The following is a 53,259-nucleotide window of genomic DNA, read 5'->3' as shown; positions in this document are numbered from 1 at the left end:
CCTCTCCTCATACCCTCATCCCCACCCCGCCGCTATGCGAAGTTCCCCGGGCCCGGGGGGCGCCGGGGGGGCTGCCCCAGTCCCCCGAGGCGGGGGGCCCCCCCCCCGGGGGGCCCCACCCCTTGTGCGTGCGCCTGGCTACTGCGGAGCCATCTTCTCCGCGATGCCCGGGTTCTGCTTCATCCAGGCCTGCACGGCTTCCTCCTCGTGCCCCGTGCCGCGCTTCTGGATCGCGTTCTCCAGGCCGGCGAGCTGCTTCTCGCTCAGCTTGAAGTCCCTCAGCCACTGGGTCAGCCGCGGGTAGTTCGCCGGGAAGTCCTTGCTGGCCACGGTGTGGATCCGGTCTCCCTCGCCGAAGGCCTTCTTCGGGTCCTTCAGTTTGGTGAGGCCGTATTCGTTGTAGGCCCAGTGCGGGGTCCACAGCATGACGGCGATGGGCTCCTTCTTGGCGTACGAGCGCTTCAGCTCGGCGAGCATGCCCGGCGTGGAGCTGTCGACGACCTTGTACTCCTTGTCGATGCCGTAGCCGGGCAGGACCTTGTTCTTGAGGATGTTCATGGTCTCGGCACCGGGCTCGATGCCGACGATGCGGCCCTTGAACTCTCCACCGCGGCCCTTGAGGTCCTCGAGCGAGTCCACGCCCTCGACGTAGGAGGGGACGGCGATCTCCAGCGAGGTGGGCCCGTACCAGGAGCCGACGTCGGTGAGCTTGTCACCGTATGTGTCCCAGTACCTCTTCTGGGTGCTGGGCAGCCAGCCGTCGAACTGCACATCCAGCTGGCCCCGGGACATCGCCGTGTACATCGGGCCGACCTCGAACTGCTTGAGGTTGAGCTTGTAGCCGCGCTCCTCCAGGACCGCCTTCCACAGATACGTGGCGGCGATGTCCTCCTCCCAGGGGAACCAGGCGACCTCCAGCGGGCGGTCGCGCTCGTCCTTGCCGTTCGCCGCCTTGCCGGCCTTGGCGACAGGGGTCCACTTGTCGGCGAGACCCGGGTTCTCCTTGAGCCAGGCGCGGACGGCGTCCTGCTCCTTGCCCTTGCCCGTCGTCTGGATCCTGCTCTCAAGGTCCGTGAGCTGCTTCTCGGTCATCTGGAAGTTCTTGAGCCACTTGCCGACCTGCGGGTTCTCGGCGGAGAAGCCCTTGCGGGCCAGGGTGTGCACGCCGTCGCCCTTGCCCCAGGAGCCCTTGGGGTCCTTGAGCTTCTTCAGGTCGTAGCTGCTGTACGCCCAGTGGGGCGACCACAGCGTGGTGACGATGGGCTCCTTCTTGTCGTACGCACGCTTCAGCTCGGCCAGCATGCCGGGCGTCGAGCCGTCGACGACCTTGTACTCAGCCTGAAGGCCGTAGTCCTTCAGAACCTTGTCCTTGAGGATGCCCATCATTCCGGCGCTCGGTTCGATGCCGATGATCCGGCCCTTGAACTGGCCCGACTTGCCCTTGAGGTCCTCCAGGGAGTCGATGCCCTTCATGTACGAGGGGACGGAGAGCTCCAGCGAGGTGGGGCCGTACCAGGAGCCCAGGTCTTCCAGCTTGCTCTGGTACTTCTTCCAGTACTGCGCGTGGGTGACGGGCAGCCAGGAGTCGGTCTCGAAGTCGACCTGGCCGCCGGCCAGACCGGTGTAGAGCGCTCCGGCCTCCAGCTGCTTGGTCTGGACCTCGAAGCCGCGCCGCTCCAGCATCTCCTTCCAGAGGAAGGTGGAGGCGATGCCCTCGTCCCAGGGGATGTAACCGATGGAGACCTTCTTGCCCTGGCCGACACCCGAGGCGTCCGTGGCGTCGGCGGACTTGGCTCCGCCGAACATACCCATGCCGCCTGCGACGAGCGCGAGAACGACGACGCCCACGACGGCGACGGCAGGCTGCGGGCGGTAGTTCCAGATCTTCAGCCCGCCGGTCAGGGACTTCGCCTTGGCGAGGGCGCGGCGGCCGTGCGGCGAGACCTGGCGGCCCAGCGCACCGGTCATCCGGTCCAGGTACATGGCGAGGATGACGATGGAGATTCCGGCCTCGAAGCCGAGACCGACGTCGACATTGCCTATGGCCCGGTAGACGGCGGCGCCGAGGCCGCCGCCGCCGACCATGCCGGCGATGACCACCATGGACAGTCCAAGCATGATCACCTGGTTGATGCCGGCCATGATCGTGGGCAGGGCGAGCGGGAGCTGGACGCGCAGCAAGGTGTTGCGCGACGTCGTGCCGAAGGCCTCCGCGGCCTCGACGAGCTCCTTGTCGACCTGGCGGATGCCGAGCTCGGTCATCCGTACACCTGGCGGCAGGGAGAAGACGATCGTCGCGATGATGCCGGGGACCACGCCGACGCCGAAGAAGATGACGCCGGGGATCAGATAGACCATCGCCGGCATGGTCTGCATGAAGTCGAGCACCGGCCGGGTGATCCCGCTGACCGTCTTGGAGCGGGAGGCCCAGACGCCGAGCGGGATCGCGATCACCAGGGTGACGATGGTGGCGACGAGCACCAGCGAGAGGGTCGCCATCGCGTCGTCCCACAGCTCGATGGAGTCGATGAGCGCGAACCCGGCGAAGGCGAGGACGCCCGCGGACAGGCCGCGCAGCCACCAGGCGACGACGGCGAGTATGCCCGCGAAGAGCAGCGGCTCGGGTCCGGACAGCACGGCGTCGATGCCGTCGTACATGCCGGTGACGAGTGAGCTGATGGCGTCGAACAGCCAGGAGAGATGGGACTGGAGCCACTCGACGCCGCTGTCGACCCAGTCTCCGAGATGGAGCCTAGGCACTGGCCACCGCCTTGGTGACACCCTGCGCGGGGCCCGCGGTCTGCGGCGGAATCGCTGCCGGGGTCATCGGCTCGCCGAGGACCGCAAGCAGCCGGGCGCGCGGTACGACGCCGATCAGCTCCCCCTCGCCGTCGACGACGGCGACGGCCACGCCGCTGGTGGAGCAGGGCGTGAACAGCTCGATGATCGGGGTGTCCGCGGAGACTGTGATGGGCGCGGCGGCCAGCACGTCCCTGGCGTTACGCAGCTCCTTGCCGCTGTCCGTCCGGGTGCCGTACGCGGTCTCCGGGTCAGCCATGATCGCGCCGGCGGTGAGCACCCGGGAGCGGTCGACGTCCTGGGTGAAGGAGGCGACATAGTCGTTGGCCGGGGTGACGAGGATGTCCTCGGCGGTGCCGAGCTGGACGATCCTGCCGTCCCGCATCACCGCGATCCGGTCGCCGAGGCGCATGGCCTCGTTGAGGTCGTGGGTGATGAAGACGATGGTCTTCTTCAGCCGCTGCTGCAGTTCGAGGAGCTGATCCTGCATATCCCGGCGGATCAGCGGGTCGAGCGCGCTGAAGGACTCGTCCATCAGCAGCAGATCGGCGTCGGTGGCGAGCGCGCGGGCGAGGCCGACGCGTTGCTGCATACCGCCGGAGAGCTCGTCGGGCCAGGACTTCTCCCAGCCGGCCAGGCCGACCAGTTCCAGGGCCTCGGCGGCGCGCCGGTCGCGCTCGGGGCGCGGAACGCCCTGCACTTCGAGGCCGTATCCAGCGTTCTCCAGCACACTGCGGTGCGGGAAGAGCGCGAAGTGCTGGAAGACCATGCTGATCTTGGTGGAGCGTACGGTGCGCAGCTCGCGGGGGCTCAGGCCGGTCAGGTCCTGGCCGTCGAAGAGGACGCGTCCGGCGGTGGGTTCGAGCAGTCCGTTCAGCATGCGCAGCAGCGTGGACTTGCCCGACCCGGACAGACCCATGACGACGAATATCTGGCCCGGCTCGACGGCGAACGAGGCGTCGATCACCGCTGCTGTCGTACCGTCGGCGCGCAGCTCGTCGCGGTCACTGCCGCCTTCGAGCTCGCGTACCGCTTCGTCGGGTCGTCTGCCGAACACTTTGTACAAGTGTTCGGCCTGCAGTCTGGACACATACACCTCACGCGTTGAACCGAAACGGCCCGCCGACCCCCGCATGGAGGTCTCCCCGCCGAGGGCAGGGCAAGGGCCGTGGAGCAGGCGGGTTCCGCCCGCTTTCCCGGCGAATTTGCTGAATCGCTACGGGGTCCGCTCCGGGTCTGCGCCTGCCCTGGCCTTTCCAGGGCAAACGCAACAGTGATCCACCTCACGAGGCCGGCGCGCGGGGTGGCTGAGGTGCCTGCCCGGGCTGCGGCATCATCAGGTCTGTGACGCGACGCCTGATGCTCCTCGACACCGCTTCCCTGTACTTTCGCGCCTATTTCGGGGTCCCGGATTCGGTCCGGGCCCCCGACGGCACCCCGGTCAACGCCGTACGCGGGCTCCTCGACTTCATCGCGCGGCTGGTCCAGGACCATCGCCCCGACGACCTGGTGGCCTGCTGGGACAACGACTGGCGGCCGCACTGGCGGGTGGAGCTGATCCCCTCGTACAAGGCGCATCGCGTGGCCGTGGAGACGCAGACGGGTCCTGACGAGGAGGAGATCCCGGACACCCTGGCTCCCCAGGTCCCGGTGATCATGGACGTGCTCGACGCGCTCGGCATCGCGCGCGTCGGGGCCGACGGGTATGAGGCGGACGACGTCATCGGCACCCTCACCGGGCGCGCGACCGGCCCGGTCGACATCGTCACCGGCGACCGCGACCTGTTCCAGCTGGTCGACGACGCGCGCGGGCGGCGGGTGCTGTATCCGCTGAAGGGCGTCGGGACGCTCCAGGTGACGGACGAGGCGTGGCTGCGCGAGAAGTACGGCGTCGACGGCCCGGGGTACGTAGACCTGGCGCTGCTGCGCGGCGACCCGAGCGACGGGCTGCCGGGCGTGCCCGGGATCGGCGAGAAGACCGCGGCCAAGCTCCTGGACGCCTTCGGCGATCTGGCGGGGATCATGGCCGCCGTCGACGACCGGACCGCGAAGCTGACGCCCTCGCAGCGCAAGCGGCTGGACGAGGCCAGGGACTATGTCGCGGTGGCGCCCACGGTCGTCAGGGTGGCATCCGACGTGCCGCTGCCCGACTTCGACCCCGCGCTGCCCTCCGAGCCCCGCGATCCGGCGACGCTCGACGAGCTGGCCGCCCAGTGGGGGCTCGGCGGCGCCCTGACGCGACTGCTGTCCACGCTTCAGCGCTGAGGTGTTAACTTAGGCAAGCCTAAGCAGCACACGAGCTCAGGGGAGACCGCCGTGGCAGAACGACCGGCACGCAAGGCACCGAAGCCCTACGAGGCGCGGGTGGTGCGCACCGAGCGGATCACCCCGCACATGGTGCGTGTCGTCCTTGGCGGTGAGGGGCTGGCCGGATTCGGTCTCGACGGGTTCACCGATCACTACATCAAGCTGCTGTTCGCGCCCGTGGGCGTGACGTATCCGGAGCCGTTCGACATCGAGCGCATCCGCGAGGAGTTCCCGCGCGAGCAGTGGCCCATCAACCGCACCTACACGGTACGGAGTTGGGACCCGGCACACCGTGAGCTCACGGTCGACTTCGTGGTCCACGGCGACGAGGGCCTGGCGGGCCCGTGGGCGGCGCGGGCGCGCGTGGGCGACACAATCAGGATCCAGGGCCCCGGCGGCGGCTACGCCCCGGACCCGACGGCCGACTGGCATCTGCTGGTGGGCGACGAGAGCGCGCTGCCCGCCATCGCCGCGTCGCTGGAGCGGATGCCGGCAGGCGCACACGTCCATACCTTCGTCGAGGTCGCGGGCCCCGAGGAGGAGCAGAAGATCGTCACACCTGACGGAGTGGAGATCAACTGGCTGCACCGCGGGGACCGGCCGGTGGGCGAGGCTCTGGTGGCGGCGGTGACCGCGCTGGACTTCCCCGAGGGCGACGCCTGCGCGTTCGTCCACGGCGAGGCGGCGTTCGTGAAGGAGCTGCGCCGCCATCTGCGGCTGGACCGGCAGATTCCGCGCGAGCAACTGTCGATCTCGGGGTACTGGCGGCTCGGCCAGACGGACGAGGCGTGGCGCGCGGTCAAGCGCGAGTGGAACGAACAGGTGGAGCGGGAACAGGAGAAGGCCGCCTGACGATCGCTCCCTCGTGGTCCCCGGCTGCGCGATGGGCGGGTTCAAGGGGGCTTTCGCTGTGGCGACCCAAAAGGTCCGGCCCGCGACCGCAGTCGAGGACCGGGCCGTACAACCACTCACCAACCAGCCGTACTTCTCGTACGAGCACCTGCGCGGGTCGACAGCCGGACCGCCGCCACCATCTGCGGCGGGTGCCAAGGCCGCTCCGCGCACCTCACATGCAACATCTGAGGAACCGACGGAATCAGCTGACCTGCCGAAACGCGGCTCGTACCGGGTGGAGGTCCCGCGTTGAGGCGTGGAGATTCCCTGTGGACTTCCACGGCTATTCACCGGCTCGGCTGCTTCAGCGGCCCCACTCTTTCGGTGAGGCCGCCGTGGCACGCGCCTGCTGCCTCCACCCCTCCGGCCACCGCTCACGGGACAGTGGAGACATGAACGCAGACGACAGGAACCTTCTGGCCCGGGCACGCGTGGCGACCAGGCTTCCAGCCCAGAACCTGGACCGGGCGCGGCGTTTCTACTCCGAACAGCTCGGTCTGGAGCCCGTCGATGAACGGCCCGGTGGGCTGCTCTATCGGTGCGCCGGCGCGGACTTCGCACTGTTCCAATCGACGGGAGCCTCGCCCGGCACCTTCACTCAGATGGGGTGGGAGGTCGACGACATCGAGACAGTCGTGTTGGAACTCAAACGGCGCGGCGTGGTGTTCGAAGAGGTCGACGTACCTGGGTTTCGAACGAGGGACGGGATCGCCGAGATCGAAGGGAACTACCCGAGCAAGGGCGCACGGGGTGAACGCGCTGCCTGGTTCCGCGACAGCGAGGGAAACATACTGGGCATCGGCGAACCGGTCGTCTGAGCGGAGCACCCGACCGGCGCCCGGAAGGTCGGCGGCGCCCAGCCCGCCGACCCGCCACGCGTTCCGTCCCCAGCATCCCGGCGGCCACCATTGGCCAAGCCCGCCACAGGGTCAAGACGGCGCACAAGCAACTGACTCCCTCCCGGCAGCACCCCGATCACTGTCGTACCAACAGGCCAGAATGAGTGGTGACCGGAGGGGGAGGAGCCGGCGCCGCGACACCGCTCGCCCAGGTCCCCGGGCAGCAGTTCCCGCCCGACGTCCTGGCCCGCCTCGAGCAGATCGACCGCGCCGCGACGCAGCACGTCGAGGGCAACCGGCCGGAGAAGCCGAGGAAGTCGTACACCGCCGACTGGCTGTCGGGATCTCACCGTCGATGAGCCTGCACGATTTCGTCGGGCATCGAAACTTCTTCGTTGTGCGGGTTGATGACCACGCGCTCGACGGTCTCGCAACGGTCGATGTCCCAGGCCGCCGGGTCGAGGGCGAGTGCGTCGAGGACGTCGGCGGCGGTGGGCATCTGCATGGGCGCATTACCGCAGCGCGGCGCGAGTCCGCCGTGTCCGACGACCAGCAGCGAGCACCGAGTCGAGGCGGGACAAGCTCACCGCCGGGCAGCGGGCCGAACTCGCCGCGCTTGGCGTCGAATGGGCATGACACCACCACCGGCCGGTCGTTGAACCGGCCGGACACACCGATGCACAAAGACCCCGGGCCGTCATGGCAGATGCCCGGGGTCTCATGCTGGTCCCAGACCGCTCGAGGTGGCTTATTCGGGTAGCGGCAGTCCCTTGGTCTCTTTCAGGAAGGGAACGGCCAGCAGACCAAGGACGTAGACGGAACCCATCCACATGGCCGCTGGTGCGATGCCTCCGAACAGGACGACGAGGCTGCCGCTGACGATGGGGCCGAGCCACGCGATCAGTCTGGTGCTGTTGAACACGGTGGACATGGCGGTCGACCGGATCGTCGTCGCGAACAGTTCCGGGAGATACAGCGGCATCCAGGCGAAGCCGCCCAAGGTGAAGATGCCGTTGATAGCAGCCACGACCAGGAAGCCCTGAATGTTGCCCGGCCACAGGTAAGTGATCGGGGTCATGACGAGCGAGCCCACCAGGAACAGGATTATGAGGATGCGACGGCCGAAGCGGTCTGCGATGAAGGGAGCACTGAGGTAGCCGACGAGCGACCCGATGGTGTAGGTGACCACGGCGAGTTGGGCCCAGGACGCGGAGCCTGCGATGCCGTCCCTTGTGGCAATGACCTTGGCGAACGAGGGCAGGAACGACGAGATGGCGTACCAGCCCGCGATCGTGACGAAGGACAGGGCGATGGTCAGCAGCATCGTCTTGCGGTGCTCGGGGCTTGAGAAGATCCGGATGATCGTGAGGCGCGCGCTCGGCTCGCCCGCTTGTCGGGTCTTGCTTTCCGGGCGTTCACGTCGGCTCGTGGCATCGACCCAGCGTTGCGATTCCGGCACCCGGGTGCGCAGGATTATGGCCACCAATGCGGGCAGGACACCCAGTACGAACATGACGCGCCACGCGGTGGGGTCGAGACTGCCTATCAGCATCCAGGACAGAGCAGCGATAAGGGAGCCGAATCCGAATCCGGACTGGACGATGGCCGCCCCCATGGTGCGGGACCGTTCGGGCCATGTCTCCTGGATGAGTGAGGCGCCCGTCGACCACTCACTGCCGAGTGCCAGACCGGTGAGGAAGCGCAGGGCGATCAGCATCCAGACCGAGGTGCTGAATGCCGTGAGGCCGGTGAGCAGCGAGTAGGCGATGATCGACCACAGCATCATGGGCTTGCGTCCGACGTAGTCGGCGAGTGTTCCACCGACCAAGCCGCCGACGCCGGATCCCAAAAGCGTGATCCCGATCGCCAGACCGGCATAGAGCGCCGTGTTGTGTTGCTCGGCCGGTGTGAGCAGCGCTCCCAGGGCCGGACCGATGACGACGACCAAGGCATACGTCTCGTAGCCATCCATGGCCCACCCCAGAAATGAGGCGGTGAGCACCCGCCGGTGGGTCTTGTTCAGACCCCGCCACCACGGGCCGCCGGACACGGAGCGTTGCTCGGACCGTTTCAGCGATGTGCTCGGACGCAAACCGGCCATAGTGTCAACCCCATCTACAGGTGATGCATACAGTGCATACAATTTGGTTGCCAGGTATACATTGGTTGCGGGTTCAACCGCAAGGTCCAGGTGGCGACGAGGGGTCTTTGATGCGCTCACCGAAGATGCATGGAGTGATGCCCGGCACGAGTGCGCACGAGGCAGTGATCGAGGGCATACGCGATGCCATCGTGCGAGGCGAGGTGCTACCAGGTGAGCGCATCCGCGAAGGCGAGATCGCCGCGCGCATGGGAGTGAGTCGAACGCCCGTGCGCGAGGCGTTCCTCGTTCTTGCGGTGGAGGGTCTGTTGACGCTCCAGCCGGGGCGGGGCGCCAGAGTGCGGGAGTACAGCGCCGAGGAGGTTCACCTCGTCCACGAGGTGCGAAGCCTGGTCGAGGGACGGGTCGCCCGGTTCGCGACCGATCGCATCTCCAACCAGCAGATCACCCTCCTCGAGAAGAGCTGTGCCCGACTCGAGTCGCTTCCTGACGGAGCTGTGGACGAGTGCAGCGAGGAGAACATCTTCTTCCACAACATGCTGTTCACCATCGTCGACAGTTCTCGCCTGATGCACATCGGCCGGCACCTGCTGGAAGTGCCGCTTCCGTACAAGCGGAACTACTGGACAGATCCGCATCAGAGAAAGTGCTCCGAACTCGCACATCGAAGGGTGTACGAGGCACTCAAGGCCCGCGACGGAGACGCCGCCGAGACCGCCATGCGGGACCACGTGCTGGAAACCGGCACCTACATCACCCAGTGGATGGGCAGCCGGGGTGACAGCGCGTGAGATCGGTCTGCAGGTGGGTGCTGCGGAGCTGGCTGTCAGCGGGTGGTGGCGATCCGTGGACGGGTGGGCTGTGGGGTCTCCATCGAGGTCGTGGAGTCGGTCTCGGTCGGCGCTTGTGACCCAGAGCGGGGTGCTGGCTTGTCCGTTGTCAGCGAAGCCAGTCGGCCGCGACGCCCTGACCTGGGGCGACTGGATTGAGTGAGACGGCCGATCTCGGTGCTCACGGCGGCGAGCGGGCGTCGAGCCGTCGCCCTCAGCTCGCTGACCTGCGGCGACCAAGTTCGTTGACACAGAAGCCCAATCGACTGCTTTCGGTGACACGGCGACTGGGTTGGACGACAGCGGACAACCACCCCGTCAACGACACCGAGCCCAGCGATCACACCCCGTCACCCCAGGATCCGACTTTCGTCGGTAGCCCCATCTGCGGACCCGGGCCAATCCGCCACTCCACGGGCTCCAACACTTTCGAACGTGAGGACTTGGGCCCCGTACGGACATGGGCGCGTGACGCCGGTGAAACAGCTCGTCCCTAATTTCTGTCACTCGACAGGAAAAAGCGACAGGGGCTGCCATGACCGCCACCGCACCCACGGACGTACGGCCCGATCCTCCGGAGACCGGCCAGGGCGGCGACGCAGCCGCGCTGGCCGGCTTCGGCTACCGGCAGGAGCTGCACCGCTCCATGGGGCGGTACGCCTCCTTCGCCGCCGGGTTCTCCTTCATCTCCGTCCTCACCACCGTCTTCCAGTTCTTCGCGTTCGGCTTCTCCTTCGGCGGCGCGGCCTTCTTCTGGACCTGGCCCGCCGTGCTCGTCGGCCAACTGCTCGTCGCTGCCTGTTTCGCCGAACTCGCCGCCCGCTACCCGCTGTCGGGCGCGATCTACCAGTGGTCGACGCGGCTCAGCACCCCGTCCTTCGGCTGGTTCGCGGGCTGGATCATGGTGATCGGCCAGGTGGTCGTGGTCGCCGCGGCAGCCCTGGCACTCCAGGTCGTACTTCCGGCGATCTGGTCCGGCTTCCAGCTGTTCGGCGGCGACCCGTCGCCGATCGCGCCCTCGGGCGCCGCGAACGCCGCGCTGCTCGCGGTCCTACTCCTCGCCCTGACAACGCTGGTGAACCTCCTCGACAACCGCGTCATGTCGGCGGTGAACCGCATCGGCGTGACCGCCGAGATCATCGGGGCGGTACTGATCGTCGTACTCCTGCTCACCCACTCCGAGCGCGGCGCGGGCGTCACCCTGCACACCGGCGGCCAGGGCGGGGCGATCGGCGCGCTGCTCGTCGGCTCCTTCACCGCGGCGTACGTCCTCATCGGCTTCGACAGCGCGGGCGAGCTGAGCGAGGAGACCCGCAGCCCCCGCCGTACCGCCCCGCGCACGATCCTGCTCGCGCTCGCCTCGGCCGGCGTCCTCGGCGGACTGCTGCTGCTCGGCGGAGTACTGGCCGCGCCGAGCCTGACGGACGGGCGGCTCGCGACCGAGGGTCTGTCGTACGTGCTCACCAGCAGCCTCGGCGAGGGCGTCGGCAAGGCGCTGCTCGTCGATGTGGTGATCGCGATCGCCGTGGCAACCCTGGCGATCCAGACGGCGGGAGCCCGGATGCTCTTCTCGATGGCGCGCGACGGGGTGCTGCCCTGCTCGGCCCGCCTCGCGAAGGTCTCCCCGCGCACCGGAATGCCGGCCGGACCCGCCCTGGTCGTGGGCGCCGCGGCCGCGGCACTCGGCCTGCTCAACCTCGCGTCACCGGAGGCCTTCCTCGCCATCGGCACGACGTGCATCGCGATGCTGTACCTGGCGTACGCGATGGTGACGGGCCCAATGCTGGTCCGCCGCCTGCGCGGGACCTACGGCCGCGACACGGGCCTGGACGAGGCGGGTAAACCCCTGTTCTCACTGGGGCGTTGGGGCCTGCCGATCAATGCGCTGGCCCTCGTCTACGGCCTGGCGATGACGGTCAACCTCGCCTGGCCGCGGGCCGCGGTGTACGACCCGGCGGGCGGCCACTGGTACTTCCAGTGGTTTACGGTGCTGTTCCTGGTGGTCACGGTCGGACTCGGAGCGGCGTGGCGGTGGCGTAGTGCACGGCGAGTGCACACGGCGATGCCCGCTCGGCCTCTCCCGGAACCGACTCGATAGCGGACGGGGTGGGGTCCTCGCCGGTCGGCCGGAGCCCGGCCGCTTACCTGCCAGGTCATCGACCCCGGCGCGGCCGCATGCCATGATCGTCGACGTACGGAGCCTGACCGACCGGAAGGACGCCATGCCTGCCTACGCCATAGCTCACCTGCGGGAGGCCGCCCCGCACCCGGAGATCGCTGAGTACATCGAGCGCATCCCCGCCACCTTCGAGCCGTACGGTGGCCGTTTCCTCGTTCACGTCACGCAGCACGAGGTGAAGGAGGGCAGCTGGCCCGGGGGCGTCGTGGTGATCGGCTTCCCCGGGATCGCCGAGGCGCGGGCATGGTGGGACTCACCCGCATACCAAGAGATCGCACCGCTGCGCTCGCGGCACATCGAGGGCGACATCATCCTGGTCGGAGGCGTCCCCGAGGACTACGACCCGACTGCCACCGCAAAGGCGATGCGGGAGGCCCTGCCTGCCGAGTAACCCTCGGGTTCGTTGCCGGGCTCAGCAGCGCCCGGCCCTCTGCCAACTCGCGGTAACGCTCGCCCGCGTGCGGCCTTCACGTCCGCGGTGAACTCGCCGTCCGCCACGCACACAGCCGATGCCCCCGCCGGAAGAGGGCGGGATGGGGAGCGAGAGCAGCTCTGGGGAACGAGGTGAGCGCCGACGGGGAATTCCAGAGAGCCTCATCAGCGTGGCTGGTCATAGTGGGGTGGCTGAGATACTCCAGCCATGGTTGAGCGCGTGAGGGTGGGCGGAACGCAGTCAGTGCCTGAGCGGATTGGGTCAGCCCACGGCTCGGGGTGGGTGCTGCGTTCCACGGAGCCAGCGGACGTCGAAGTGATTGCGGAATTGCGGGCGACGGTCATGCGGGCGGACCTTGAGCGTCTGGGCCGTTTCGATGAGCAACGGGTACGACAGCGGCTGCGTGACTCCCTCTCCCCGCAGTACACGTCGATCATCGAGATCGACCGCGAACTTGCTGGGTGTGTCACCGTGCAGCCCGCCCAGGAAGGACAGTGGCTGGAGCACTTCTACCTCGCACCGCACCATCAGGGCCGGGGCCTCGGATCAGCCGTCCTGCGCGCGGTGCTCGCCCGAGTCGACGCTCAGGGTGTGAGCGTCCGCCTGAACGTCCTGCAGGGCAGTGCCGCCCGACGGTTGTACGAACGCCACGGATTCGTGATGGAAACCCAGGACCCGATCGATGTCTATATGGTGCGCCCGCCGGGTGCGGGCACGGGCCTGCACGGCTGACCGGCGGCACACGTGTCTCGGGAGCGCTCCCGGCGGTGTGCGGCTCGCCCTGCACTGGCCTTTCCAGGACAGGAAAGCCGCGTTCTCTCCAGGAATGAAGATGCGTCGGCAAGCACCTGGCGGCTACAACGACAGGCAACTCCGCACAATTCCCTGACGGCGTGGGCGAGATGTGCGAGGGAGGCGGCTGGGACCCCGGCGAGGCCACCGACGATACGCAGATGGCGGTGCTGGTCGGGGAGTCGCTGCTGGAGCGGCGCGGTCTGGATCTGCCGGACATCTTCGGGCGGTTCCAGCGCTGGGCGGCGAGCGATCCGAAGGACATCGGACTCCAGACGGAGGACGTCCTGACGAACGGCGAGCCGTGGGACCTCGCGGCGCCGCTCCACTTGCAGGTGACGGGCCGCGCCGCGGGGAACGGCTCCCTGATGCGGGCGTCCACGCCGGCGGTGGCCTTCGCGGTCGCCGTGGGTCATTGCCACGATGGCGGTCGCCCGCAGGATCGCGGCGCTGACCCACGGCGACCGCGCTGCCTGGGAGGGCACGGCGATCCTGCACGAACTGGTCCGGGTGGCCTTGGACGGCGCGGATCCGCTCGCCGCGGTGGAGTCGACGCCGGCGCAGGTCGACGCGGGCCACCGGGCGAGGTGGGCAAACGGTTCTCGCACCGGACTGGCACCCCGACGACGCGACGGAGTTCAACGGCGCGGTGTGGCCGTGCCTGGGCTCCGCGCTGTGGGCGCTGCGTACGACGGCTTCGTACGAGGATTCCCTCGCGGCGGCGATCGACATGGGCGGCGACACGGACACGGTGGCGGCGGTGACGGGGATGCTGGCCGGGGCCGTGTACGGGGTCGGGGCGATCTCGCCAAGGTGGCTGGAGCCCCTGCATGTGCCGCTGCCGGGGGACGGCGACCGGGTGCTGTGCCTGTCTGAACTGACGTGCCTGGCTGCGGCGCTGGCGTCCTGCGGGACGCCTCCCGCAAACGGAACCCGACGGCCCAGGTGCCCGGAAAAGTTCACGGGCAAGGGGACGCGCACCGGCCCGCGACCCCCAAAACCGGTCACCCCGAGCCCGCACCCCGGACCGCCCCGCCCGTTACCGGACCGCGCCCACGATCCGCAGCGCCGCGTCCGCCGTCGCCCGCGCAAACGCCCCCACAGCCCGATCCGGATCCGACCTGTGGACCAGGATCACGCCCTCGATCAGCCCGAACACCAGGTCCGTGCGGAGCACCCGCTCCCCCTTGTCCAGCTGGCCCCCCGCCCCGGTCGCCCCCAGCAGCTCCCCGTACGCCGCCCTCAGGTCCGTCCGCACCCGGTGGAAGCTCGTGAAGCGTTCGCCCCGGACCTCGGGGAGCAGGTACAGCGCGCCCAGGTTGTGCGTGCCGCCGCACAGCAGCTCCACGTCCGCGCGGCACAGCTCCCACAGGCGTTCCTCCGCCGGGCGCGTGTCGTCCGCGAGCAGCCGGAGTGCGAGCGTCAGGGACGGGGCCACCGTCGACTCGAGGAGCTCAGCGAGCAGGTCCTCCTTGCCGCTGAAGTAGTGGTACATCGTCGCCTGCCGCATACCCGCGCGCTCCGCGACCGCCCGGGTCGTGGTCGCCGCGTACCCGCTCGTGGTGAACAACTCCGCTGCGGCCCGGAGGAGTTCGTCCCGCGCGGTCATCCCGCTGTCCGGCCGTTGCGTCGCGCGCGGCCGGCCGACCCGTCGTCCCATGGTGGCGCTCATGCAGCCGATGGTCGCACACGCCCCGGACACCCCTGCGCCGCGATCACGGTGAGCGTTCCGTAACGGTCCGGCAACGGCCGGGCAATGGCACGGACTCCCCCTCCCTCTAATTTCTGTCACGCGACAGAAACAACCGCCGAGCCGGAGGAGACACACCGCCATGGCGACCGCGACGACGACGACATACGGGGCCCGCGAACACGCCCGCGCCCAGGACGGCGCACGCGCCGAGGCAATGCCCGTGGTGCCGGCCACCGACTGGCCCGATCCGCCCTGCGAGGCCGGGCATCTGGTCTGGGCGGAGACCGTCGCCGGCGGCAACTACACGCACCGCGTCCTCGCCCGCGGCACCGAGTTGCGCCTCACCGACCTGCGCGGGGACGCCTGCGCCCATCTGCTCCTGTACGTCGACGGCCGCCCCTGGGAACGCCTCAACGCCGCCGACACGGTCAAGGTTCAGTGGAACGCCTACCTCCGCGCCGGCGGGCTACTGCTGTCCGACCAGGGGCGAGTACTCGCCACTCTGGTCGCCGACATCGCCGGCCGCCACGACGCGCTGTGCGGCACGTCCACCCTCGTACGGAACACCCAGCGGTACGGGGACGGCACCCCGCAGTCCGCATCCCCCGCGGGCCGCGAGCTCCTCAAGCTCGCCGCGCTCAAGAACGGCCTGGAGCCGCGCGATCTGCCGCCCTCCCTCTCATTCTTCCAGGGCGTGGAGGTACGCGACGACGGCACTCTCGACTTCACCGGCTCGGCCGGCCCCGGCGCCTCCGTCACGCTCCGCGCGGAACAGGACCTGACCGTGCTGATCGCGAACGTCCCGCACCCGCTGGACCCGCGCCCGGAGTACGTCAGCACCCCGCTGGAGGTGCTGGCCTGGCGCGCCGCCCCCACCGCGCCCGGCGACCCGCTCTGGGAGGCCACCCCGGAGGGCCGCCGCGCCTACGCCAACACCGCTGATTTCCTTGCTGCCGCGAGGGGCCAGTCTTGACAGTCGTACCCGCACGCGCCGCCTGGTCCGCCGTCGTTCGCGAAGGCGAGCAGCTGACCATCACCGATCTGCACGGCAACCAGGCCGTGGACTTCCTCGTCTACGACGCCCATGACACCGCTGTCCGCTACAGCGCCGCCGACACGGTCCACGCCCAGAGCAACATCTTCCTCACCACCGGCAGCGTGCTGATGTCGAACGAGCACACCCCGATGATGACCGTCACCGAGGACACCTGCGGCCGCCATGACACGGTCGGCGGCGCCTGCTCCAAGGAGTCCAACACCCTTCGCTACGGCCACCACACCTGGTCGCAGCACGCGTGCGTCGACAACTTCCTCGCGGAGGGCGCGCGTTACGGCCTCGGCAAGCGCGATCTCGTCTCCAACATCAACTGGTACATGAACGTGCCCGTCGAGAAGGACGGCACCCTCGGCATCGTCGACGGCATCTCCGCCCCCGGCCTGCGCGTCACCCTGCGCGCCGAGCGGGACGTCCTGGTCCTCGTCTCCAACTGCCCGCAGATCAACAACCCCTGCAACGGCTTCGAGCCGACCGCCGTGGAGATGACGATCGGGACGACGGCATGACCTTCGACACACTGCTCGTCGCCAACCGCGGAGAGATCGCCGTACGCATCATCCGCACCGCCCGCCGCCTCGGGCTGCGTACGGTCGCGGTCTTCTCCGACCCCGACCGCTCCGCGCCCCATGTCCGGCTTGCCGACGAGGCGGTACGGCTCGGGCCCGCGCCCGCCAAGGAGTCGTACCTCGACGCCGATCTCGTACTCAAGGCCGCGAAGGACACCGGCACGGGCGCCATCCATCCCGGCTACGGCTTCCTCTCCGAGGACGCGGACTTCGCGCGCCGTTGCGAGGCCGCCGGGATCGTCTTCGTCGGGCCGACCGCCGAGCAGTTGGAGCTCTTCGGCGCGAAGCACACCGCACGGGCCGCCGCTGAGGCCGCCGGCGTCCCGCTCGCCCCCGGCACCGGGCTGCTGACCGGGTTCGACGCCGCTCTGGTGGCCGCGGACCGGATCGGCTTTCCCGTCATGCTCAAGGCCACAGGCGGCGGCGGCGGCATCGGCATGCAAGCGGTGTACGACGCCGAGGGCCTGGCCGACGCGTGGGAGCGCGTGCAGCGCGTCGCCGCGGCCTCCTTCTCCTCGGCCGGGGTCTTCCTGGAGCGCCTCGTCGAGCACGCCCGCCATGTCGAGGTGCAGGTCTTCGGCGACGGACAGGGCCGGGTCGTCACCTTCGGCGACCGCGACTGCTCGCTCCAGCGCCGCAACCAGAAGGTGGTCGAGGAGGCCCCGGCGCCGGGCCTGACCGAATCCGTACGCTCGCAACTGACGGCATCCGCACATGAGTTGTGCGTGTCGATCGGCTACCGCTCGGCCGGCACGGTCGAGTTCGTGTATGACGCGGCCCGCGAGGAGGCCTACTTCCTGGAGGTCAACACCCGCCTCCAGGTGGAACACCCGGTGACCGAGGAGATCTACGGCGTCGACCTCGTCGAGTGGATGCTGCGCCTCGCGCAGGGCGAAACGGCTGTCGTACGGGACCCGGGCGCGCCGCGCGGCCATGCCGTGGAGGCCCGGGTCTACGCCGAGGACCCGAGCCGCGACCACCGCCCGAGCGCCGGGCTGCTGACCCGCGTGGCGTTCCCCCCGGACGTACGCGTCGACGCCTGGATCGAGACGGGCACGGAGGTGACGACGGCGTACGATCCGATGCTGGCCAAGGTCGTGGCGCATGGAACCGATCGCGCCGACGCCCTCGCCCGGCTGGACTCCGCGCTGGCGGCGACGCGCGTCGACGGCATCGAGACGAACCTGGGCCTGGTGCGGGCGGCGCTCGCGGACGCGTCCGTACGGGCCGCCGGGCACACCACCGCGACCCTGGCCACGATCGCCGACCCCACGCCACGTATAGAGGTCATGGCCTCGGGCACCCTCACCACCGTCCAGGACTGGCCGGGCCGCACCGGCTACTGGCAGGTCGGCGTCCCGCCGTCCGGGCCGATGGACGACCTTTCCTTCCGTCTCGGGAACCGGACGCTCTGCAACAACGAGGGCGCGCCGGGTCTGGAGTGCACGCTCCAGGGCCCGACGCTGCGCTTCAGCCACGCGACGACGGTCTGCGTGACGGGCGCGCCCGCGCCGGTGACGGTGGACGGCGAACCGGCCGCGCAGTGGGAGGCGTTCACCGTCCCCGCGGGCGCGTCGCTGGCGATCGGCGCGCCCGCCGACCGTGGCTTGCGCACCTATGTCCTCTTCGCGGGCGGTGGCCTGGACGTGCCGGACTTCCTGGGCAGCGCGGCCACGTTCACGCTGGGCCGCTTCGGGGGACACGGCGGCCGCCAGCTGCGTACGGGCGACGTCCTGCACGGCGGCACGGCAACGCTGCCGGGCGCCCCCGTCCCGCACTCCGACCGCCCCTCCTTCAACGATGTCTGGCACATCGCGGCGGCCGAAGGCCCGCACGCCGCGCCGGAGTTCTTCACCGAGGAGGACATCCACGACTTCTACGCCGCCGAGTGGAAGGTCCACTTCAACTCGGCGCGCACCGGGGTACGGCTGATCGGCCCGAAGCCGCGCTGGGCACGCACGGACGGCGGCGAAGCGGGCCTGCACCCCTCCAACATCCACGACACGCCGTACTCGGTCGGCGCGGTCGACTACACCGGCGACATGCCGGTCCTGCTGGGCCCGGACGGCCCGTCGCTCGGCGGCTTCGTCTGCCCTGCGACGATCCTGAAGGCCGAACGCTGGAAGCTGGGCCAGCTGCGCCCGGGCGACACGGTCACCTTCAGGCCGGTGACGGCCGAAGGCGCGCCGCGCCCGGACATCGTCGACGGCGGGATCCTGGGGCGTGGCGAGTCGGTCACGTACCGCCGCAGCGGAGACGACAACGTACTGGTCGAGTACGGCGAGATGCAGCTCGACCTCGCCCTGCGGATGCGGGTCCACGCCCTGGCCGAGGCGGTGGCGGCGCAGCGCCTGCCGGGGGTGGTGGATCTGACCCCGGGCATCCGCTCGCTCCAGATCCACACCGACCCCGACATCCTCCCGCAGCGGACGCTGCTGTCCGTGCTGACCCGCATCGAGTCCAGGCTCCCGCCCACCGATGCGCTTGTTGTGCCTTCTCGCACGGTCCATCTCCCGCTGTCCTGGGACGATCCGGCGACCCGGGAGGCGATCGCCCGCTATATGGCGGGCGTACGGGACGACGCGCCCTGGTGCCCGTGGAACATCGAGTTCATCCGCCGGGTCAACGGCCTCGACTCGGTCGAAGACGTATACCGCACGGTCTTCGACGCGGAGTACCTCGTACTGGGCCTGGGCGACGTCTACTTGGGCGCCCCGGTCGCCACTCCGCTGGATCCGCGCCACCGCCTGGTGACGACGAAGTACAACCCGGCGAGGACCTGGACCGCGGAGAACTCGGTCGGCATCGGCGGCGCGTATCTGTGCGTGTACGGCATGGAGGGGCCGGGCGGCTACCAGTTCGTGGGCCGTACGACCCAGGTATGGTCGCGCTGGCAGGAACGACCCTGGCTGCTGCGTTTCTTCGACCGGATCAAGTGGTACCCGGTGGATGCGGAGGAACTCCTGGAGCTACGGGCGGACATGGCGGCGGGCCGGTTCACGCCCCGTATCGAGGAGGGGACGTTCTCCCTGGCCGACTACCAGCGCTTCCTCGCCGACAACGCACCCTCGATCGCCTCCTTCCGCACCCGCCAGGCACGCGCCTTCGCCGAGGAGCGTGACGCCTGGGAAGCCTCGGGCGAATTCGCCCGAGCGGCCACGTCAACCGCGCCTCCGGCCCCTGTCGCCGAGCTGGACGTCCCTCCTGGGAGCCAGGTGCTCGAGGCCGAATTCGCCGCGTCGGTCTGGCAGTTGAACGCCGAAACGGGAGCGGAGGTCTCGACGGGCCAGCCTCTGCTGACCCTGGAGGCCATGAAGATGGAATCCCGCGTCCACGCCCCGTGGCCGGCCCGCATAGCTCGCTTCCTGGTCACTCCGGGCACCCAGGTGGAGGCGGGCACGCCGCTGCTGATCCTGACGCCGTCGGGGGAATAACGTGCGCCCGCCGGCCGCGCCGGTGCCCGCCTCGTGGCACGAAGCCGCCGCCTGGCGCCTGCCCGCCACGGCAGCACTGCCGCAGGCCGAAGGTTCAGGTGCCCGCTCGCGACGCGGAGTTGCCCCTGCGGCGCGAACCGCCGCCACCCGCGGCAGCGGCCCACCCGGCGGCGCGAAGCTGCCGCGCCCGCGCCCCCCGGGTGGTCTTGGAGCTTGCCCCCTCACGCGGCGGAGCCGCATATCGGATGCAGCCGGGAAGGGGCGGGCCAGGGGAAACTCACCTGGCATCGCGACCGCTACCACCCCGAATTCCCGAACCCGCCACCACCTGCCCCCGCCGGTCTGAGGAGGGCTCGCCCCGCCCGCACACCGCACCGCACCGCACCCCCAAGGAGCCGCCCCCATGCCCACCGCCCCCACCCTCACCCGCGTCCGCGCCGCCTACGACCTCATCGACCGCGCCCACCGCCCCGACCTCTGGATCACCCTCCGCCCGCGCGCCGACGCCGAAGCCGACGCCCGCGACATCGATGAACGACTTGCCGCCGGCGCGCAACTCCCCCTCGCCGGGCGCACCCTCGCCATCAAGGGCAACATCGACGTAGAGGGCCTCCCCACCACCGCCGGCTGCCCTTCGTACGCGTACGACCCACCCGCCGACGCCCCGGTCATCGCCCGGCTCAAGGCCGCCGGCGCCGTCGTGCTCGGCAGCACGAACATGGACCAGTTCGCCACCGGCCTCGTCGGCACCCGCTCGCCCTACGGCGCGGTGCACAGCGCCGCCGACCCCACCCGCGTGGCCGGCGGATCCAGTTCCGGATCCGCCGTGGCCGTCGCCCTCGGCATCGCCGACATCGCCCTCGGCACGGACACGGCGGGCTCCGGCCGCGTCCCCGCCGCGTTCAACGGCATCGTCGGGCTGAAGCCCACCCGCGGCCTCGTCCCGAACGACGGCGTCGTCCCCGCCTGCGCCAGCCTCGACTGCGTCAGCGTGTTCGCCCGTACGCTCCCCGAGGCCGAGCTCGCCCTCGCCGTCATCTCCGCGGGCCCGGCCCGCGAACAAGCGCCCCGCACCCCCGGCCCCTGGCGGATCGCCGTGCCGCCGAGCGCCCAGCTGGGACCGATGGACCCCGGCTGGGGGAAGGCGTACGAAGCCGCGGCCGCGCGCCTCGCCGACGCCGGCGCCCACCTGACACCCCTCGACCTCACGCCCTTCACCGATGCCGCCGCGATGCTCTACGAGGGCGCGTTCGTCGCCGAGCGCTACACCGCCGTAGGCGCGTTCATCGACAAGGCGACAAACGACCTCGACCCCACCGTCAACCCCGTCCTCGACCCCACCGTCGCCACCATCATCCGCCGCGCCCGCGATATCCCCGCTCACCAGCTCTTCGCCGACCAGGCCCGCCTCGCCGCCCTCCGCGAGCAGGCCATGGCCGCCCTCGCCGCCACGGACGCGGACGCGCTCCTGCTGCCCACCGCCCCCGGCCACCCCACCCTCGACGACGTCGCCGCCGACCCGTTCGGCTCCAACGCCCGCCTCGGCCGGTTCACCAACTCCACGAACCTCTTCGACCTGGCCGCGGTCGCAGTCCCGGCCGGCGAGGTGGACGGCCGCCCGTTCGGCGTCATGCTGGTCGGCCCGGCCGGCACGGACGAGCGCCTCGCCCGGATCGCGGCAAACCTCACCCCGACCACCCGCCTCGCCGTCGTCGGCGCCCACCTCACCGGCCAGCCTCTCAACCCCCAACTCCTCGCCCTCGGTGCGACGTTCAAGGACACGACCACTACCGCCCCGGCCTACCGCCTCTTCGCCCTGCGCACCGACCCGCCCAAGCCCGGCCTCGTCCACGTGGGCACGGACAACGGACAGCCGATCGAGGCTGAGATCTGGGAGCTGCCCCCGGAAGGCCTCGGCGCGCTCACCGCCGCCCTCCCCCACCCCATGGCGATCGGCCGGGTTGAGCTCGCCGACGGCACCGCCGTCCCCGGTTTCCTGTGCGAACCCGCCGCCCTCGACGAGGCCGAAGACATCACCGAGTACGGCGGCTGGCGGGCCTTCAGGAACAGTTGATCCTTTCCGCCCGCGGCTGCGACGCGGGACGCGGTCACGTCCGCCGCGTGAACGTCTGCGTGGACAGCCCTCCACACCCGGCGGAGGATGGAGAAAAGGGGCAATCATAGGGACGAAAGGTGTGAATCACTATGGCTGAACACCCGGACTGCGCCCTGGTACGCCGGGGTTACGCAGCGTTCACGTCGGGTGACATGGAGACACTCGGCTCCCTGATGACGAAGGACGTCGTCCATCACGTGCCGGGCAACAACCCGCTTTCCGGCCACCACAAGGGCCTTGATGCCGTTCTCCAGCTGTACCGCAGGCTCGGCGAGGAGACCGACGGCACGATGCAGATCCAGCTCGAAGCGGTGCTGGCCGACGGGCGCGGGCACGCCATGTCACTTCACACAATGCGGGCCGACCGGGGCGACCACGGCATCGAAATCCGCGAGGGGCTCTTCTTCACGATCGTCGGCGGAAAGATCACCGACATCGACGAGTGCACCGAGGACCTCGACGAAGAGGACAGGTTCTGGGGCTGACCTCCCGGAGCCGACCGGACGCCAAGGCCCGGTGCACAGACAATGCACCGGGCCATCGTGCGTATCGCCGCTCAGCCCACGGAGCTTTCCGCTCAGCCCACGGAGCTGTACGCCACCACACCCCGCAGCAGAGCGTCGACCGCCTTGCGGGCGTTCTTCGCTACCGTGCTGCCCTCACGTGGTGCCGCCGCCGCGATCTGCCCAAGCACATCGATCACTTGCTTGCTCCAGCGGACGAAGTCTCCGGCGGGCATCTCCGCCTCGCGCAGCACCTCGTCCAGGCTCCGGTCGGATGCCCACTGGTACGCGGCCCAGGCGAAGCCGAGATCGGGTTCGCGCTGCCCGACGCCCTCCGCCTGGTTGATCTTGAACTCTTCCTCCAGGGCGTCCAGTCGGCCCCATATATGGATCATCTCGCCGAGCGCGGCCTTCGCCTTGCCCGCCGGGACCTTGGGCGCGACCGCGTCGTCCGCCTGCCGCGCCTCGTACACCAACGCCGAGACACACGCGGCCAGTTCGGGCGGGCTGAGCCCCTCCCACACACCGGCGCGCAGGCACTCGCTGGCCAGCAGATCCAGCTCGCCGTAGAGCCGCGCGAGCCGCTTGCCGTGCTCGGTGACCTCGTTGCCGCGCAGATAGTCCAGCTCGGTCAGCAGCGCCACGATCCGGTCGAAGGTACGGGCGATGGTGTTGGTCCGGCCCTCGATGCGCCGCTCCAGCTGCCGGGTGTCGCGCTGCAGCCGGTGGTACCGCTCCGCCCACCGCGCATGATCCTCGCGCTCGTCGCAACCGTGGCAGGGATGCGCGCGCAACTCGGCACGCAGCCTCGCGATCTCGCGGTCGTCGGCGGCGGCGGCCCGCTGCTTTCGGTGCCGCTCGGGCACGATGTGCCCGGCCTTCGTCCGCAGCGCGGATGCCAGATCGCGACGGGACTGCGGCGAGCGCGGGTTGAAGGACTTCGGGATCCGCATCCGCTCCAGCGCCTCGACCGGCACCGGGAAGTCCATCGACGCCAGCCGCTTGACCTGCCGCTCGGCGGTCAGCACGAGCGGCCGGGGTCCGTCGTGGTACTCGAAGCCGCGGTGTCCGTCGGTCCGGCCCGCCGGGACGCCCGGATCGATGACGAGCGCGAGGCCTGCGAACTTGCCGGTCGGGACGTGGATGACATCTCCGGGCTTCAGTTTCTCCAGCGAGGAGGCCGCCGCGGCCCGCCGCTGGGCCGCGCCCTGCTTGGCCAGTTCCGTCTCGCGGTCCTTGAGTTCGCGGCGCAGCCGCGCGTACTCCTCGAAGTCGCCCAAGTGGCAGGTCATGCCCTCGCGGTAGCCCTCGAGTCCCTCTTCGTTCTTCTGCACCTGGCGGGAGATGCCGACGACCGACTTGTCCGCCTGGAACTGCGCGAACGACGTCTCGAGCAACTCGCGCGAGCGGTGCCGCCCGAACTGCTGCACAAGGTTGACCGCCATGTTGTACGAGGGCCTGAAGCTGGAGCGCAAAGGGTAGGTGCGGGTGCCCGCGAGCCCCGCGAGCGCGGCCGGGTCCATGGCCCGCTGCCACAGCACCACCGCGTGGCCCTCCACGTCGATGCCGCGCCGCCCTGCCCGGCCGGTGAGTTGGGTGTACTCGCCGGGGGTGATGTCGGCATGCTGCTCGCCGTTCCACTTGACGAGCTTCTCCAACACCACAGAGCGGGCCGGCATGTTGATGCCGAGCGCCAGCGTCTCGGTGGCGAAGACGGCCTTCACCAGACCGCGTACGAAGAGCTCTTCGACGACTTCCTTGAAGGTCGGCAGCATGCCCGCGTGGTGCGCGGCGATGCCGCGCTCAAGGCCTTCCAACCACTCGTAATAGCCCAGGACATGCAGGTCCTCGGTGGGGATGGCGGCGGTCCGCTCCTCGACGATCTCGCGCACCTTGAGCCGCGCGTTCTCGTTGTTCAGCCGCAGTCCCGCGTACATGCACTGCTGTACGGCGGCCTCGCAGCCCGCCCGGCTGAAGATGAAGGTGATCGCGGGCAACAGCCCTTCGGCGTCGAGCCGCTCGATGACCTCGGGCCGCCCGGGTGTCCAGATCCGGCCGCGCTGGCGCCGCTCCCGCTCACGGTCCGCCTCACGCACCATCTTGCCGCGGCGGCGGTCGCGGGGGTTGTACGTGCGCTGGTTCTCCATCCGCGCCAGGCGCACGAGGTCGGGGTTGACCTCGCGCCGGCCCGAACCGCGGCCGCCGTGGTCGGTCTCCTCCTCGAAGAGGTCGTACATCCGGCGGCCGGCCATGACGTGCTGCCACAGCGGGACGGGCCGCTCCTCGGAGACGATCACCTCGGTGTCGCCGCGGACGGTGTCCAGCCAGTCGCCGAACTCCTCGGCGTTGGAAACAGTCGCCGACAGTGACACCAGGGTCACCGACTCGGGGAGGTGAATGATCACTTCCTCCCACACGGCGCCGCGGAAGCGGTCGGAGAGGTAGTGCACCTCGTCCATCACCACATAGCCGAGGCCGAGCAGCGACTGCGAGCCCGCATAGAGCATGTTGCGCAGCACCTCGGTGGTCATCACGACCACGGGTGCTTCGGAGTTGACGCTGTTGTCGCCGGTGAGCAGGCCGACCTTGTCCGCGCCATAGCGCCTGACGAGGTCGGCGTACTTCTGGTTGGACAGAGCCTTGATGGGCGTGGTGTAGAAGCATTTGCGGCCCTGCTGAAGGGCCAGATGGACGGCGAATTCGCCGACGATGGTCTTGCCCGAGCCGGTGGGCGCGGCGACGAGCACGCCCTTGCCCGCCTCCAGGGCCTGACAGGCCTCGATCTGGAAGGGGTCCAGGTCGAATTCGTACATCTCGCGGAAGGGGGCCAGCGCAGTGGCCTCCTCAGCAGCGCGGATGCGGGCGGCGGCATAGCGCTCAGCGGGTGAGAGGTCCTCGGTCATCTTGCTCACGAGCCTACCCGCCACCTCTGACAGTGAGTGCGATCTTTAATTGACCGGGGCAATCACGGGCGATCACCCGGCAATCGCTGGGTTACGTACCGGAGCGAGCACCCGCACGGCGCCCGGAACGCACTCCGCGGTCAGCGGCAGCGCTCCCATCGGCTCGCCGTCGGCGTACCCGGTGACTTCCTCCGCCTGGAGCGTGATCGCGCGGACTCGGTGGGTGGTCACCTTGGGGTGGCTGAGGTGCGTCCCCTTGTAGACCTTCGGAAAGACCTTGAGCAGGGTCGTACGCGTACAGTCCCCGACCACGGTCACGTCGAACAGCCCGTCGTCCATGCGCGCACCGGGGCAGATCCGCATGCCTCCGCCGTAGGAGGAGCCGTTGCCGACGGCGACGAGGGTGGCCTCGATCTCGCGCACCTCCCCGTCGTCGAGGGTGATGCGGTACGGGATGGGCTTGAAGGCCGCCAGCTCGGCGACCATCGCCACGTCGTACTTGAAGCGCCCACTGGGCCACCGCATCCGGTTCCCGCGGTCGTTGACCCGCGAGTCGAACCCGGAGGCGAGGATGGTCCCGAACCACTTCTGCCCCACGCGCCCGAGGTCCACCTCGCGGATCTGCTCGCCCTTGAGCGCCTCGGCAACGATCCGCCCGGCAGCGGCCGGCTCCCGCACGGGCAGCCCGAGCGCGCGGGCGAAGTCATTGCCGGTCCCGGCGGCGATGACACCGAGCGGCGTCCGGGTCCCGGCGACGGCTTGCAGGGCGAGCGCCATCATCCCGTCCCCACCGACAGCTATGAGAGCCCCAGTCCCTCCGCCGACGGCTTCGCGCGCCCTCCGCAGGGCGTCCGTACCGTCCTCGCCGAGGACGGTACGGACGGAGAATCCGGCCTCGCGCAGAACACGAGCGGCCGGCTGCGCGGCATGAGCGCCCCGGCCGCGTCCCGCGGTGGGATTGACGAAAAGGGTGATCTCGCTGGTCACTGGGGCCCCCTGGACGGAGTCTGGGGGCAGGACCATACAAGATCAGGTGACGTCGTCGTAACCGTTGAGCCGGTGGGAACGTCCGTCGGCCTCACCGCTCGCCTGCTCGGGCAGCGCCCGGGAGGCTGATACGGCGTCGATCTCGCCGACGGCCTCGGGATCGAGGTCGAGGTCGGACGCCTCGTCGTCGTCGAGTTCGGCGTCGGGGTCGTTGCGGCGTCGCCGCCGGTCGTTGAGCAGCGAGACGCCCACCGCGATGAAGTACAGCACGATGATCGGTCCCGCCAGCGCGATCATGCCCAGGGGATCGGTGGACGGGGTGGCGATCGCCCCGAAGACGAAGATGCCCATGACGACACCGCGCCACCAGCCGGCCATCCGGCGTCCGGTCACGACGCCTGCCACATTCAGCATGATCAGCAGCAGTGGCAGCTCGAAGGAGAACCCGAAGATCAGCACCATGCGGACGGCGAAGTCCAGGATCTTGTCGACCTCGAGGAAGTTCGCGGCGGTGTCCGGGGTAATGCTCAGCAGCACACTCATGCTCACCGGCATGATCACGAACGCGAGATAGGCACCCGCCGCGAAGAGCGGAACGGCCGCTGCGGCGAAGAAGTAGGTGTACTTCTTCTCGTTCCTGTGCAGGCCCGGAGCCACAAAGGCCCAGAGCTGGTACAGCCAGACCGGGCAGGCCGCGATGACGCCCGCCATCATGACGACCTTCACCGTGGTGGTGAAGGGCGACAACAGGTCGGTGTACACGATCGTGGCGCACTTGCCACCAGTCTGGAGCTGCCCCGGTTCACAGGCGTGGACCGGCGAGGCCAGGATCCGCATCAGTTCCTGGCTGTAGAACGCGGCCACGACGGACGCGATCGTGACCGCCAGCATCGCCTTCGCAAGCCGGTTGCGCAGCTCACGCAGGTGGTCCGCGAGCGGCATCCGGCCTTCGGGGTCCTTCTCCTGCTTCTGTTTCGAGCGGGCAGGCTTGAGCAACCCACGTCCTCATCTCGTGCGGCAGGCCGTGATCGGCGGCCTTGGGGTCAGCGCTTGGGGGTGGTGTCGGTCGGCTCGCTCACGGGGCGAGCGCTCGTCACATCGCCGGGCGACGCCTGAATCGTACGAGGTGCGGCCTGAGCCTGGGCCGGGTCCTGCGGGGGGTCGGCCGGAGTGGCGGCCGGCTGGCCCTCGGACTTCATCGCCTTCGCTTCGCTCTTCAGGATCCGGGCGGACTTGCCCAGCGAACGGGCCATCTCGGGAAGCTTCTTGGCCCCGAAGAGCAAGACGACGACGAGAAGGATAAGACTGATCTCGAGGGGACCGATCTGTCGGAACATAGCTGGTGTCTACCTTCTCACCGAGGCGGCATGGGGCTGAGCTACTGATCACGGTGGACTGGTGTCCGAACCGCGATCAGCTGCGATCGTAACTCTCACGGGTAAACGCAAGGCAATCCCTGTGCATACTCCCGTTGCGGCCAGCGCCTCATTGCCTGTTGCCGCCATCTGTCAGACTACCGCCCGAGTCGCCCGCGCATCAGGGTGCACCCGCCTATCGCAATGCCTCGCCCGTACGCGCCAGATCGGTCGCCGCGTCCTCCAGATCCTCCGCCGCACGGTTGATCCGCTCAGTCGTATGGGCCACCTCACGGCCCAGGCGCTGGGCCTCGATGAAGACCCGGATGCCGAGGATGCCGAGCACGGCGATCCCGAGGAAGCCGAGGGCGATGGCGAGCATGGGCCAGAGCATGGGCAGAGCCTAGACGTCTCGGAGGGAGGAGTGGAGGCGCAGCGTCCGCACGCCGCCGCCGGTGAGGAGTTCGACGATGCGCTCCCCCGCCGGCTTGCGGACCGCGGACCCGCACTCCGGGCAGGTAAAGGAGTAGAACGTGGTCCGCGAGCTCGCGCCGATCGCCAGCCGCAGGGCGCCCGCCGAAAGCTCGAAGCGGGCGCGGCACTCGGGGCAGGCGGCCTTGAAGAGGACCGGCGCAATGGGGGCCGCGATTCCTGACAGCACAGACATATGGCGCGAGCCTTCCTAATCCTGACCGTCGTAGGCCGCGAGCGCCTCGCGGGCCGCCAGCCGGGCGCTGTCCGCCAGGTCCTGCGGCGAGACGATCCGCCCGTCCTGGCCCAGCCGCAACGCCAGTCGGCGCAGCGAGGCGGGCTCAGGCGTACGCAAAGTGATGCGCAGACCGCCGTCCGGCAGCTCGTCCGCGCTGTCGTGCGGGTAGTACTCGGCGACCCAGCGCCCCCCGGGGCCGACCTCGACCACGACCTCGGGATCGTCCGCGGACGGCTGCACAAGCCCCTCCGACAGATCGCGCAGCTCCAGCTCGGGCGGGGCCGCGTGCGCGTCCAGCAGCCTGATCTCCGCCACCCGGTCGAGGCGGAAGGTCCTGCGCGCCTCGGAGAGACGGCACCAGGCCTCCATATACGTATGTCCCACGGCGAAGAGCCGGATCGGGTCGACCTCCCGCTCGGTGAGCTCGTCGCGCGCGGGCGAGTAGTACTTCAGCCACAGGCGCCGCCGCTCCGAGATCGCCCGGTCGACGTCGGCGAAGACGCCGCCCTCGGACTCGAAGGTCACCGACAGCCGGGAGCTCGCACCCGCCGCCTCGCCCGCCGCGGCCTCCAGCTTGGCGGTGGCCCGCAGCAGCGCATCCCGGTCGCCCTCGCGCAGCCCCGGCAGCGTGGCCACCGCGCGCGCGGCGACCAGCAGCGCGGTCGCCTCGTCGGCAGCGAGCCGCAGCGGCTCGGCGACATCGTCGGGGTTGTGCCACCAGATGCGCTCACCGTCGGTGTCGATGTCGAGCAGATCGCCGCCGCGGAAGCTCGTCCCGCACATCGGCAGTACGTCGAGGTCGGCGATCAGCTCGTCCTCGGTGATCCCGAAGGCGCGGGCGACGTCGCCGACGCGCGCGCCGGGACGCTCCCGCAGATAGGTCACCAGCGAGAGCATCCGCCGGGTCTGGTCAATGGCATTGGCGGCCATGGATGTACGAGTCCCCCTCAGCCCTTGGCCACGGCGCGCAGCCGGTCCACCACATCGGCCCGCAGATCCGCGGGCTCCAGTACGACGACGTCCGGGCCGAACTCCACGAGCCAGGCGTCCAGCCCGTGTCCGTACGGAATCTCCAACTCGTCCCAGCCCTCGCCCAGTTCCTGTATCGACTGCGCCCTGGACCGCAGCGGATAGCCGCAGCCGGTGCGCAGCCGGATCCGCGCGGAGCGGGTCGCGGTCTCCCCGGCCCAGCTCTCGACGGTCTCCCGGACGGTGACGACGTCGGGCACGGGCGCGGTGAAGGAGCCGGCGCGCGAGCGGACGCGGCCGGTGATGCGGGACAGCCGGAAGACCCGCTCGGCACCGCGGTCCCGGTCCCAGCCCGCCAGATACCAGTGGCCGCGCCAGCACTCGAGCGTCCATGGCTCGACATGGCGCGACTCGGGGCGCGCGGCGTTCGCCTTGCGGTAGTCGAAGATGACCGGGCGGCGGTCGCGGCAGGCGAGCATCAAAGGCTCGAAGGCGGCCTCATGGACGGGGATGCGGGGTTCGAGTGCACTGTGGTGCGCCTCGTAGGAATCCTCGGCCTCGGGCATACCGGCCGCGCGCAGCTTCTGCAGGGCGCCGGTGGCGGCTCCGGCGAGCCGCGCCTGCTGCCAGACCTTGGCGGCGAGGCCGAGCGCGGCGGCCTCCTCGGCATCGAGCGTGATGGCGGGCAGCCGGTTGGAGTCGCGGCGGGCGAGATAGCCGGTGTCGCCGTCGAGGTTCTCCACCGTCTCGATGACCAGGCCGAGTTCGCGCAGATCATCCTTGTCGCGCTCGAACATCCGGTTGAAGGAGTCGTCGGAACCGGCCTCGAGGTAGGCCTCGATGGATCCGCGCAGTTCGCGCTTGCTGAGCGGGCGGCGGGTCCCCAGCAGGCACAGCGCCAGATTCATCAGCCGCTCGGCCTTGGCAATGGCCATCGACGCCCTTCCTCACAGTGCTTCCGATCGTTGACCGTACCGCTCCGGAGCGTCGGGGCAAAAGCCGAGGGCCCATGCCACAAGGCATGGGCCCTCGTTCACTGTCCGTACGTGGTCAGACGGCGACCAGGTCACAGACGAAGATCAGCGTCTCACCGGGAGCGATACGGCCACCGGCGCCGCGGTCGCCGTACGCGAGGTGCGCGGGGATGGTCAGCTGGCGACGGCCGCCGACCTTCATGCCCTGCACGCCCTGGTCCCAGCCGGAGATGACCTGGCCGACGCCGAGCTGGAACTGCAGGGGAGTGCCGCGGTTCCAGGACGCGTCGAACTCCTCGCCGGTGGAGAAGGCCACACCGACGTAGTGGACGGAGACGGTGTCGCCCGCCTTGGCCACCGGGCCGTCACCCTCCCAGATGTCCTTGATCTCCAGGTCGGCCGGCGGCTCGCCACCCGGGAAGTCGATCTCGGGCTTCTCGATGCTCACTGAACTGCTCCTCTAGATGATGAATGGGGCAACCGGGACAGTCTCACAGATCAAGCGGTCAGACGGCGCCGACGATGTCGACGACGAAGACCAGCGTGTTCTTGGCGAGCTCGTGGGACGGGTCCGCGCCGTAGGCGAGCGAGGGCGGGATCACCAGCAGGACCCGGTCGCCGACATTCTTGCCGACCAGGCCCTTGTCCCAGCCCGGCACCACGGATCCGGTGCCCAGCTGGAAGCCGATGGCGCCACCGTGGTCCCAGGAGGAGTCGAACTTCTTGCCGTCCTCCCACTTGACCCCGGTGTACTGGCCGATCAGGCCCTGACCGGCCTCGATCTTCGGGCCGGATCCCTTGATCAGCACCTGCTCCTTCATCTCGGCCGGGGATTTGGCGCCCTTGGGGATCGTGATGGTGGCCGCCTTCCCGGACTCGGCCTTCACCGTGGGCATGCCCGCCGCGGGCGCCGCCTGCGCGCCCTTGACCTCGGCGTTGGGGGCGACCGTCGCCACCGCGGCCAGGTCGACGACCCAGACCAAGGTGTCCTTCGCGGTGAGGCCCGACTGGGGGTTCAGACCCTGGCCGATCAGATCACCCGCGGTGCCCTGGATCAGGACCCGGCTGCCCGCCTTCTGACCGGAGAGGGAGTCGAGGACCTTCGGGGGCAGCTGCTGGCTCTGCTGGCCCACACGCTCCACGGGCTGGCGGTGCGGCTGCTTGTCGCCGCCCTGTGCCGCCCAGGTGCCGCCGAGGTCGGCCGGGTCGTCCCACTTCCGCACGGAGTAGTCCAGACGGACGAAGTCGCCCTTCTTGGCCTCCGTTCCGCTGCCCTCGGAGACGGTCTTGACGACGGTCTTGTCAGTGGGTTTTGCATCCTTGGGCACGGAGATCTCGGGCTTGTCCCCGAACTTCCCCTTGACCTCGGCCACACCTGCCACCGGCTTGTTCGATGAGTCCGACCCACACGCGCCGGTGAACAGCAGGGCGGGCACGGCCAGCAGGGAGGCGATACGTCGCTTGGTGTTGTAGTTCATCAGTCCAACTGGGAGTCGAGGCCATGGGCAATGGCCGCCACTCTACGGCGTGCCGTCCGCTCAGCCATCGACCGTTCGCATCACAGGACGGTCCGGTTCAGGCCCCGGGCCGGGCGTGAACCGGACCAGGGTTCAGGATGGGCCCGCCCCTCGGCCACACCGGGGCCAAGGGGCGGGAAATCGGGCACTGTACGGTCAGGAAGAGGCCTTCAGCGAACGGAGCTTGACGTTGAACGCCGCCTTGCTCAGCTCGCTGGCCATGCTGCCGTCAGCCGTGCCGGAGGCATAGGTCACGTCGACCAGCTTCGAGCCCGACTCCAGGTACACGAAGTGCGGCGTGACGGCCGGGGTGGACTCCGACTCCACCGCTTCCTTGCGGCCGGCGAAGACGAGAAGCTCGTGGCCCTTGGCGAAGCTCCCTTGGCCGGGGCCTCCTCGGTCACATACTTCACACCGTCCGCTACGCCGCCCATGGAGCGCACGACGATTTCCGATCCGGCCTTCAGACTGCCCTTGTGGACCGTGTCCACGCGCACGACCACCGGGGTGTAGACGGCCTCGAACGTGGCCCCGTCGTCAAGCTTGTCCGTCACATGCACGTCAGGGCGTGCGAGACGACGGTCCCCTCGAACACGTTCTCGTTCAGCGGGAACCCGACCGCCGCGGCCGGGTCGCTGTCCACCTTGCAGGCGTGTCCCTCGATGACCCGGGCCTCGGAGGCGTTCTGGGAATCGGCCTTCGGGGCGTCCGCCCGGGTCGAATTCCCGGCTCCGGAGCCCGTGGAGACACTCAGGGCCATGACCGCGAGAACCGTCGCCGTACCCGCGCGGGCTCGCAAGCGCTTCGCACCATTCATGTTCGTCTCCCCCGCTCAGTAAAGGGCTTTGACGCCGGCGATGTCATCGCTGTCGAGATTGCGCCGCGTTCCCATGCCGATGGCCGTCATGACCGAGGCCTTCTCTGGGCGCTGATGTCCTGGCTGGCGTTCACCCAGCGGAAGCGGTTGGAAAGGTAGAGCGTTCCGCCCGTGTGCCGACTGCCCACCTTCTGGGTCGAGGCGTAGCCGGGCGCGGAACCCATCACGCTGCTGTAGCTGTAGGAAGCCCGGCTGTGCCAGTACGGTCCCGGCCACGCCTAGAACGAGCGCTTTCCGCAAGCGGATTGACGGTGCGGCGACGCTAGCAACGGCTTTTCTGGAGCCTGGCCTCTCCCGGCGCTCCCCCGCACGAAAATGGCGCGCGCTGATCCACGCGCCGCGCTAGAGGCCCCACAGTCCCGTTTGCACCATTAGCAACTTTTCGGCCGCAGCTCCCGTGCCGACTCCCTCCCGGAATGGGAGATTCCGGACGTCTTCGGTACGCCCCTCCGCGTGACATGTCTCTCACACAAAAGGCCGCCCGGTGTCCCGGGACGGAAAACGTCCCCGGACACCGGGCAGCCGACCCAACAGCCGACTACATGCCGGCGATGAGCTTCTCCACCCGGTCGTCAACCGACCGGAAGGGGTCCTTGCACAGCACGGTGCGCTGCGCCTGGTCGTTGAGCTTGAGGTGCACCCAGTCGACGGTGAAGTCCCGCCGCTGCTCCTGCGCCCGGCGGATGAAGTCGCCGCGCAGCCGCGCCCGGGTGGTCTGCGGGGGCACGGACTTGCCCTCGAAGATCTTCAGGTCGTTGCAGATCCGGGCAGCCTGGCCCTTGCGTTCCAGCAGGTAGTACAGCCCGCGCCTGCGGTGGATGTCGTGGTACGCGAGGTCTATCTGGGCGACTCGCGGATGCGACATGGTCATGTTGTGCTTGGCGCGGTAGCGCTCGATGAGCTTGTACTTCATGACCCAGTCGATCTCGGTGCCGATCCGGTCGAGGTCCTCGGCATCGATCGCGTCGAGCGTGCGGCCCCACAGCTCCAGGACCTGCTCGACGATGCCGGTGCGGATCCCGCGCCGCTCAACGAAGTCCACGGCCTTTTCGTAGTACTCGCGCTGGACTTCGAGGGCGGAGGCCTCGCGGCCGCTGGCCAGACGCACCTTGCGCTGGCCGGTGATGTCGTGGCTGACCTCGCGGATCGCCCGGATCGGGTTCTCCAGGGTCAGATCGCGCATCACGGTGCCCGCCTCGATCATGCGCAGTACGAGATCGGTCGCGCCGACCTTCAGCAGCATCGTCGTCTCGGACATGTTCGAGTCGCCGACGATGACGTGGAGGCGGCGGTAGCGCTCGGCGTCGGCGTGCGGCTCGTCGCGGGTGTTGATGATCGGGCGCGAGCGGGTGGTGGCGGAGCTGACACCCTCCCAGATGTGCTCGGCGCGCTGGCTGACGCAGTAGACCGCGCCGCGCGGGGTCTGCAGCACCTTGCCCGCGCCGCACAGCAGCTGACGGGTGACCAGGAACGGAATGAGAATGTCCGCCAGCCTGGAGAACTCTCCGTGGCGGGCGACGAGATAGTTCTCGTGGCAGCCATAGGAGTTTCCCGCCGAGTCGGTGTTGTTCTTGAAGAGATAGACGTCGCCCGCGATTCCCTCCTCGTGCAGGCGGCGTTCGGCGTCGACGAGCAGGCCTTCGAGAATGCGCTCGCCGGCCTTGTCGTGGGTGACCAGTTCGGTCACGTTGTCGCATTCGGGAGTTGCGTATTCCGGATGCGAACCCACGTCGAGGTAGAGGCGGGCGCCGTTCCGCAGAAAGACATTGCTGCTGCGGCCCCATGAGACAACACGGCGGAAGAGGTAGCGCGCCACTTCGTCAGGTGACAGTCGGCGCTGTCCCCTGAACGTGCACGTGACGCCGTACTCGTTCTCCAGCCCGAAAATGCGGCGGTCCATGTCTGAACATTACGCCTCACGGCCTGAGCTGAAACCGGGTTCGGCAGCACCGTTTCGATCATTTTCCGATGAGCCTGCGATGTCCTTGGTACTGCCGGGAACTGCGAGGAGCCGCTGAGTGGCAGTCAGGACCAGAAGTGCGGCGATGCCTCCGGCTCCCGCGACGGCGAAGCTCCAGGCGGTGCCGCCGAGCTCGACCGCCGGGCCCGCGAGGGCGGTTCCGGCCGCGGCGCCGACGCCGAACGTGGTGACGAGCCAGGAGAACGCCTCGGTGACGGTGCCACTCGGGGCGTGCCGGTCGACGACGATGAAGGCGCAGGCGATCGCGGGCGCGAGGAAGAGCCCGGAGAGGGCGGTGAGCGCGGTCATGGCGACCACACCGGGGGTGAGCGCGAGCGGCAGATAGCCGAGCGCGAGCAGGGCGACGATGACGCGGAGGCGGCGTTCGGGGGCGCCGGCCCACTGGCGGGCGCCGTAGGCCGTGCCGCCGATGAGCGCGCCGAGGCCGAGCGCCGCCATCAGCCAGCCGTACACCGACTCACGGCCGTGGTCGTCGGCGTACGCGACTCCGGCGACGGTGATCGAGCCGAGCGCGAGGCCGACGAAGAAGAAGGACCCGAGGAGCGCGAGCAGGCCGGGCGAGCGCAGCGCGCCCAGCCAGTGGGCATCCCGGGGTGCCGAGCACCAGCCGCGGGAGGGTTCGGAAACTACGACGGAAAGCGCGCCGAGGACGCCGATGACGTTGATGACGAGGAGGGCGGCGCCGGCCGACCAGAGCGAGACGAGCAGCGTGACCAGCAGCGGGCCGACGGTGAACATGATCTCCTGCGCGACGGCGTCCATGGCGTAGGCCCGGTGCACCCGGTCCTCGCCGCCCAGGACGCTGGGCCACAAGGCGCGCAGTCCGCCTTCGAGGGGCGGGGTGAAGACGCCCGCGACGGCGACGGCCGCGTACGCGACTGGCAGCGCGCCGATGCCGACGGCAGCGAGGAGCACCATGCCGAGGGCGGAGACGACGGCGGCGGGGAACTGGACGCGCGGCTGTCCGTGCAGGTCGACGGCGCGGCCGAGGAGGGGCTGACCTATCGCGGTCGCTATGCCGTACACCGCGGCGAGCCCGCCGGCGAGGCTGTAGCTGCCGTCTTCGGCGCGGGTGAACAGGACTATGGCGACGGGGGCGGTGGCGTTGGGCAGCCGCCCCACGAGCGTCCCGGTGAGCAGCCGCGCCGCGTGCGGCGCCTTGAGGATGTCTGCGTAGCCGGTGGCTCCCGCGGCCATGTTCCGCCCCTCTCCCCCGGCACGACCCGAGGTTTTACGTATAACGTTCTCGGTCATACGTACCATGTCGACAGTTCGCGGGTCCACCGCGGAGGCGTACCGGAACAAGTGGCTTGCGGCTGAGGACGGCACCGATGGCACACGGGTCCCCCAAGGACCACCCCGCGGCATCGGGCCAGGAGGCGTCGCCGCCGGTCGGGCCCCGCGCCGGCACCCCCCGGCCCACCAGCCGGGATGTCGCCCGCGCCGCCGGTGTGTCACAGGCCACCGTGTCCCTCGTCCTCGGCGAGAAATGGCACGGCCGGGTCTCCGAGCGCACCGCCGGGCTCGTACGGGATGCCGCGCGGCAGCTCGGGTACCGGCCCAACCTCGCCGCGCGCAATCTGCGGCTCGGGCGGACCAGGACCGCGCTGCTCGTGGTGCCGGCCCTCACCAACGAGTTCTTCGCCCGCGTCTACACGGGCGCGGCCACCGTCGCTGCCGAGCACGGCTTCGGCGTGGTGCTCTACCCCTCCCCCGAGGGCGTCGGCCCGGCCAAGGACCCCTTCGCCTCGGCCCGCGCCGCGCTCGACGGCGTGATCGCGTCCTCCATGGCCGCCCAGGCCCTGACCGCCATCCGCGGTACGGATCTCCCGCTGGTGATGCTCGACAGCGACCCCGCCGACCCGGGCGCCGCGGCCCACGTCAATCTCGACATCGCCGACGGCATGCGGCAGATGTCGGCCCATCTGCTTGCGCTCGGCCATCGCCGCTTCGTCCATCTCGCATCCGCCGTGTCCTCCTGGACCTTCGATGTACGGGCCCGGGCACTCGCCACGGCAGTGCGCGACATCCCCGACGCGGTCCTACGGACCGTCCCCGCCCCCCTCGACGTGACGGGCGCGCGCCAGGCCGCGGAGCGGGCACTGAGCGGTCCGGGGCCACGGCCCACCGCGATCGTGTGCGACGACGACATCCTGGCCGCCGGGGCCTGCAAGGCGGTACGGCGGCTGGGCCTGCGGGTCCCCGAGGACGTGACCGTCACCGGTTTCGACGACCTCGCGCTCGCCACCGCCGTGGAGCCGGAGCTCACCACGGTCAGCCTGCCCGCGGAACGGGTCGGCGAGCGCGGCATGGCCGCCCTGCTCGCGGTCCTCGAAGGCCGTCCGCCCGAGGAGGGCGACCTCCCGGTCGAACTGGTCGTACGCGGCTCGTCGGCCCCCGCACGGACCGTCTGAACCCGTCCGGAGGGTCCGTGCCCAGCGGCCTTGAGCCCACGACCCGCGCCGTGGAACGATCACGATCACGACGAGTACGGCCGAGACCCCGATCGACGCTGTCGACCTGGTGGATCGAGCCGCGCCACGACGGGCTGCACATTGCGGCGGCACGACGATGCGCGAGGTGATCGACTTCTTGCCCGGTGGGTCCCGGGTGCTCATCATCCGGCGCGCCGAGGGCATCGCGTACGACGACGGCGACGAGCTCGCGTCCCACGAGGTGGGCGCCGACGACCCGGCCGGGCTGTTCGGCCTCGGCGAGCCGGCGGACCGCGACAACGACGAGTTCGCCGGCGCGTGCCTGATCGACGGCGCGCAGTCCTGGTCACCGGCCGGATCTATCTGCCGGGGCGGCCGATGTCGGTGCGTCACTGACTGTGCGACGCGGTGACGCTCCGCCCGGGGGCGGGTGCGATATCCGGTGGCCGTCGGTGGCGATACGACCCCCCTCGGCGACGGCACTTGGCTCACCCGGGACCGCTGCCGCCTCCACCGCTGGGCGCTCCCCTGACCCGGGTATACGGCTGCGCCCCGGTCCGCACGGGCGGTCCGGGGCGCAGCCGGGTCAGCGGCCGGGGCCGGCGGGCTACTCCTGGCCGTCCTCGGTCTCCTCGGTGTCCGACGGCGCGTCCGTCGGCGTCGACGCGGCGCCGTCGGCCTCCAGCAGCCGGGACAGCTGCCGTCCGACGATGCGCTTGAACTTCCGCGCCTGCGGTCGCGTACGGTCCAGCACCGCGACCTCCAGCCGATCCGCGGGGATCTCCCGCTCGTTGCCGTTGGTCTGGTTGGACAGGGCCTGTACAGCCAGTTTCAGGGCCTCGGCCAGCGACATCCCGTCGCGGTGCCGCTGGTCGAGGAAGGTGCTGATCTGCTCCGCGCTGCCGCCGACCGCGACCGAGCCGTGCTCGTCCACGATCGATCCGTCATGCGGCAGCCGGTAGATCTGGTCGCCCTCGGGAGTGGCACCGACCTCGGCGACGACCAGCTCCACCTCGTACGGCTTCTCGGCCGCGCTGGAGAAGATCGTGCCCAGCGTCTGGGCGTAGACATTGGCGAGACCACGGGCCGTCACATCGTCACGGTCGTAGGTGTAACCGCGCAGGTCGGCGTAGCGCACGCCGCCGATCCGCAGGTTCTCGTACTCGTTGTACTTGCCGGCGGCGGCGAAGCCGATCCGGTCGTAGATCTCACTGAATTTGTGCAGCGCACGGGACGGGTTCTCACCGACGAAGACAATGCCGTCGGAGTACTGCAGCACAACGAGGCTGCGACCACGGGCGATGCCCTTGCGAGCGTATTCCGCCCGATCGGCCATGGCCTGCTGGGGTGAGACATAGAACGGCGTCGACACCGGCTATCCGTCCCTTTCTGTCAGTGGCGAGTAGATCAGAGCAGCGCGGCGCGCGGGCCGTCGGGCTGTTCGAGGCGGCGCTCCAGGATCGCGCGGGCGATCTCGGAGGACTCGGCCTCGGTGAGCTTGCGGAAGCCCTCGTCGGTGATGACAGTGACGATCGGATAGATCCGCCGGGCCACATCGGGCCCGCCGGTCGCCGAGTCGTCGTCGGCCGCGTCGTACAGCGCCTGGATGACCAGGGTGGTGGCCTGCTGCTCCGTCAGGTCCTCGCGGTAGAGCTTCTTCATCGCTCCGCGGGCGAAGATCGACCCGGAACCGGTGGCCGCGTATCCGTGCTCCTCGGAACGGCCGCCGGTGACGTCGTACGAGAAGATACGGCCCTTCTCGCGGTCGACGTCGTACCCCGCGAAGAGCGGCACCACGGCCAGGCCCTGCATGGCCATGCCGAGGTTGCTGCGGATCATCGTGGAGAGCCGGTTCGCCTTGCCCTCCAGGGAGAGTTGGGCACCTTCGACCTTCTCGAAGTGCTCCAGCTCCAGCTGGAAGAGCTTGACCATCTCCACGGCGAGGCCGGCGGTGCCGGCAATGCCGACGGCCGAGTACTCGTCGGCGGGGAAGACCTTCTCGATGTCGCGCTGCGCGATCATGTTGCCCATGGTCGCCCGCCGGTCACCGGCGAGCACCACACCGCCGGGGAACGTCGTCGCGACGATGGTCGTGCCGTGCGGTGCCTCGATGGCGCCCTGTACGGGCGGCAGGACGCGCTTGCCGGGCAGCATCTCCGGGGAGTGCTGGCCCAGGAAGTCCATGAACGAGGACGAGCCGGGCGTCAGGAAGGCTGCCGGCAGACGCCCGGTGCTACGAGGGTTGGCTTCCACGCGTTTCCTTCCGGATAGGCGGCGGCCCGCCATGTTCGGGCGCGGGCCGATCTTTCGAACTGTGCACGGACCTTACCCGCGCCGTCGCCGGTCATCCGCCCCGGTGCCACCGGCTTTCGCCGACGGCCCGGGACGGACAACGAGACTTACTCTCCGCCCTTTTGGACAAACGACCTCACGAAGTCCTCTGCATTCTCCTCGAGGACGTCGTCGATCTCGTCCAGTACGGAGTCGACGTCGTCCGACAGCTTGTCCTGGCGCTCCTTGAGGTCCTCCGAAGCCTGCGCCTCCTGCGTCTGCTCCTCGGTCTCCTCAGTGGAACGCGTGGCCTTCTGCTGCCCGCCGCCGGTGTCCTTGGTCGCCATATCCCTCACCCCGCTCGGTTTGCCCTGACGTGAGTTCGTTCGGTCAAGATCAGACCCTACAAGCCGGGTCCGACATCGGCCCCGCACTTGCCTCAACGTCCGGGGACCACCTCGATGATTCCCGGACGAGAACCATTTCAGCCCCCGGACAGCACCCGGACCAGGTCTTCCGCGGTGCGGCACCGGTCCAGCAGCTCCTTGACGTGGTTGCGGGTGCCTCGCAGCGGTTCCAGGGTCGGGACCCGCTGCAGCGAGTCACGGCCGGGCAGATCGAAGATGACCGAGTCCCAGGAGGCCGCGGCCACATCGTCGGCGTACTGTTCCAGGCAGCGGCCACGGAAGTACGCCCGGGTGTCCTCAGGGGGCTTCGTCCCGGCCCGTACGACGTCCGGCTCGTCCAGCAGCCTTTTCATCTTGCCGCGGGCCGCCAGCCGGTTGTACAGGCCCTTCTCGGGGCGTACGTCGGCGTACTGGAGGTCCACCAGGTGCAGCCGCGCCGCGTCCCAGCCGAGGCCGTCCCGTCGCCGGTAGCCCTCCATGAGCTCCTTCTTGGCGATCCAGTCCAGCTCCCCGGACAGGCTCATCGGGTCGTTCTCGAGCCGGTTGAGGGTGTCCTCCCAACGCACCAGGACGTCCTTGGTCTGGTCGTCGGCGTCCGCGCCGAAGCGCTCCTCGACGTACTTGCGGGCCAGCTCGAAGTACTCCATCTGGAGCTGGACCGCGGTGAGTGTCCGGCCGCTGCGCAGCGTGACCAGGCGCTTGAGGGTCGGGTCGTGGGAGACCTGGTGCAGGGTGCGTACCGGCTGGTCGACCGCCAGGTCCACCGCGATGAAGCCGTCCTCGATCATCGACAGGACCAGGGCCGTCGTGCCCAGCTTGAGGTAGGTCGAGATCTCGGACAGATTCGCGTCGCCGATGATCACATGCAGCCGGCGGTACTTCTCGGCGTCGGAGTGGGGCTCGTCGCGGGTGTTGATGATGGGCCGCTTCAGCGTGGTCTCGAGCCCGACCTCGACCTCGAAATAGTCGGCGCGCTGGCTGATCTGGAAGCCGTGTTCATGGCCGTCCTGGCCGATTCCGACCCGTCCGGCACCGGTGACGACCTGCCGGGACACGAAGAACGGCGTCAGGTGGCGCACGATGTCCGAGAAGGCGGTCTCCCGCTTCATCAGGTAATTCTCGTGCGTCCCGTAGGACGCGCCCTTGTTGTCGGTGTTGTTCTTGTACAGGTGGATCGGCTGGGCGCCGGGGAGCTGGGCCGCGCGCTCGGCGGCCTCCGCCATGATCCGCTCGCCCGCCTTGTCCCACAGGACGGCGTCGAGCGGGTTGGTGACTTCGGGTGAGCTGTACTCGGGGTGCGCGTGGTCGACGTACAGCCGTGCACCGTTGGTGAGGATCACATTGGCCAGGCCGATGTCCTCGTCGGTGAGCTGGCTGGAGTCGGCGGCCTCGCGGGCGAGGTCGAAGCCGCGGGCGTCCCGCAGCGGATTCTCCTCCTCGAAGTCCCAGCGGGCGCGCCGCGCCCTGTGCATCGCCGCCGCGTAGGCGTTGACGATCTGGGACGAGGTGAGCATGGCATTGGCGTTCGGGTGCCCCGGGACGGAGATGCCGTACTCCGTCTCGATGCCCATTACTCGCCGTACGGTCATGCGGCCCTCCTTGCCCGGCGGCGCTCCCCTCCGGGAACGACGCTCAAGTACCGCTGTCTCTCCGGTGCCTGTGCGGTGCCCGTCCCCGCACTGCGCGACTCGGTGGTACCGAAGAGCCTAGAACGCCTCTGCACTGGTGGGGAGATCAATTTCGTCATTGCTCCGGTATGGCTGGACCTGTCAGAAAAGCATTCGGCTGCGGATGCCGTCCCCCTGCCCTCGGCGGGGGACCCCCAGCATCCGCAGCCGGTCTGCGTTCTACAGGTACTGACCGGTATTCGCCACCGTGTCGATGGAACGTCCGGTGTCCGCGCCCTGCTTTCCGGTGACAAGGGTGCGGATGAACACGATCCGCTCGCCCTTCTTGCCGGAGATCCGGGCCCAGTCGTCCGGGTTGGTGGTGTTCGGCAGGTCCTCGTTCTCCTTGAACTCGTCCACGCATGCCTGGAGGAGATGGGAGACCCGAAGGCCCTTCTGGTTGTGGTCGAGGAAGGCCTTGATGGCCATCTTCTTGGCCCGGTCGACGATGTTCTGGATCATCGCGCCGGAGTTGAAGTCCTTGAAGTACAGGACTTCCTTGTCGCCGTTGGCGTACGTGACCTCGAGGAAGCGGTTCTCCTCGGACTCCGCGTACATCTGCTCGACGACGGACTGGATCATCGCGTGCGCCGCGGCTTCCTTGGAGCCATTGTGCTCGGACAGGTCGTCCGAGTGCAGCGGCAGCGAGGCCGTCAGGTACTTGGCGAAGATGTCCCTTGCGGCCTCCGCGTCCGGACGCTCGATCTTGATCTTCACATCGAGTCGGCCGGGGCGCAGGATCGCGGGGTCGATCATGTCTTCGCGGTTGGAGGCGCCGATGACGATGACGTTCTCCAGACCCTCCACACCGTCGATCTCGGCGAGCAACTGCGGGACGATGGTGTTCTCCACGTCCGAGCTGACGCCGGAACCACGGGTGCGGAAGAGAGATTCCATCTCGTCGAAGAAGACGATGACGGGGGTACCCTCGCTCGCCTTCTCCCGGGCACGCTGGAAGACGAGGCGGATGTGCCGCTCGGTCTCACCGACGTACTTGTTGAGGAGCTCGGGGCCCTTGATGTTGAGGAAGTAGCTCTTCCCCGCGGGCTGGCCGGTCACCTCGGCGACCTTCTTGGCAAGGGAGTTGGCAACGGCCTTCGCGATCAGCGTCTTGCCGCATCCGGGCGGGCCGTAGAGCAGGATGCCCTTCGGCGGCCGCAGTTCGTGCTCCTTGAAGAGGTCCGGGTGGAGGTACGGAAGCTCGACCGCGTCGCGGATCATCTCGATCTGGCCGCCCAGACCGCCGATCTTGTCGTAGTCGACGTCCGGGACCTCTTCGAGGACGAGCTCTTCGACCTCGCTCTTCGGGATCACTTCGTAGACGTAGCCGGAGCGGGGCTCGAGCAGCAGGGCGTCACCGGGACGGATGGTGGTGTCCAGCAGCGTGTCCGCAAGCCGCACCACCCGTTCCTCGTCGGTGTGCCCGAGCACCAGGGCGCGCTCGCCGTCCTCGAGAATCTCCTTGAGGGTGACGATGTCCCCGGCGCGCTCGAACTCCATGGCCTCGACCACGTTGAGCGCCTCGTTGAGCATGACTTCCTGGCCGCGCCTGAGCTCGTCGAGCTCGACGCTGGGGCTGACGTTCACCCGGAGCTTGCGGCCCCCGGTGAAGATGTCGCAGGTGCCGTCCTCGTTGGCCTGCAGGAAGACACCGAAGCCGGCCGGCGGCTGAGCGAGCCGGTCGACCTCCTCCTTGAGGGCCACGATCTGGTCGCGGGCCTCACGGAGCGTATTGGCGAGCCGCTCATTCTGTGCGGAAACGCCGGCCAGATTGGTCTGCAACTCGACGATCCGCTCTTCGAGAATCCTCGTATGACGCGGAGAGTCGGCGAGCTTGCGGCGCAGGACGGCGATTTCCTGCTCGAGATAGGCAACCTGGCCGGCGGGGTCTTCAGACCCTCGCCCCGGCCGGATGCCGCGGTTGATGTCGTCGTCGTGGGCTGCCACGGTCCTCACCTCCTCCATGGGGAGCTGGACGCTTCCTGACCCTACCTGGACGGGTGGTGATTGAAACCCCTAGATCACAAAGACGGTAGAGGTGTGTCCGATCTTCACCCTTGCGCTCTCCCTCACGCCAGGGGAATACCCACCCATCAACATCGGAAAGCGGGCGGTTGTATCGTCGAAGCGTTCAACACCCGTCAGGGCTGGCACGACTTGCTTCACATTGCTACACCCGACGAAGGAAACGGCAGGAGATATGACCGTGCGGCACGAGGCGCCCACCGACAGCGTCGGGGAGGCCCTGGAGGTCTGGATCGACCAGGACCTCTGCACCGGGGACGGGATCTGTGCGCAGTACGCCCCCGAGGTCTTTGAGCTGGACATCGACGGGCTCGCGTATGTGAAGAGCGGCGAGGACGAACTGCTCCAGAACCCGGGCGCCACAACGCCCGTACCACTGCCGCTCCTGAAGGACGTCGTGGACTCCGCGAAGGAGTGCCCGGGCGACTGCATCCATGTGCGTCGCGTTTCGGACAGGGTCGAAGTCTACGGCCCCGACGCAGAGTGACGGATCACATACTCCGTGCTTGCGCCATGGCGGTGCGGACGAACTTCCCGCCCTGCCACTGCCACTTGACCTTCTCCTGCTGGTCGGGACAGCAGCTCGGCACGTCCGGCGAGGAGTAGCCGAGCAGAGTCGCAGTAACCGCCCCGTCACGTACGGCGAAGTCTTTGACGGAGAGCTTCTGCGCGGGCTCGAGCAGCGTCGCGACGACGTGCGGACCCGTACCTCTGCCCTGGGTCAGTACGTACACGCCGCTCGGCGGAGTGCCGGAGCCGGCGTCGCACCGGGCCACGGCCACGGTCTCGGGGCTGCCGTCGCCGTCGAGGTCGCCCGAAGCCTTGTCGGTCACGACGTTCTTCGCCCCGCCGCACTCCAGCGGGAGCTGCACGCCTGCCGGATCGGGGGCCGCGGCGGCACCGCTGCCGGTCCCGGGCGCGCCCGCCTGGGACGCGGTGGCGGCCCGGGGCTGCAGCAGTCCGGCGGCCGCGACGACCGCGGCCATCGCCGTCGCCGTGGCCATCCAGTGCACCGGGCGGGCGTGGGTGTGCGCGAGGTCCGGGACGACGGAGGTCTGCACGCGGGATGTCTCCTGTGACGGCGGTCCGGTGGGGGTGGCCTGCATAGTGCCATACGTCACAGCGGGTGCGGAACAGCGGGGTCCGAATGTGCTCGTCAAGAAACGGTCAACATGAGGACGCCGCCGCCGAGTTCCCTGTGGTGTCGCGGGAACTCAGCGGCGGCGTCGTCACGTTGTGCGGGTGTCAGCCCTTGTTGGGGCCTTCGTAGTCCTCGCCGTACGCGCCCTTGGCGGGACGGCGGCGGCGCATCGGGGGCTCCACACCGTCGGCGAGACGGCGGGCGGTGAGGAGGAAGCCGGTGTGGCCGATCATCCGGTGGTCGGGGCGGACGGCCAGGCCTTCGACGTGCCAGTTGCGGATCATCGACTCCCAGGGCTGCGGTTCGGCGAAGCAGCCGATCTCGCGGATGGACTCCACGGTCCGCGCCAACTGGGTGGTGGTCGCGACGTAGCAGCAGAGGATGCCGCCGGGGACGAGCGCCTTGGAAACGGCCTCCAGGCACTCCCAGGGGGCGAGCATGTCCAGGATCACGCGGTCGACGTCGGCGTCGGTCAGGTTGTCCTGGAGGTCGCCGACGGTGAGCTGCCAGGCGGGGTGCGGGCCGCCGAAGTAGCGCTCCACGTTCTGCTGGGCGATCTCGGCGAAGTCCTCGCGGCGCTCGTAGGAGTGCAACATGCCGTGGTCGCCGATGGCGCGCAGCAGGAAGCTGCTCAGCGAGCCGGAGCCCACCCCCGCCTCGACGACGCGCGCGCCGGGGAAGATGTCGGCGAAGGCCAGGATCTGCCCCGCGTCCTTGGGGTAGACCACGGCGGCGCCGCGGGGCATGGACAGGACGTAGTCGGGGAGCAGGGGGCGCAGCGCGAGGTAGGCGACGTTTCCCGTGGTACGGACAACACTGCCCTCGGGAGCGCCGATCAGCTCGTCGTGCGGGAAGGAACCCTTGTGGGTGTGGAAATTCTTCCCGGCCTCGAGCGTGAACGTGTAGTGGCGTCCCTTGGGGTCGGTGAGCTGGACCTGGTCCCCGACCTTGAAGGGCCCGCGTCGGCGGGCGGCACCGGTCGGTTCGGACATGTGACCAGCCTACCGGCCCCTGTCGGCCCCGCGGACCACCCGCCTCAGCGGTGCCTTCAGGAAGACGGCCGCGCCATCGCTGCTACGAAGGCACGCTCCACGTCCGCCGTGGACAGTACGCCGTAGATCTCGCCCGTCTCCTCGACCACCAGGTACTCCGTCGCCGGAGACGCCCTCAGCTTGTCGAGGAGGGCCTCGCCCGCCAGTTCGGCCGGGATCTTCATGCCCTCCGTCAGATCCTGGGCGAGGCCGCTGACCGCCACCCACGGGCGGCGGTGTTCCGGGACGCCGACGATCGCCGTCTCGCGGACCAGGGCCTTCGGCTCACCGTGGCCGTCGACGACGACCAGCGCGCGGGCCCCCGCCTCGTTGGCGCGGCGCAGGGCCTCGGAGAGCGGGGTGTCGGACTCCACGGGAACGGCGCGCCTGGTGAGCGTACGGGCCTCCAGCTCGGGGAGGTGTTCGCGCAGCCGCGCCATGCGCAGGCTGTTGCCCGCGCCGGTCCAGATGATCGCGGCCAGAATCGCGGCGAGCAGCGCATCGGTGACCGTCTCCATGCCGCCGATGTCCTCGGTGGCGTTGCCGAGTGCACCGGTGTGGGTGAGCAGCGGCAGGCCGATGAGGACGGCGACGGCCAGCGCCCGGCCGACCCAGGCCGCGGCGACGGTGCCCGACATCGGCTTGCCAGTGATCTTCCAGACGACGGCACGCAGCATCCGGCCGCCGTCGAGCGGCAGCCCGGGCAGCAGATTGAACGCGGCGACGATGAGGTTGGAGATCATCAGGCCGGCCAGCAGCACACCCGGGACCGTGCCGGGCTCCACGGCCTGCAGGCCGAGGTAGAAGAGGCCTGCCAGCACGAGCGAGAGCAGCGGCCCGACGAAGGCGAGGATGAACTCGCGGCCCGGTGTCTCGGACTCCTTTTCGATCTCCGAGACGCCGCCGAAGAACTGCAGCTGGATGCGGCGCACCGGCAGTTTGAAGCGCAGCGCGGCGATGGTGTGGGCCAGTTCGTGGACGAGTACGGAGGCGTAGAAGGCGACCGCGAAGAAGAGGGAGACGAGGTAGCGCAAGCCGCCGAGCTCGGGGAGCACGCGGTCGAGCTGACCGCCGAAGACCCAGGTGATGAGGGCCGCGACGATGAACCAGCTGGGGGCGACGTAGACCGGCACTCCGAAGGGACGGCCCATCAGAATGCCGCCGCCGGGACCGTCGGAGCGTCGCGGCTTGCCTCCCTCGGGGCTCGCTCCCCCCGTACCGGACTGCGACCGCCCGCGCTCACCGCTCGTGTCGTCCTCGTTCACGGGTCCCTTTCGTTGCGAATGCGTCGCTCGCTCGATCATGCAGTGCGCGAGGGTCTGAGGTTGATGGTATTCCGCTCGCTGTCAGTGGCGGGTCGTAGGGTCTGAGTCATGAGTACGAGTCAGCAGCCCACATCGTTGTCGCCGTCGCGGGCGAGCGACTTCATGCAGTGTCCCCTGCTGTACCGGTTCCGGGTGATCGACAAGCTGCCCGAGAAGCCCAGCGAGGCGGCTACCCGCGGCACGCTGGTGCATGCGGTGCTGGAGCGGCTCTTCGACGCCCCGGCGGCGGAGCGCACGGCTCCGCGTGCCAAGGCCCTGATCCCGGGCCAGTGGGACCGGCTGCTCGAGTCCAAGCCGGAGCTGGCCGAGCTCTTCGCCCAGGACGCCGAGGGCGAGCGGCTGACGCGCTGGCTGGGCGAGGCGGAGCAGTTGGTGGAGCGGTGGTTCTCGCTGGAGGATCCGACCCGCCTGGAGCCCGCCGAACGGGAGATGTTCGTCGAGACGGAGCTGGAGTCGGGGCTGCGGCTGCGCGGGGTCATCGACCGGGTCGATGTGGCGCCCACCGGCGAGGTGCGGATCGTCGACTACAAGACGGGCAAGGCCCCGCGCCCGGAGTACAGCGAGGGCGCGCTGTTCCAGATGAAGTTCTACGCGCTGGTGATCTGGCGGCTGAAAAGCGTCGTGCCGCGCCGGCTGCAACTGGTGTATCTGGGCAGCGGCGATGTGCTGACGTACGACCCGGCCCCTGCGGACCTGGAGCGTATGGAGCGCAAGCTGCTGGCGCTGTGGGACGCGATCAGGCAGGCCACCGAGTCGGGTGACTGGCGGCCGCGGCCGACGAAGCTGTGCGGCTGGTGCGACCACCAGGCGGTCTGTCCGGAATTCGGCGGCACTCCCCCGGTATATCCGCTGAGCATTTCCCCGACCGCTTCGGCCGAGGATGACCAGGGCAGAATGGGCCCGGTCTAAGCGAAGGAGTACCCGTGGCTATCCGCGTCCTACTGGTCGACGACCAACCGCTGCTGCGCACCGGCTTCCGGATGATCCTGGAGGCGGAGCAGGACCTCGCGGTCGTCGGCGAGGCCGGGGACGGTCTCCAGGCCCTCGACCAGGTGCGTGCGCTGCAGCCTGATGTGGTGCTGATGGACATCCGGATGCCCCGGATGGACGGCGTCGAGGCGACCCGGCAGATCACCGGCCCCGGGCGCGACGGCCCGGCGAAGGTGCTGGTGCTGACCACCTTCGACCTCGATGAGTACGTGGTGGAGGCGCTGCGGGCCGGCGCGAGCGGCTTCCTGCTGAAGGACGCGCCCGCCAATGAGCTGGTCCAGGCGATCCGGGTGGTGGCGGCGGGCGAGGCGATGCTGGCCCCGAGCATCACGCGCCGGCTGCTTGACAAGTACGCGGACCATCTGCCGTCCGGCGAGGAGGCGGTCCCGAACACGCTGCACACCCTGACCGAGCGCGAGGTGGAGGTGCTCAAGCTGGTCGCGCGGGGGCTGTCCAATGCCGAGATCGCAGCGGATCTGTTCGTCAGCGAGACCACCGTCAAGACGCATGTGGGCCATGTGCTGACGAAGCTGGGCCTGCGCGACAGGGTGCAGGCCGCGGTGTACGCGTACGAGAGCGGTCTGGTGCGCCCCGGCGCCCAGTGAGCAGACGTGCCTGGTGTCCCCCGGCGCCCAGTGAGCGGACAGGGCGCCGGCGGCTGAGCCGTCAGGTCCTCCTGATCTCCCAGAACCGGAAGACGGTCGAGGCGTCCAGGGTCCACTCCAGGCCTGTGATGTTGCCGTAGGCCACGGCGTACTGCTTGCCCTGCCAGAGCGGCAGGATCGGCAGTTCCGCCGCGACCAGGTCCTGGAGCTCGCCGTACTCCTGGTCGGTGGCGGCCCGGTCGGTGGCGGCGGCGGTCTTGGGGAGGATCGAGCCGGTGATCCGCTTGTTCTCGTAGTGGTTGCCGAGGACGTTGCCCTCGCCGAAGAAGGGCTGCGTGAAGTTGTCGGCGTCGGGGTAGTCGGGGACCCAGCCCTTCACATAGACGCCGTACTTACCGGCCGCGATGTCCTTCTCGTACTGCTCGAAACTGACCGACTGCACCGTCGCGTCGAACAGCCCGCTGTCGTTGAGCTGCTTGGCGATCGCCTCGAACTCCTGGTCGGTGGCGGGGCCGTAGCGGCTCGGCGTGGACCAGAGGGTGAGCTTCACCTTGCCGCTGATGCCGGCGGAGCGCAGCGCCTGCTTCGCCTTCTCCGGATGCGGGCTGCCGCCGTACAGATCGAAGTACGCGGTGTTGTGACCGGCGATGCCGGCCGGGATGATCGAGTAGAGGGAGGTCGCCGTGGACTGGTAGACGTCCCGGACCAGGGCGTCGCGGTCGATGAGATACGCAATGGCCTTGCGCACCCCGAGCTTGCCGACGACCGGGTCGTTGAGGTTGAAGACCAGGTGCTGCACCTCGGCGCTGGTTCCCTCGACGACCTCGATCCCCCTGGCATCGGCCGACGCCGAGCCCTGGAGTCCGGATATGTCACCCGCGGACAGTCCTCGGTAGGCGATGTCGACCCGGCCCTCACCGAGGGCCGACGCCAGCGCCTTCTGGTCGCTGTGGAAGAACTTCAGCGTTATGCCCGAGTTCTGCGCCTTGGCGGTGCCCTTGTATCCGGAATTGAGCGAGAAGACAGCCTCGTCCTTGCCGTACGAGTCGAGCTTGTAGGGACCCGAGCCGACTGCCTTGCCGTCGGTGCGCAGCGCGTCGGCCTGGTACTCGCGGTGGTCGACGATGGAGCCGGCACCCGAGGCGATCTTGCTCGGGAAGGTGGCGTCGGGGGCCTTCAGCTCGAAGACGACCGTCTTCTCGTCCGGCGTCTCGATCTTGTCGATGGTGGAGAGCAGAGGCATGGGGCCCGCGTCGCTGGCGATCTTCCGCACACGCTCGAAGGAGAACTTCACATCCTCCGAGGTCAGGCTGTTCCCGTTGCTGAACTCCAGGCCGTCGCGCAGTGTGCAGCGGTAGACCGTGCTGCCACCCTTCTCGAATGTGCAGCGCTCGGCTGCCTCCGGCTCCGGGGTGGAACTGCCCTTGGGGAAGCTGAGCAGCGACTGGAAGACGTTATTGAACAACAGCCAGGAACCCGGGTCATAGCCTGCCGCCGGGTCTGTGGCCAGGACCTCGTCCGACATTCCGATGACCAGCGAGCCGCTGTCGCCGGAGGCGCCACCATCGTTCTGATTGCCGCAGCCGCTCAACAGACCGGCCGCCAGCCCCGCCACGAGCGGGGTGGCCAGCCACTTGTTACCTGTCTTCACCGAACCGTGCCTCTGTTCCCTTGTACGGAGGGCGGCGATGTGCCCCGCCAAATGGTACGGGTCAGACAGCTCCCCGGCCCAACTCCCAAAGCTGCAGGTCCGAGCTGGAGTTGAGTACCCGCTCGACGCCGGTGACGCCGGTGCGGGCGGCGACGTACTGCTTGCCCTGCCACAGCGGCAGGAACGGCACGTCAGCGGCGACGATCTCCTGTATCTGCGTGAAGGCGTCGGACGCGGCGGTCCGGTCGGCGGCACGGCGCGATTGCGGGATGAGCTCCCGCGCCACGGTGCTCACGTACGGGGTGTTGAGGAAGTTGCCCTTGTCCAGGAACGGGGCGATGTAGTTGTCCGGGTCCGGGAAGTCGGGGAACCAGCCAAGACCGTATACGGCGTAGTCGCCGCGCTTCTGGGCCGGACGGAACTTCGCCCACTCGGTGCCCTCGATGGTGACGTCGAAGAGCTTGGTGGCGTTCAGCTGGTTCTTGAGCGCCTCGAACTCCTTGGCCGTACCGGCGCCGTAGTGGTCGCTGGTGTAGTGGAGCTTCAGCTTCACCGGCGTGGTGATGTCGGCTGCGCGCAGGATGTCCGCGGCCTTCGTGCGGCTCGGCTCGCCGTACTTGTTGTAGAAGGAGTTGGTGTGCGCCGCGATGCTCGACGGGATGAGCGAGTAGAGCGGCTCGGCGGTGGCGCCGTACACCTCGCCGGCGATCTGGCCGCGGTCGACGACCGCGGCCATGGCCTGCCGGACTGCCTTGTTCTTCACCGACGGGTCATTGGTGTTGAAGGCGAGGTAGCGGATCTCCAGACCCGGCATCTCGGTGAGCTCGATGCCTTTCTTGGGGTTCGCGGACAGATCCCTGATCTGCTCGGGAGACATCGCACGGGTCATGATGTCGATGTCGCCGGAGTCGAGCGCCTTGCCCATCGAGTCGGCGTCCGCGAAGGACCGCAGCTCGACCTTGTCGTTGCGGAGCTTGACGTCACCTTGGTAGAAGGGGTTCCTGGTGAAGATGACCTTGGCGATCTGACCGCCCTTGGCCTCGGTCTTCATGGTGTACGGGCCGGAGCCGTCGACCTCGAAGCCCTCGCGGAGCTTCTTGCCGTCGTAGTTCTTCTTGCTGACGATGGCGGCGGCCGGCGTCGAGAGCTTGTACGGGAACGTCGCGTCCGGCGTGGAGAGGTGGAAGACCACCTCGTCGTCGTTGGTCTCGATGGTGTCGATGTTCGCGAGCAGGGCGGCCGTACCGTTGTCGGCGTCGATGTCCACCACGCGCTCGATGGAGAACTTCACGTCCTCGGCGGTGACGGGGGTGCCATCAGCAAAGTTCAGCCCGCTGCGCAGCTTGCAGCGGTAGCTCTCGCTGACCGTGTCCGTAAAGCTGCACGACTGGGCCGCGTCGGGCACCGGCTCGCCGCCGCCGAGCGGAGCGTGCATCAGCGTCTGAAGGGTCTGCCGGAGCACGTTCCAGGCGCCGGTGTCGTACGCGTAGGCCGGGTCGAGGGGCGCGGGCGCGTCCGCGGTGGCGATGAACTGGTCCGTGGTACCCACGACAATGGCGTCTTTGCCGCCGGACCCGCCGTCCGTGCCGCCGCAGGCGACGAGCACGGGCGCGAGCAGGCCGACCACGGCCGGCAGCACCAAAGTCTTACGGTTCATCCGGGACGTTCTCCCTCATCCGGCACTGGGATACAGCAATCTGTACGGGGGACTCCGCCGCGGCCGCCCGTTCTGAGCGGTGCGATCGGGCCGGGAAAACAGAACGATCGGTCCTGCGTTCCGGATGGCTTGGCAACCGCCGGGATACATCGTTGAGCGGCGAAGTACTCGCGATGAGACTAGTCGGAGACGTCAGGAAAGCGTGACCAGGACCGAGTTGGGATCGTAATCGCTCCGTAATCAGCTCCGCCCGTGGGCGGACATGCCCGCGACGGAATGATTCGTACAACGCTCCACCAATGCGGACACAAGGGCAGGCCCAGCCCCCCTGGTCAGCGTGCGGGGCGATCCGGGCGAACCTCTGCGTGACCACTCAGAGTGACGAACGTCACGCCAGGAAACCCATTGTCGAATCGGGGGAGAAACACGGACCGTATACGCATCAGTTCATCGAGGTGATGAGGGTGCGCAGAAAACCAAGGTCCACTTCTTCGAGTGAACGTACGACCACCCTGCCGTAGGCGGCCGCGATCGGCGCCACGGACGGCACGGCGACCACCCGGCAGCCGGCCGCCTCCGCGGCCGCCACACCGGTCGCTGTGTCCTCGATGACGGCGCATCTCGCCGGTTCCGCGCCCAGCCCCCGGGCGGCCAGCAGATAGGGGTCCGGGTGCGGTTTCGTGCGCGAGACCTCGTCACCCGCGACCGAGAGCGCGAAGTGCTGGGGACCGAGGGAGGCGAGGACGCGGTCGATGATGCGGCGGTGGGAGGCGGAGACCAGAGCGGTGGGCACCTCGTGTGTGGCGAGTTCGGCGAGCAGCCGGGCAGCGCCCGGCATCAGCGGCACACCGCGCCCGATGCGGTCCTCGAAACGGTCGTTGAGCAGCACGGTCAGCTCGGGCAGCGTGATGTCCGCGCCGGTCGCCTCGATGAGATAACCGGCGCTGCGCGTCATGGGGCCGCCGACCACCACGTCCCGCCATGCCTCGTCGAGCTCGTGGCCGAGATCGGCGAAGACCTCCACCTCCGCGTCCCACCAGAAACCTTCGGTGTCCACGAGGGTGCCGTCCATGTCGAGGAAAACAGCCTGCAAGGCAGAGCCTTCGGCCGAACGGGTCAAGGACGCGGGGACCGTACTGGTCATCTGGCACACCTCCATGAGGGACGAGAAGGCCGGTCGCCTCGGGCGGCGAGACCTTCTTCCAGCCGGTGCCGGAAGCGCTGAGTGCGTTCGGGGCC

48 protein-coding genes and 2 pseudogenes are annotated in these 53,259 nt (G+C 69.2%); 20 read left to right on the top strand and 30 right to left on the bottom strand.

Annotation, left to right across the window (positions count from 1 at the left end):
- Positions 1–138: 138 nt before the first annotated feature.
- Together ACWDO5_RS16520 and ACWDO5_RS16515 are read right to left on the bottom strand one after the other, a co-directional pair.
- Positions 139–2,760 (bottom strand): ABC transporter permease/substrate binding protein, encoded by a 2,622-nt coding sequence (locus ACWDO5_RS16520; RefSeq protein WP_450530979.1) that lies wholly within the window; start codon positions 2,758–2,760, stop codon positions 139–141.
- Positions 2,753–3,934 carry a quaternary amine ABC transporter ATP-binding protein gene (locus tag ACWDO5_RS16515; RefSeq protein ID WP_450530978.1) on the bottom strand — a complete coding sequence of 394 codons (1,182 nt, stop codon included), beginning with the start codon at positions 3,932–3,934 and terminating at the stop codon, positions 2,753–2,755. The genes ACWDO5_RS16520 and ACWDO5_RS16515 overlap by 8 nt, the downstream gene beginning before the upstream one ends.
- Positions 3,935–4,158: 224 nt before the next feature.
- Here ACWDO5_RS16515 and ACWDO5_RS16510 point away from each other — a divergent pair, with 224 nt between their 5' ends.
- The 4 genes from ACWDO5_RS16510 to ACWDO5_RS16495 all read left to right on the top strand — a co-directional run bounded on the left by ACWDO5_RS16510 (position 4,159) and on the right by ACWDO5_RS16495 (position 7,198).
- The gene (locus ACWDO5_RS16510) at positions 4,159–5,064 is read left to right on the top strand and encodes a 5'-3' exonuclease (RefSeq protein ID WP_450530983.1); all 906 of its coding nucleotides are present in this window, start codon (positions 4,159–4,161) and stop codon (positions 5,062–5,064) included.
- A gap of 51 nt (positions 5,065–5,115) precedes the next feature.
- Positions 5,116–5,958 (top strand): siderophore-interacting protein, encoded by an 843-nt coding sequence (locus ACWDO5_RS16505; protein WP_450530977.1) that lies wholly within the window; start codon positions 5,116–5,118, stop codon positions 5,956–5,958.
- 434 nt (positions 5,959–6,392) lie between these two features.
- Positions 6,393–6,818: a VOC family protein gene (locus tag ACWDO5_RS16500; RefSeq protein WP_450530976.1), complete on the top strand. Its 426-nt coding sequence runs from the start codon at positions 6,393–6,395 to the stop codon at positions 6,816–6,818.
- A gap of 188 nt (positions 6,819–7,006) precedes the next feature.
- Positions 7,007–7,198 (top strand): hypothetical protein, encoded by a 192-nt coding sequence (locus tag ACWDO5_RS16495; protein ID WP_450530975.1) that lies wholly within the window; start codon positions 7,007–7,009, stop codon positions 7,196–7,198.
- Here the strand turns inward: ACWDO5_RS16495 and ACWDO5_RS16490 are convergent.
- The gene (locus ACWDO5_RS16490; protein ID WP_450530974.1) at positions 7,186–7,344 is read right to left on the bottom strand and encodes a hypothetical protein; all 159 of its coding nucleotides are present in this window, start codon (positions 7,342–7,344) and stop codon (positions 7,186–7,188) included. The two genes, ACWDO5_RS16495 and ACWDO5_RS16490, sit on opposite strands and share 13 nt — an antisense overlap.
- Positions 7,345–7,587: 243 nt before the next feature.
- Positions 7,588–9,060, bottom strand: coding sequence for an MFS transporter (locus ACWDO5_RS16485; protein WP_450530973.1), 1,473 nt, complete (start codon positions 9,058–9,060; stop codon positions 7,588–7,590).
- On the opposite strand from ACWDO5_RS16485, the gene ACWDO5_RS16480 reads away from it, so the two are divergent.
- The 6 genes and pseudogenes from ACWDO5_RS16480 to ACWDO5_RS16455 all read left to right on the top strand — a co-directional run.
- Positions 9,051–9,731, top strand: a complete 681-nt coding sequence (locus ACWDO5_RS16480; RefSeq protein ID WP_450530972.1) for a GntR family transcriptional regulator — start codon at positions 9,051–9,053, stop codon at positions 9,729–9,731. The two genes, ACWDO5_RS16485 and ACWDO5_RS16480, sit on opposite strands and share 10 nt — an antisense overlap.
- A 574-nt stretch (positions 9,732–10,305) precedes the next feature.
- On the top strand, positions 10,306–11,868 hold the full coding sequence (locus ACWDO5_RS16475; RefSeq protein ID WP_450530971.1) for an amino acid permease: 1,563 nt from the start codon (positions 10,306–10,308) through the stop codon (positions 11,866–11,868).
- Positions 11,869–11,992: 124 nt separating this feature from the next.
- Complete coding sequence (locus ACWDO5_RS16470) at positions 11,993–12,340, top strand: DUF1330 domain-containing protein (RefSeq protein WP_450530982.1); 348 nt, start codon at positions 11,993–11,995, stop codon at positions 12,338–12,340.
- Between the two features lie 249 nt (positions 12,341–12,589).
- Positions 12,590–13,114 (top strand): GNAT family N-acetyltransferase, encoded by a 525-nt coding sequence (locus ACWDO5_RS16465; protein ID WP_450530970.1) that lies wholly within the window; start codon positions 12,590–12,592, stop codon positions 13,112–13,114.
- 170 nt (positions 13,115–13,284) lie between these two features.
- Positions 13,285–13,512, top strand: a pseudogene (locus ACWDO5_RS16460) (ADP-ribosylglycohydrolase family protein); the annotation flags it as partial.
- 85 nt (positions 13,513–13,597) lie between these two features.
- A pseudogene (locus tag ACWDO5_RS16455) lies at positions 13,598–13,925 on the top strand (ADP-ribosylglycohydrolase family protein); the annotation flags it as partial.
- Positions 13,926–14,213: 288 nt separating this feature from the next.
- Here ACWDO5_RS16455 and ACWDO5_RS16450 read toward each other — a convergent pair.
- Positions 14,214–14,846 carry a TetR/AcrR family transcriptional regulator gene (locus ACWDO5_RS16450; RefSeq protein ID WP_450530969.1) on the bottom strand — a complete coding sequence of 211 codons (633 nt, stop codon included), beginning with the start codon at positions 14,844–14,846 and terminating at the stop codon, positions 14,214–14,216.
- 160 nt (positions 14,847–15,006) lie between these two features.
- On the opposite strand from ACWDO5_RS16450, the gene ACWDO5_RS16445 reads away from it, so the two are divergent.
- From ACWDO5_RS16445 to ACWDO5_RS16425, 5 genes are all read left to right on the top strand, one after another.
- A complete protein-coding gene (locus ACWDO5_RS16445; protein WP_450530968.1) occupies positions 15,007–15,840 on the top strand; it encodes an urea amidolyase associated protein UAAP1 in 834 nt (277 codons plus the stop codon).
- On the top strand, positions 15,837–16,430 hold the full coding sequence (locus tag ACWDO5_RS16440) for an urea amidolyase associated protein UAAP2 (RefSeq protein WP_450530967.1): 594 nt from the start codon (positions 15,837–15,839) through the stop codon (positions 16,428–16,430). Before ACWDO5_RS16445 ends, ACWDO5_RS16440 begins: the two co-directional genes overlap by 4 nt.
- Positions 16,427–19,924: a 5-oxoprolinase/urea amidolyase family protein gene (locus ACWDO5_RS16435; protein WP_450530966.1), complete on the top strand. Its 3,498-nt coding sequence runs from the start codon at positions 16,427–16,429 to the stop codon at positions 19,922–19,924. Before ACWDO5_RS16440 ends, ACWDO5_RS16435 begins: the two co-directional genes overlap by 4 nt.
- Before the next feature lie 403 nt (positions 19,925–20,327).
- The gene (locus tag ACWDO5_RS16430; RefSeq protein WP_450530965.1) at positions 20,328–21,998 is read left to right on the top strand and encodes an allophanate hydrolase; all 1,671 of its coding nucleotides are present in this window, start codon (positions 20,328–20,330) and stop codon (positions 21,996–21,998) included.
- A gap of 131 nt (positions 21,999–22,129) precedes the next feature.
- A complete protein-coding gene (locus tag ACWDO5_RS16425; RefSeq protein WP_450530964.1) occupies positions 22,130–22,525 on the top strand; it encodes a nuclear transport factor 2 family protein in 396 nt (131 codons plus the stop codon).
- 92 nt (positions 22,526–22,617) lie between these two features.
- Here ACWDO5_RS16425 and ACWDO5_RS16420 read toward each other — a convergent pair whose 3' ends face one another.
- From ACWDO5_RS16420 to ACWDO5_RS16355, 14 genes are all read right to left on the bottom strand, one after another.
- Complete coding sequence (locus tag ACWDO5_RS16420) at positions 22,618–25,446, bottom strand: DEAD/DEAH box helicase (protein ID WP_450530981.1); 2,829 nt, start codon at positions 25,444–25,446, stop codon at positions 22,618–22,620.
- A gap of 72 nt (positions 25,447–25,518) precedes the next feature.
- Positions 25,519–26,433: a diacylglycerol kinase gene (locus ACWDO5_RS16415; RefSeq protein ID WP_450530963.1), complete on the bottom strand. Its 915-nt coding sequence runs from the start codon at positions 26,431–26,433 to the stop codon at positions 25,519–25,521.
- A 42-nt stretch (positions 26,434–26,475) separates the two neighbouring features.
- Complete coding sequence (gene tatC, locus ACWDO5_RS16410; RefSeq protein WP_450530980.1) at positions 26,476–27,375, bottom strand: twin-arginine translocase subunit TatC; 900 nt, start codon at positions 27,373–27,375, stop codon at positions 26,476–26,478.
- A 101-nt stretch (positions 27,376–27,476) separates the two neighbouring features.
- A complete protein-coding gene (tatA, locus tag ACWDO5_RS16405) occupies positions 27,477–27,770 on the bottom strand; it encodes a Sec-independent protein translocase subunit TatA (RefSeq protein WP_450530962.1) in 294 nt (97 codons plus the stop codon).
- Positions 27,771–27,984: 214 nt separating this feature from the next.
- Positions 27,985–28,182 carry a hypothetical protein gene (locus tag ACWDO5_RS16400; RefSeq protein WP_450530961.1) on the bottom strand — a complete coding sequence of 66 codons (198 nt, stop codon included), beginning with the start codon at positions 28,180–28,182 and terminating at the stop codon, positions 27,985–27,987.
- 9 nt (positions 28,183–28,191) lie between these two features.
- On the bottom strand, positions 28,192–28,455 hold the full coding sequence (locus ACWDO5_RS16395; RefSeq protein ID WP_450530960.1) for a hypothetical protein: 264 nt from the start codon (positions 28,453–28,455) through the stop codon (positions 28,192–28,194).
- Between the two features lie 15 nt (positions 28,456–28,470).
- Positions 28,471–29,427, bottom strand: coding sequence for a helix-turn-helix transcriptional regulator (locus tag ACWDO5_RS16390; protein ID WP_450530959.1), 957 nt, complete (start codon positions 29,425–29,427; stop codon positions 28,471–28,473).
- Positions 29,428–29,444: 17 nt separating this feature from the next.
- Positions 29,445–30,401: a helix-turn-helix transcriptional regulator gene (locus ACWDO5_RS16385; protein WP_450530958.1), complete on the bottom strand. Its 957-nt coding sequence runs from the start codon at positions 30,399–30,401 to the stop codon at positions 29,445–29,447.
- Between the two features lie 115 nt (positions 30,402–30,516).
- Complete coding sequence (locus tag ACWDO5_RS16380) at positions 30,517–30,888, bottom strand: FKBP-type peptidyl-prolyl cis-trans isomerase (RefSeq protein ID WP_389193603.1); 372 nt, start codon at positions 30,886–30,888, stop codon at positions 30,517–30,519.
- A gap of 58 nt (positions 30,889–30,946) precedes the next feature.
- A complete protein-coding gene (locus ACWDO5_RS16375; RefSeq protein ID WP_450530957.1) occupies positions 30,947–31,918 on the bottom strand; it encodes an FKBP-type peptidyl-prolyl cis-trans isomerase in 972 nt (323 codons plus the stop codon).
- A 195-nt stretch (positions 31,919–32,113) separates the two neighbouring features.
- Positions 32,114–32,284 (bottom strand): hypothetical protein, encoded by a 171-nt coding sequence (locus ACWDO5_RS16370; protein WP_450530956.1) that lies wholly within the window; start codon positions 32,282–32,284, stop codon positions 32,114–32,116.
- A 223-nt stretch (positions 32,285–32,507) separates the two neighbouring features.
- Positions 32,508–32,774 carry a hypothetical protein gene (locus tag ACWDO5_RS16365; RefSeq protein WP_450530955.1) on the bottom strand — a complete coding sequence of 89 codons (267 nt, stop codon included), beginning with the start codon at positions 32,772–32,774 and terminating at the stop codon, positions 32,508–32,510.
- Positions 32,775–33,372: 598 nt separating this feature from the next.
- On the bottom strand, positions 33,373–34,734 hold the full coding sequence (gene pafA, locus ACWDO5_RS16360; protein WP_450530953.1) for a Pup--protein ligase: 1,362 nt from the start codon (positions 34,732–34,734) through the stop codon (positions 33,373–33,375).
- A 9-nt stretch (positions 34,735–34,743) separates the two neighbouring features.
- Positions 34,744–36,012 (bottom strand): MFS transporter, encoded by a 1,269-nt coding sequence (locus tag ACWDO5_RS16355; protein ID WP_450530952.1) that lies wholly within the window; start codon positions 36,010–36,012, stop codon positions 34,744–34,746.
- A gap of 134 nt (positions 36,013–36,146) precedes the next feature.
- Here ACWDO5_RS16355 and ACWDO5_RS16350 point away from each other — a divergent pair, with 134 nt between their 5' ends.
- Positions 36,147–37,229 (top strand): LacI family DNA-binding transcriptional regulator, encoded by a 1,083-nt coding sequence (locus tag ACWDO5_RS16350; protein ID WP_450530951.1) that lies wholly within the window; start codon positions 36,147–36,149, stop codon positions 37,227–37,229.
- A 166-nt stretch (positions 37,230–37,395) separates the two neighbouring features.
- A complete protein-coding gene (locus ACWDO5_RS16345; RefSeq protein WP_450530950.1) occupies positions 37,396–37,662 on the top strand; it encodes a hypothetical protein in 267 nt (88 codons plus the stop codon).
- A 195-nt stretch (positions 37,663–37,857) separates the two neighbouring features.
- On the opposite strand, the gene prcA is transcribed toward ACWDO5_RS16345, so the two are convergent.
- The 5 genes from prcA to arc all read right to left on the bottom strand — a co-directional run bounded on the left by prcA (position 37,858) and on the right by arc (position 43,542).
- Positions 37,858–38,622: a proteasome subunit alpha gene (prcA, locus tag ACWDO5_RS16340; RefSeq protein WP_450530948.1), complete on the bottom strand. Its 765-nt coding sequence runs from the start codon at positions 38,620–38,622 to the stop codon at positions 37,858–37,860.
- Between the two features lie 35 nt (positions 38,623–38,657).
- Positions 38,658–39,503: a proteasome subunit beta gene (gene prcB / locus ACWDO5_RS16335; RefSeq protein WP_450530947.1), complete on the bottom strand. Its 846-nt coding sequence runs from the start codon at positions 39,501–39,503 to the stop codon at positions 38,658–38,660.
- A 146-nt stretch (positions 39,504–39,649) separates the two neighbouring features.
- Positions 39,650–39,868 carry a ubiquitin-like protein Pup gene (locus ACWDO5_RS16330; RefSeq protein ID WP_215091412.1) on the bottom strand — a complete coding sequence of 73 codons (219 nt, stop codon included), beginning with the start codon at positions 39,866–39,868 and terminating at the stop codon, positions 39,650–39,652.
- 137 nt (positions 39,869–40,005) lie between these two features.
- Positions 40,006–41,517, bottom strand: coding sequence for a depupylase/deamidase Dop (dop, locus tag ACWDO5_RS16325; RefSeq protein WP_450530946.1), 1,512 nt, complete (start codon positions 41,515–41,517; stop codon positions 40,006–40,008).
- Between the two features lie 258 nt (positions 41,518–41,775).
- Positions 41,776–43,542, bottom strand: a complete 1,767-nt coding sequence (gene arc / locus ACWDO5_RS16320) for a proteasome ATPase (protein ID WP_450530945.1) — start codon at positions 43,540–43,542, stop codon at positions 41,776–41,778.
- 253 nt (positions 43,543–43,795) lie between these two features.
- Between arc and ACWDO5_RS16315 the strand changes: the two genes are divergently transcribed.
- The gene (locus tag ACWDO5_RS16315; RefSeq protein WP_450530944.1) at positions 43,796–44,107 is read left to right on the top strand and encodes a ferredoxin; all 312 of its coding nucleotides are present in this window, start codon (positions 43,796–43,798) and stop codon (positions 44,105–44,107) included.
- A gap of 4 nt (positions 44,108–44,111) precedes the next feature.
- Here the strand turns inward: ACWDO5_RS16315 and ACWDO5_RS16310 are convergent, their stop codons facing one another.
- From ACWDO5_RS16310 to ACWDO5_RS16300, 3 genes are all read right to left on the bottom strand, one after another.
- Positions 44,112–44,681: a hypothetical protein gene (locus ACWDO5_RS16310; protein ID WP_450530943.1), complete on the bottom strand. Its 570-nt coding sequence runs from the start codon at positions 44,679–44,681 to the stop codon at positions 44,112–44,114.
- A gap of 184 nt (positions 44,682–44,865) precedes the next feature.
- A complete protein-coding gene (locus ACWDO5_RS16305) occupies positions 44,866–45,753 on the bottom strand; it encodes a tRNA (adenine-N1)-methyltransferase (RefSeq protein WP_450530942.1) in 888 nt (295 codons plus the stop codon).
- 56 nt (positions 45,754–45,809) lie between these two features.
- Positions 45,810–47,096 carry a site-2 protease family protein gene (locus tag ACWDO5_RS16300; protein ID WP_450530941.1) on the bottom strand — a complete coding sequence of 429 codons (1,287 nt, stop codon included), beginning with the start codon at positions 47,094–47,096 and terminating at the stop codon, positions 45,810–45,812.
- 69 nt (positions 47,097–47,165) lie between these two features.
- Between ACWDO5_RS16300 and ACWDO5_RS16295 the strand changes: the two genes are divergently transcribed.
- Positions 47,166–48,026: a RecB family exonuclease gene (locus ACWDO5_RS16295; RefSeq protein WP_450530940.1), complete on the top strand. Its 861-nt coding sequence runs from the start codon at positions 47,166–47,168 to the stop codon at positions 48,024–48,026.
- A 14-nt stretch (positions 48,027–48,040) separates the two neighbouring features.
- Positions 48,041–48,712: a response regulator gene (locus ACWDO5_RS16290; protein WP_450530939.1), complete on the top strand. Its 672-nt coding sequence runs from the start codon at positions 48,041–48,043 to the stop codon at positions 48,710–48,712.
- A 61-nt stretch (positions 48,713–48,773) separates the two neighbouring features.
- Here the strand turns inward: ACWDO5_RS16290 and ACWDO5_RS16285 are convergent, their stop codons facing one another.
- From ACWDO5_RS16285 to ACWDO5_RS16275, 3 genes are all read right to left on the bottom strand, one after another.
- Positions 48,774–50,363, bottom strand: coding sequence for an ABC transporter substrate-binding protein (locus ACWDO5_RS16285; protein WP_450530937.1), 1,590 nt, complete (start codon positions 50,361–50,363; stop codon positions 48,774–48,776).
- Between the two features lie 61 nt (positions 50,364–50,424).
- Positions 50,425–52,020: an ABC transporter substrate-binding protein gene (locus tag ACWDO5_RS16280; protein ID WP_450530936.1), complete on the bottom strand. Its 1,596-nt coding sequence runs from the start codon at positions 52,018–52,020 to the stop codon at positions 50,425–50,427.
- 442 nt (positions 52,021–52,462) lie between these two features.
- A complete protein-coding gene (locus ACWDO5_RS16275) occupies positions 52,463–53,164 on the bottom strand; it encodes an HAD family hydrolase (protein WP_450530935.1) in 702 nt (233 codons plus the stop codon).
- Between the last annotated feature and the right edge of the window lie 95 nt (positions 53,165–53,259).

It is taken from the genome of Streptomyces sp. NPDC000880, from assembly GCF_053599675.1.
The sequence above is the reverse complement of the archived record's forward strand: the minus strand, read 5'-3'. Positions and strand labels throughout refer to the sequence as shown.

What these genes read in the sequence shown, in the direction of transcription:
- ACWDO5_RS16515 (WP_450530978.1), bottom strand. Translation starts at nt 3,934, where the DNA reads ATGCGGGGGTCGGCGGGCCGTTTCGGTTCAACGCGTGAGGTGTATGTG.
- ACWDO5_RS16510 (WP_450530983.1), top strand. Translation starts at nt 4,159, where the DNA reads ATGCTCCTCGACACCGCTTCCCTGTACTTTCGCGCCTATTTCGGGGTC.
- ACWDO5_RS16500 (WP_450530976.1), top strand. Translation starts at nt 6,393, where the DNA reads ATGAACGCAGACGACAGGAACCTTCTGGCCCGGGCACGCGTGGCGACC.
- ACWDO5_RS16490 (WP_450530974.1), bottom strand. Translation starts at nt 7,344, where the DNA reads ATGCAGATGCCCACCGCCGCCGACGTCCTCGACGCACTCGCCCTCGAC.
- ACWDO5_RS16480 (WP_450530972.1), top strand. Translation starts at nt 9,051, where the DNA reads ATGCGCTCACCGAAGATGCATGGAGTGATGCCCGGCACGAGTGCGCAC.
- ACWDO5_RS16475 (WP_450530971.1), top strand. Translation starts at nt 10,306, where the DNA reads ATGACCGCCACCGCACCCACGGACGTACGGCCCGATCCTCCGGAGACC.
- ACWDO5_RS16470 (WP_450530982.1), top strand. Translation starts at nt 11,993, where the DNA reads ATGCCTGCCTACGCCATAGCTCACCTGCGGGAGGCCGCCCCGCACCCG.
- ACWDO5_RS16465 (WP_450530970.1), top strand. Translation starts at nt 12,590, where the DNA reads ATGGTTGAGCGCGTGAGGGTGGGCGGAACGCAGTCAGTGCCTGAGCGG.
- ACWDO5_RS16450 (WP_450530969.1), bottom strand. Translation starts at nt 14,846, where the DNA reads ATGAGCGCCACCATGGGACGACGGGTCGGCCGGCCGCGCGCGACGCAA.
- ACWDO5_RS16445 (WP_450530968.1), top strand. Translation starts at nt 15,007, where the DNA reads ATGGCGACCGCGACGACGACGACATACGGGGCCCGCGAACACGCCCGC.
- ACWDO5_RS16435 (WP_450530966.1), top strand. Translation starts at nt 16,427, where the DNA reads ATGACCTTCGACACACTGCTCGTCGCCAACCGCGGAGAGATCGCCGTA.
- ACWDO5_RS16430 (WP_450530965.1), top strand. Translation starts at nt 20,328, where the DNA reads ATGCCCACCGCCCCCACCCTCACCCGCGTCCGCGCCGCCTACGACCTC.
- ACWDO5_RS16425 (WP_450530964.1), top strand. Translation starts at nt 22,130, where the DNA reads ATGGCTGAACACCCGGACTGCGCCCTGGTACGCCGGGGTTACGCAGCG.
- ACWDO5_RS16420 (WP_450530981.1), bottom strand. Translation starts at nt 25,446, where the DNA reads ATGACCGAGGACCTCTCACCCGCTGAGCGCTATGCCGCCGCCCGCATC.
- tatC (WP_450530980.1), bottom strand. Translation starts at nt 27,375, where the DNA reads ATGCCGCTCGCGGACCACCTGCGTGAGCTGCGCAACCGGCTTGCGAAG.
- tatA (WP_450530962.1), bottom strand. Translation starts at nt 27,770, where the DNA reads ATGTTCCGACAGATCGGTCCCCTCGAGATCAGTCTTATCCTTCTCGTC.
- ACWDO5_RS16400 (WP_450530961.1), bottom strand. Translation starts at nt 28,182, where the DNA reads ATGCTCTGGCCCATGCTCGCCATCGCCCTCGGCTTCCTCGGGATCGCC.
- ACWDO5_RS16395 (WP_450530960.1), bottom strand. Translation starts at nt 28,455, where the DNA reads ATGTCTGTGCTGTCAGGAATCGCGGCCCCCATTGCGCCGGTCCTCTTC.
- ACWDO5_RS16390 (WP_450530959.1), bottom strand. Translation starts at nt 29,427, where the DNA reads ATGGCCGCCAATGCCATTGACCAGACCCGGCGGATGCTCTCGCTGGTG.
- ACWDO5_RS16385 (WP_450530958.1), bottom strand. Translation starts at nt 30,401, where the DNA reads ATGGCCATTGCCAAGGCCGAGCGGCTGATGAATCTGGCGCTGTGCCTG.
- ACWDO5_RS16375 (WP_450530957.1), bottom strand. Translation starts at nt 31,918, where the DNA reads ATGAACTACAACACCAAGCGACGTATCGCCTCCCTGCTGGCCGTGCCC.
- ACWDO5_RS16365 (WP_450530955.1), bottom strand. Translation starts at nt 32,774, where the DNA reads ATGAATGGTGCGAAGCGCTTGCGAGCCCGCGCGGGTACGGCGACGGTT.
- pafA (WP_450530953.1), bottom strand. Translation starts at nt 34,734, where the DNA reads ATGGACCGCCGCATTTTCGGGCTGGAGAACGAGTACGGCGTCACGTGC.
- ACWDO5_RS16355 (WP_450530952.1), bottom strand. Translation starts at nt 36,012, where the DNA reads ATGGCCGCGGGAGCCACCGGCTACGCAGACATCCTCAAGGCGCCGCAC.
- ACWDO5_RS16350 (WP_450530951.1), top strand. Translation starts at nt 36,147, where the DNA reads ATGGCACACGGGTCCCCCAAGGACCACCCCGCGGCATCGGGCCAGGAG.
- ACWDO5_RS16330 (WP_215091412.1), bottom strand. Translation starts at nt 39,868, where the DNA reads ATGGCGACCAAGGACACCGGCGGCGGGCAGCAGAAGGCCACGCGTTCC.
- dop (WP_450530946.1), bottom strand. Translation starts at nt 41,517, where the DNA reads ATGACCGTACGGCGAGTAATGGGCATCGAGACGGAGTACGGCATCTCC.
- ACWDO5_RS16315 (WP_450530944.1), top strand. Translation starts at nt 43,796, where the DNA reads ATGACCGTGCGGCACGAGGCGCCCACCGACAGCGTCGGGGAGGCCCTG.
- ACWDO5_RS16305 (WP_450530942.1), bottom strand. Translation starts at nt 45,753, where the DNA reads ATGTCCGAACCGACCGGTGCCGCCCGCCGACGCGGGCCCTTCAAGGTC.
- ACWDO5_RS16300 (WP_450530941.1), bottom strand. Translation starts at nt 47,096, where the DNA reads ATGATCGAGCGAGCGACGCATTCGCAACGAAAGGGACCCGTGAACGAG.
- ACWDO5_RS16295 (WP_450530940.1), top strand. Translation starts at nt 47,166, where the DNA reads ATGAGTACGAGTCAGCAGCCCACATCGTTGTCGCCGTCGCGGGCGAGC.
- ACWDO5_RS16280 (WP_450530936.1), bottom strand. Translation starts at nt 52,020, where the DNA reads ATGAACCGTAAGACTTTGGTGCTGCCGGCCGTGGTCGGCCTGCTCGCG.
- ACWDO5_RS16275 (WP_450530935.1), bottom strand. Translation starts at nt 53,164, where the DNA reads ATGACCAGTACGGTCCCCGCGTCCTTGACCCGTTCGGCCGAAGGCTCT.